The sequence below is a fragment of the Pseudomonas sp. TR47 genome, from assembly GCF_044143025.1.
In the GTDB taxonomy this organism is placed as follows: domain Bacteria; phylum Pseudomonadota; class Gammaproteobacteria; order Pseudomonadales; family Pseudomonadaceae; genus Aquipseudomonas; species Aquipseudomonas putida_E.
Map to the genome: position 1 here is coordinate 1 of NZ_JBHFCS010000021.1, position 57671 is coordinate 57671.

Consider the following 57671-nt stretch of genomic DNA (forward strand, 5'->3'; position numbering starts at 1 on the left):
CCGCTATCGATCAGGCGATCGAAGCACCACCAGCACTACCTGGATTAAGCAACTCTTTGAATTTCAAGGAGTTTCTCGTTCCGACTACGCTGGAAGTGGGGCGCATTATAAGGGGATTCGAACGCCCGTCAAGGCTTAATTTCAAGAAATTGAAATATAGGCGGAAATGGCCCTATCAAGCACAGCAGGTGTTCGCCATTGTCCTTTTAGCGCCTAGGAAGCCACCCTTCCCCGACGCCCCATGATTCGAGGCACTCGCCGCGCCACCGCCGGCACCCGCAGCACCATCAACACGCCAGCAATGGCCGCGTAGATCGCCCACTCGCGCAGATCGGAGCGCACAATCCACAGGAAGTGCAGCAGGCCCAAACCGAGAATCACATACACAAGCTTGTGCAGTTTCTTCCAGCGCGCGCCCAAGCGCCGCTGACTGTAACGATTGGAAGTCACCGCCAACGCCAGCAAGCCAAGGAAGCCGAGCGCCCCCACAATGATGTACGGCCGCTTGCGCAGCTCGACGGCAAACTGCCCCCAATCGAGCCCCAGGATAAAGAACAGGTAGCAAAGGAGGTGCAGCACGATATAGGCAAAACACCACAACCCCAGTTGCCGACGCACAACGATCCACCCCGACCAGCCTGTCAGCTTCTGCAGCGGCGTCATGCTCAGCGTGATCAAAAGGAAGATCAACGCCCCCAGCCCAAGCCGATCCATAAGGATCTTCCCCGGGTCCGGTCCGAGCAGGTTCATCGCCGCCTCATACAACCACCACAGCGGAAACAGACAACCCACTATAAAGATAGCCAGGCGCAGCCAGGGATAACGCATCAATAGTTCTTCCGCAGGTCGAGGCCAGCGTACAGCGACGCCACTTCATCGGCGTAGCCATTGAACATCTGTGTCTGTCGCACGTTGGGGCTGAACAGGCCACTGGGCAGGCGCCGTTCGCGCGCCTGGCTCCAGCGCGGGTGATCGACCTCGGGGTTCACGTTGGCATAGAAACCATATTCATCAGGCGCAAGACTCTCCCAGGTCGTGCGCGGCCGTTCGGCCACCAGGCTGATCCGCACGATCGACTTGATACTCTTGAACCCGTACTTCCACGGCACCACCAGGCGCAGCGGCGCACCGTTCTGGTTGGGCAACTCGCGCCCATACATGCCGACCGCCAGGATGGCCAGCGGGTTCATCGCCTCATCCAGGCGCAAGCCCTCTTCGTACGGCCAATCGATCAACGCGAAGCCCGAACGCTGCCCCGGCATGTGCTGCGGATCCTGCAGGGTCTCGAACCGTACATAACGCGCTTTTGAGGTCGGTTCAACCTGCTTGAGCACTTGCGCCAGGGGAAAGCCCAACCAGGGGATGACCATTGACCAGGCCTCCACGCAGCGTAACCGATAGATACGCTCCTCAAGCGCGTAGGGTTTGACAAAGTCTTCCAGCGCATAACGCCCGGGCTTGCCAACCTCACCATCGACCACCACCGACCAGGGTTCGGTCTTCAGGCTCCCGCCATTGGCGGCGGGGTCGCCTTTATCAGGCCCGAACTCATAGAAGTTGTTGTAATGAGTGGCATCCTTGAAGGGCGTGATCGCCTCGTCTTTTACCGTCACCGCTTGCCAACGCGTGTCAGCCAGCTTGCTGGTGAACCAGGCCGGTGCGTTGCCTGCCTCGACATCTGCGTAACGCGATGTTTGGGCCGCGCGCGCCGCAAAGGGCATCGCACCCAGCGCAACGCCGGCCATGGAGCCACCCAACAGGGTACGACGGGAAAGGTAGATGCTTTCGGGAGTGATCTCCGATGCCTTGCAATCGGAAGACCTGGGAAGCTTTATGAGCATGACGGCTCCACAGCACTGGTTAACGGATGTACCAGTAAGACTATGGAGCCGCAGGGTTATTCCATCATTAAATCATTCAGGATTTACGATGGCGGCCTTTGAGCAGGAACTGGATCGGACCAGAAGCGGCGTAGGCAAGGAAAATCAGCAGCAAGATGCGCGGCGGGTCGCTGAATACCACGGCAAACACCAGCACCACCGCCAGGATCGCCACGAACGGCACGCGGCCCTTGAGGTCGAGCTCCTTGAAGCTGTTGTACTTGATGTTGCTGACCATCAACATACCGGCGGCGGCAACCAGCAGTGCCACCAGGAACGACAACTTGGAGCCCTGGATACCATAGTCGCTGAAGGCCCATACGGTACCGGCGACCACACCAGCGGCAGCTGGGCTGGCCAGGCCGATGAAGTAGCGCTTGTCGGCAGTACCGACCTGGGTATTGAAACGCGCCAGGCGCAGCGCGGCACCGGCCACATAGATGAAGGCGACCATCCAGCCGACCTTGCCCATGTCGCCCAGCGCCCAGCCAAAGGCCAGCAGGGCCGGGGCCACGCCGAAGGCGACCATGTCCGACAACGAGTCGTACTCGGCCCCGAAGGCGCTCTGGGTGTTGGTCATGCGGGCGACACGGCCATCGAGGCCGTCGAGCACCATGGCCACGAAGATGGCGATGGCGGCAAAGGCAAAGTACTTGCTCGCCTCGCGCGGGTCGCCAGCACTGAGGGCGCTCTGCGCGCTCATCGAGTTGATGATGGAATAGAAACCGGCAAACAGGTTGGCGGTGGTGAACAGGTTGGGCAACAGATAGATACCGCGATGGCGCACCTTGCGCCCTTCGGCATCATGCCCTTCTTCAACGTGCTCATCGACGGGTAGCAGGCTTTCGGCGTCGGAGGGCTTGTTCGGCTCTTCGGGACGTTCGCTCATGGAGGGTACCTTGCAACAGGATGGAAAATGTTCGACACGGGCCCGCGAAACAGGTTCTGACGGCAGGCCACTGGTCTGCTTTATACCAGAAGCTGAATGCCAGAACGAAAAAACGCGGCCGAAGCCGCGTTTTTCATCATTCGATAAGACTCAGTTCTTGGTCTTGTCGACGATTTTGTTAGCCGAGATCCACGGCATCATCGAACGCAGTTGCTCGCCGATGACTTCGATACCGTGAGCGGCGTTGTTGCGACGCTTGGCGGTCATCGATGGGTAGTTGGTGGCGCCTTCGGAGATGAACATCTTCGCGTACTCGCCGTCCTGGATGCGCTTCAGAGCGTTGCGCATGGCCTTGCGGGATTCTTCGTTGATGACTTCCGGACCGGTGACGTACTCACCGTATTCGGCGTTGTTGGAGATCGAGTAGTTCATGTTGGCGATGCCGCCTTCGTACATGAGGTCGACGATCAGCTTCAGCTCGTGCAAGCACTCGAAGTAGGCCATTTCCGGCGCGTAGCCAGCTTCGACCAGGGTTTCGAAACCGGCTTTGACCAGCTCGACGGTACCGCCGCACAGAACGGCCTGCTCACCGAACAGGTCGGTTTCAGTCTCGTCCTTGAAGGTGGTTTCGATGATGCCGGTACGGCCGCCACCAACGCCCGAAGCGTAGGACAGGGCGACGTTCTTGGCGTTGCCGGAGGCGTCCTGGTAGATAGCGATCAGGTCAGGGATACCGCCGCCTTTGACGAACTCGGAACGCACGGTATGGCCCGGGGCCTTCGGCGCGATCATGATTACGTCGAGGTCGGCACGTGGAACGACCTGGTTGTAATGGATCGAGAAACCGTGGGAGAAGGCCAGGGTGGCGCCTTTCTTGATGTTCGGCTCGATTTCGTTCTTGTACAGAGCGCCCTGGAACTCGTCCGGGGTCAGGATCATGACCAGGTCGGCAGCAGCGACGGCGGTGGCGACGTCGGCCACTTTCAGGCCGTGGGCTTCAGCCTTGGCAACGGTAGCCGAACCTTTACGCAGACCGACGGTAACGTCTACACCGGAGTCCTTCAGGTTGCACGCTTGGGCGTGGCCCTGGGAACCGTAACCGATGATGGCGACTTTCTTGCCCTGGATGATGGAAAGGTCGCAGTCTTTATCGTAGAAAACTTTCATGAAATACCCCTGGTTATATCTCGGCCCCTGCGGAGCCATCGCTAATTTTTGAATTCAGATGCTGAGCACTTTGTCGCCACGGGCAATGCCGGTGACGCCACTGCGCACGGTTTCGAGAATCGATGCAGTGCCGATGGCCTGGATGAAGCTGTCCAGTTTATCGCTGGTACCACTGAGCTGTACGGTGTACACGCTGGCGGTAACGTCGACGATCTGGCCACGGAAGATGTCCGTGGTGCGCTTGATCTCGGCACGCTGGGCACCGGTGGCCTTGACCTTGACCAGCATCAGTTCACGCTCGATGTGAGCGCTTTCCGACAGGTCGACAAGCTTGACCACTTCGACCAGCTTGTTGAGGTTCTTGGTGATCTGTTCGATCACTTCGTCATGGCCAACGGTGGTCAGCGTCAGACGCGACAGGGTCGGGTCTTCGGTGGGCGCCACGGTCAGGCTTTCAATGTTGTAGTTGCGCTGGGAGAACAGGCCGACCACGCGGGACAGAGCACCGGGTTCGTTTTCCAGCAGCAGGGAAATGATGTGCCGCATATCAGGTACGCTCCGTCTTGCTCAGCCACATGTCACGCATCGAGCCATCCTTGATCTGCATCGGATAGACGTGCTCGGTACGGTCGACCGCGATGTCGATGAACACCAGGCGGTCCTTCATCGCGAAGGCTTCTTCGAGCTTCGGCTTGAGGTCCTTCAGGCTGGTGATGCGGATACCCACATGGCCATAGGCCTCGGCCAGCTTGATGAAGTCAGGCAGCGACTCGACATAGGAGTGCGAGTGACGGCCGTTGTAGGCCATGTCCTGCCACTGACGGACCATGCCCAGCACGCCGTTGTTCAGGTTGACGATTTTCACCGGCAGGCCGTACTGCATGCAGGTGGACAGCTCCTGGATGTTCATCTGGATGCTGCCTTCGCCAGTCACGCAGGCCACGTCCTGATCCGGGAAATTGAGCTTGATGCCCATGGCTGCCGGGAAACCGAAGCCCATGGTGCCCAGGCCACCGGAGTTGATCCAGCGGTTCGGCTTGTTGAAGCGGTAGTACTGTGCTGCGAACATCTGGTGCTGACCGACGTCGGAGGTGACGAAAGCATCGCCGTTGGTCACTTCGCACAAGGTCTCGATGACGGTCTGCGGCTTGATGACGCTGCCGTCGCCCTTGTTGTAGGGGAACAGGTCGCCATTACCGCGCCACTCGTCGATCTGCTTCCACCAGGCTTCGGCCGCTGCCTTGTCTGGCTGCTCGCCGATTTCCTTGAGGATGCCCAGCATCTCGTTCAACACGCTGTCGACCGGGCCCACGATCGGCACATCGGCCTTGATCATTTTGGAGATCGACGCCGGATCGATGTCGATGTGAATGATCTTGGCATTCGGGCAGAACTTGGCCGGGCCATTGACCACGCGGTCATCGAAGCGTGCGCCGACCGCGAAAATCACATCGGCATTGTGCATGGCCATGTTCGCGGTGTAGCTACCGTGCATGCCGAGCATGCCCAGGAACTGGCGGTCGGTACCCGGGAAGCAGCCAAGGCCCATCAGGGTATTGGTGACTGGCAGGTTCAGCGACTTGGCGATTTCGGTCAGCGCTTCGGAGCCACCACCGAGAATCACACCGCCACCGGCATAGACGATCGGACGCTTGGCAGCCAGCAGCATCTCGGCAGCCTTGCGGATCTGGCCGGAGTGGCCACGCACTGCCGGGCTGTAGGAGCGCAGCTTGACCTTCTTCGGATAGACGTATTCGAACTTCTCGGCCGGGTTGGTCATATCTTTTGGAATGTCGACCACGACCGGGCCTGGACGGCCGGATTGCGCCAGATAGAAGGCTTTTTTCAGAACTTCAGGGATCTCGGTAGCGTGCTTGATCATGAAGCTGTGCTTCACGATCGGCCGCGAGATGCCGATCATGTCGGTTTCCTGGAAGGCATCGGTACCCACCATGGTGCTAGGCACCTGGCCGGACAGGATGACCATCGGAATCGAGTCCATGTAAGCGGTGGCAATACCGGTGATGGCATTGGTCGCGCCCGGGCCGGAGGTTACCAGCACCACACCGGCCTTGCCGGTGGCGCGGGCGTAGCCGTCCGCCATATGGGTAGCAGCCTGCTCGTGACGAACCAGGATGTGCTCGACTTCCGGTTCCTTGAACAGGGCGTCGTAAACATGCAGGAGAGCACCACCAGGGTACCCGTAGATGTGCTTAACGCCTTCGTCACGCAAGAAGCGGACGACCATCTCAGCGCCAGATAAAAGCTCCACGTTGTTCACCTCTAAAACGCCAGAATACCGTCCCTAGTGGACGGGTCTTAATAGGTTTACTGCCAAGCAGAGCATGAGCGAACGTCAGCACTGACTGAGCAAGTATTGGGAGCACCCCAGAGTGTTGCGGGGTTATCCCACCCAGCGCGAGGTAACGCGTTGCGGGGTGTAACAGGTCGGCGCGGGTGTGCGCCTCATGATCTGCTTAGCGGGTCTGCTTCTGGCAGTCCCTCTAAAGCGGAAACTGGATTCTTGTGATTTGGCGGCTACAAGTCAAGAAAAATTATTGCCAATTTTTCCTCAAGATGAATTCCTGCCACCACTAAAAACCGACACAGCAGCAGGAAAAATAACTTTTTCACAAAAAAGGGCCACAATCTGCGGCCCCTGAAGGAAAAAGAGAAGAAATCAGGCTCAAGCAGCGATCAATTGATCGAACTCTGCCAGCAGGCGCCGCAACTCACGACTCTGCTCCGGCCGGTCGACGAACACCGTCTCGGCCATCACCAGAATGCTCGAGGCGTTGGGCAGCGGTTGACCAAGCTCGATGATGATCTTCATGCGCGGCAGGAATATCCACTGCAGCCACTGCTCGAAGCTCATGCTATCGACCGCAAAAGGCACTGTGCTGGCCAGCGCCTCATCGCTTGGCGGCTCGTCAGCCCACCAGCCCTGCACGATCAACTCACGCTCGATGAGCAGCAGGTGGTCGGCGATGTCCAGAATGCGCTGCTCGATCATCAGGAGTTGACCCGCGCTTTTTGCCGGGCCAGCGCGGCGCCGGCGCTGTCACCCTGCTTCTCACGGGCCTGGGCGATGGTGTTCCACAGCTCGGCCTGAAGGTCAGGGCGACCATTGGCATAGGTCAGGGCACGGCGCGCCAATTGCTCGGCCTGCGCCGCATCGCCCTGGGACAGGCGCACCTGCGCCAGACGGAACAGTACCTGCGGCTCACGCGGGGCGATGCGCTGGGCGCGCTCCAGGCTCGAGGCCGCACCGTTGAAGTCGCCACTGCCCTGTTGCGACTGGGCGGTGGTCAACAATGCCAGCACCGGGCCATCGAGCTGCTCGTCAGCCGACAGCCCCCCGGATGCCGCACTGCTGCGCGGAATGCCGGTTGGCGCGCTGGCAGCGGCCGGGGCACTGTTCATCGACGCGATGTCGAACGGTTCGTCGGCGATCGGGTTGGGGTTGGTCGTCATCGGTGCAGATGTGCCGGGGCCAGTGGTAATCGGCGTGGTGCTGATCGGGGCCACGCCATTGCCTGCCGGGAACGTCTGGATGCCCGTGGCACCGGCACCTTGCGGAATCATCACGGTCACGCCGGAGTCCTCAGGCAGGGTCTGCGCCTGCGAGGTGCCATTGCTGATGCCGGCCGCCGAGCGGTTGGCCGTCACGCGTTCACTGTTGGACACCCGTGTGCTTGAGTCCACAACCGGGATGTTGCCACGCTGAACGCTGGAACAGCCCTGCAGCACCACCAGTGCCGTCACGGCAGGAAACCACCACTTTTTCACTTCACACCTCATCAATGCTGCCAGGGCTTAATTCATCCAGCCTTTGACCCAGTCCATGACCGATTCTGCCGGATTCTGCTCGCCGCCACAGATCGCGCCGGCGGGCGGTTCGCTCCCGCGAATATACGGCATCTGCACCGCCCCCGGACAGCTTGCGTCGGAACCCTGCCCACTGTAGGGGTCGATCCAGGCCTGTACCACGTTGTCCGGTTGCGGCATGTCCAGCGGCAGCGGGTCAGCCTTCTTCATGAAGCTGGTCCACACCTGCAGGGCACCGGTGGCGCCAGTGAACGGCGTCTTGCCGTTATCGTCACGGCCCATCCACACCACCGCCAGCAGGTCCTGGCTGAAGCCTGAGAACCAGCTGTCACGCGAGTCGTTACTGGTACCGGTCTTGCCCGCCAGGGTCAGCGACCTGGGCAGCACGTTGTACACGGAGCGGCCGGTACCTTCGCGCATCACCCGCTGCATCGCGTTCTGTACCAGGTAGATGGAGCCCGGATCGAAGGTCTGCTGGATCTGGAACGGGTAACGCTTGAGCGGCTCACCTTCGGCGGTGAGCACACTGCGGATGCCGCGCATCGGCGTATTGAAACCGCCATTGGCGATGGTCTGGTACATGGTCGCCACCTGCATCGGCGACATGCCACCGGCCCCCAGCAGCATTGCCGGGAACGCTGGCCAGTCGACATTGACCCCGAGCCGGCCGATGGTCTTGATGACGTTGGGCACACCCACTTCCAGGCCGATCTTGGCGGTCGACAGGTTGTAGGAGTTGGCCAGCCCCTGGTACAGGTAAATGGTGCCATGCGGGCGGCGGTCATAGTTTTGCGGGCGCCACACCTGGCCATTGGCGCCCTTGACCGAAAACGCCTCGTCCTGCACCCAGCTGGTCAGGGTGTACTTGCTCGGCTGCTCCAGCGCGGTCAGGTACACCGCCGGCTTGACCAGCGAGCCAATCGGCCGCACGGCATCGATGGCACGGTTGAAGCCGGCGAATCCGGCCTGACGACTGCCGATAATGGCCTGCACCTCACCGGTTTCCGGGTTGGTCACGACCATCGCCGATTCGACCTCGTCAGCGCCTTTGCGCCCCGACAGACGCTTGAAGGTCTCATTCATCGAGGTTTCGGCCTTCATCTGCAGGATCGGGTCGAAACTGGTGAAGATGCGCAGGCCCTCTTCAGTCAAGTCTTCGTCGCGATAGTCCTGGCGCAGCTGGCGCTTGACCAGGTCGAGGAAGGCCGGGAACGAGCTGTCGGCCAGGCTGCCTCGCTTGGTCACGCCCAGCGGCATCTTCTTCGCCGCATCGACCGCTTCCTGGCTCGCAACACCCTGCTCGGCCACAAGGTCCAGGACCAGGTTACGCCGCGCCAGCGCCCGCTCGGGGTGGCGACGCGGGTTGTAGTAGGACGGCCCTTTGACCATACCCACCAACAGGGCGATCTGGTGCAATTTAAGCTCCGACAGCGGTTGGCTGAAGAAGAACTGGCTGGCCAGGCCAAAGCCATGCACGGCGCGCTGGCCATCTTGGCCGACGAACACCTCGTTGAGGTAGGCCTCGAGAATTTCGCGCTTGTCGTAGTGCATCTCCAGCAGTACGGCCATCATCGCTTCGGTCAGCTTGCGGCTGAGGGTGCGCTCGCTGGTCAGGTAGAAGTTCTTCACCAACTGCTGGGTCAGGGTACTGCCACCCTGGCGCATGGAACCGGAGGAGGTGTTGATCCACATTGCGCGGGCGATGGACTTTGGCGACACGCCGAAGTGGCTGTAGAAGTCTCGGTCTTCGGTTGCCACCAGGGTTTCGAGCAAGTACGGCGGCACCTGATCGATCTTGATCAGGATGCGGTCCTCGAGGTTCTTCGGGTAGATACCCCCGATCATCAACGGCTCGAGGCGCACCACATCCAGCTTGCCATTGTTGGCGCCGGACAGCCCGGCAACGTAGTCGCCGGAGAAGCGCACACGCACGAACTGCGCGGGCTCCATACCCTCGTAGAACTGGAAGCCGCGGGTGTTGAGGTCGACGGTGTTACCGTTGACAGCAGCAGCGCCCGGGCCATTGGCCGCGCTTTCACGCCGGTAGCCGAGGGCATCGAGTTCGGTGAGGAAGTCGTTCTTGCTCAGCTTCTGGCCGACGAACAGCTCCAGCGGCCGGGCGTACACCTTGGCAGGGATGGTCCAGCGCTTGCCGGAGAACTTCTCCTGGACGACAGCATCGAGGTAAACCGCGAAGCCGGCAACGATCACCAGGCCGACCAGGCTGAGCTTCAACGCCCAGCCCAGCCAGGCGCGCGAGCGGCCGGTCGGGCGTTTCTTAGGAGTACGGGAATTTCGGGTTCGAGTCATGGCGGCGGATTATACGCACTTTGTAAAGGCTGGGCAGGCGCCCTCTGGCGGTATGCAGGGACGGCACCATTGACCATAATGGCGCCTTCGAATTCCCTGCCCCCGGAAGGATTTCCCGTGAGCCAAGCCTTGATCAAAGCGTTGCAGAACCCTGCCCTCTACCCTCACCCCGTGGACGGGTTCCAACTCATCGAGACGCATATCTCCTGGGTCCTGCTCACTGGCGAATACGCCTACAAGATCAAGAAGCCGATGAATTTCGGCTTCCTCGACTTCACCGGGCTTGATCAGCGCCAGCATTTCTGTAACGAAGAGTTGCGCCTGAACCAGCGCCTGACCGACGGCCTGTACCTGGAAGTGCTGCCGATCACTGGCAGCGCCGAAGCCCCGCAGCTCGGCGGTGAAGGTGCGGCGATCGAGTACGCGCTGAAAATGCGCCAGTTCCCGCAGGGGCAGATGCTCAACACCCTGCAGGCCAACGGTGAACTCAATGCCGGGCACATCGACCAAATGGCCCGGCAGATCGCCGAATTCCACCTGCAAACTCCGAAAGTGCCCGCCGAGCAGCCCTATGGCTCACCTGAAAGCGTCATGGCCCCGGTCGAGCAAAACTTCGAGCAGATCCGCCCATTCCTCAGTGACAAGGCCGACCTGCAGCAGCTGGACAACCTGCAGGCCTGGGCGCGCAGCAGTTTCGAACGCCTTGAAGGCCTGTTCGCGGCGCGCAAGGCCAATGGGTTCACCCGCGAATGCCATGGCGACATTCATTTGGGTAACGCCACCGTGATCGATGGCAAGGTGGTGATCTTCGACTGCATCGAGTTCAATGAACCGTTCCGCATGACCGACGTCTGGGCCGACACCGGTTTCCTCGCCATGGACCTGGAAGACCGCGGCCTCAAATGCCTGGCGCGGCGCTTCGTCAGCCAGTACCTGGAGCTGACCGGCGACTATGAAGGCCTGGAAGTGTTGAACTTCTACAAGGCCTACCGCGCCCTGGTCCGCGCCAAGATCGCCCTGTTCAGCATGCCGGCCAATGCCGATGGCGTGCAGCGCGCCACCAGCCTGCGCACCTACCGCAACTACGCCAACCTGGCTGAAAGCTACAGCGCCATCCCTTCGCGCCTGCTGGCCATCACCCACGGCGTCTCGGCAGTGGGCAAGAGCCACGTCGCCATGCGCCTGGTCGAAGCCTTGGGCGCCGTGCGCGTGCGTTCCGATGTGGAGCGCAAGCGCCTGTTCGGTGAACAGCAGAAAGCCGAAGCAGGCCAACTGCAAGCCGGCATCTACGACAACGATGCCAGCACCGCCACCTACCAGCGCCTGCACCAGCTTGCCGCGACCATCCTGCGCGCAGGCTTCCCGGTAGTGCTCGATGCCACTTACCTCAAGCACGAACACCGCAAGGCCGCAGCCGAGGTCGCGAGCGATACCGGCGTGCCACTGCTGATCCTCGATTGCCAGGCCCCGGAGGCGGTCATCGCCAGTTGGCTGGCGCAGCGCCTGGCCCAGAATAGCGACCCGTCGGACGCCACCCTGGAAGTGGTCAAGGCACAGCAGGCCAGCCGTGAGCCATTGGATGACGTTGAACTGCAGCAGAGCACACGTGTTGATACTCAGGATGCCAGCAGCATGGACCAGGTGATCGACCAGGTCCGTCAGCGTTTGCCCGGTCTTTGATTCAACGCAATTCGGGCCGGCAATTGGCCGGCCCGCATTCCTGCACCCACCGCAAACAGGGCATCTCGTCGCCCCCGATGGCAAAAGGCCGCGCATTTTCCAACCCCCGCTACACTCCTCTCTGACCTGCTCGCGATTTATCCCCTAATACCCGTTCAGCCATCGCAAGGAGGCTCGATGAACGATGAATTGCAGCATCTGAAGAATCTTGGAAAGACCTCCGCGCAGTGGTTGCATGCGGCCGGTATCCACAGTGCATCGGATTTGCGTCGACTCGGCGCGGTAGGTGCGTACCAGGCCGTGAAAACCCGAGGATTCCGGGCGTCGAAGGTGTTGCTGTACGCCATTGAAGGCGCGCTGCTGGACATGCACTGGAACGATTTGCCGGCCGAGCGCAAGCAAGCGCTCAATCAACAACTGGATGCGAAATGCCCTGCGCAAAAAAATGCAAAATAAACATCAGATGGGGATTGACTCGATAATGAGAATCGTTATGATTATCACAACTGGTCGCGAGACTGGTTGGATAAGCTGAAAGCCCCTGGTTCGGACTCTCAGATTATCTCCTCATCAGGCTAATCACGGTTATTGACCCGGCATTTTTGCCGGGTCTTTTTTTTGCTTGTCACTGCATTGTCAGCGCTCGCGCTTCCCCGTCTACCTACGCAACCGTGCGCAATAGTCCTGCTCCGGCATCGCAGCCGTATACCACACAAAGTCTGCCATCCCCGCCTCGACCTGCTGACCGACCTCGGCCAACAGCAGCACTTTGCTCTGCCCCTCGGCCCCCAGGTCGGCAAGGTGCAGCGGCACGCCCAGGTCCTTGCGTGCGTGGAATGCACCGGCGAACAACAAGGCCGGCTGCGGCGCTGCCAGCAGCCGCTCGGCAATGCGCCGGTCACGTTGTTGCTGAACGGCCAGCATGGCCGGCAACTGGCTCTCGGGGAGCAAATTACAGTGCCCGACCCTCACCTGCTCGAGCAATGCCGCCTTTACTGACGGGGCATTGGACTGCGCCCCCGGCACCGCCGCCGCCTGCCGGTAGGCTTGGCGCATTTCGCCAGGCGACAGGTTGGCGGCCAGAAGGGGAATATGGTTACCCAGTGCTTCACGTACGATCGGCCCGTACAGCTGCCAGTCCCAGCCCTCCTGCCACGCCAGGGCCTTGGGCAGGTCCTGCGGCAACCGGGCCTGGCCTTCAACCGCATCGACCCGTGACTGCTGCTGCGGTTGCAGCATTTCCAGAAGCAGGCTGCCCTGGGCACGCCGGGCCTGCATGGCGCGGATCAACCAAAGTTGCAAGGCGTGATGGTCGGCATTGTCATGCTTTTCGCCTACCAGCACTCGCGGTACGCCAGCCAGTTGCTCGACCAGCTGTTCCGGGCTGATGACCTTGCCACTGGCCAGGTCGTGGATTTGCCCCAGGTCTGCGCTGTCACGCCCCTCGCTACTCTGCCAGGCGGGTAACGGCGGCAAGCTGGCCTGGCAGCCACCCAACGCCAGCAACAAGCCCAGCAACGCGCCAGACAGTAAGGAATGATGCATCGGCAACGCCTCCTAGCGGGTGATGATCAGCGGATGCCCCCGTTCCGGATGGGCCTGCACCAATACGTCAATGCCGAACACGGCCTTGAGCGCCCTGGGCGTCAATACCTCCTGCGGCGACGCCAGAGCATGGGCACGGCCGCCTTCGAGCAACAGGATACGATCACAGTAGCGCGCCGCCAGGTTCAGGTCATGCAGGATCACCAATACCGCTGCGCCGCGATCGGCAAAACTGCGCACGGCTTGCAAGGTGGTGTGCTGGTGCAAGGGATCGAGCATCGAGGTCGGCTCGTCAAGCAGCAGCGTAGTCCCCTCCTCACCCGGCCAAAGCTGAGCCAGTACGCGGGCCAGATGCACCCGTTGCCGCTCTCCGCCCGACAAAGCCAGGTAACTGCGACCCAGCAGGTGCCAGGCATCCGCCGCGCGCAGGGCCGCCTCAACGATCTCAGCGTCACGCACCTGGCCGCTGTCATGCGGCATTCGCCCCATGCCCACCACTTCCTCGACCCTGAACGCAAAGCCCAGGCTGGACACCTGCGGCAACACCGCCAGGCGCCTGGCCCGCGCCTGCCCAGGCCAATCGGCCAACGGCCGGCCCTGCAGCGTCACGCTTCCTTGGCCGGGCGACAGCTCGCCACACAGCACGCCCAGCAGGCTGCTCTTGCCTGCACCATTCGGCCCGAGCACGCCCATGACCTGGCCCGGGAGCAATTGCAGGTGGAGGTCTTGCAGTACTTCATTCCCACCACGACGCAGGTACAGGCCCTCGACTTGCAACATCAGCTGCGCCCTCTGATCAGCAGAACCAGGAAAAACGGCGCACCGATAAATGCCGTGACAATACCGATCGGCAACTCGGCCGGCGCCAGAGCCAACCGCGCCACCAGGTCGGCGAGCAGCATCAGCACGCCGCCGGCCAACAACGAGGCGGGCAACACCACGCGGTGATCAGGCCCGGCCAGCAAGCGCACCAGGTGCGGTACCACCAGGCCGATGAAGCCGATAAGCCCCGCCGCCGCAACGGCCGCTCCCACACCCAAGGCCGTGCAGAACACCAACTCGCGCTTGAGCCGCTCCACCTCGATCCCCAGGTGCCGCGCCTCGGACTCGCCCAGCAGCAAGGCATTGAGCGCCCGCGCCCGGCGCGGCAACCACAGCGCGACGCCTGCGGCAACGATCAGCAACGGCCACAGCCGGTCGTAGCTGGCACCATTGAGACTGCCCAGGTTCCAGAAGGTCAGCGTGCGCAGGGTGGCATCGTCGGCCAGATAGGAAAACAGGCCAACCGCCGCGCCCCCCAGCGCAGTCATGGCTACACCGGCCAGCAACATTGTGGCCACATTGGTCTGCCCGTCGCGCCGCCCAAGGCGATAGACCAGCGCGGTGACCCCGAGGCCGCCGGCAAAGGCGCACAGTGACAATAAGTAAGGTGCGAAAGCCTCAGGCATGCCGCCAAACCAACTACCGCCAACGATAGCCACTGCGGCGCCCATTGCGGCACCGGCGGAGACACCCACAAGCCCAGGGTCGGCCAGCGGATTGCGGAACAACCCCTGCATGGCCACACCGCACAGCGCCAGCACCGCCCCCACTGCCAAACCCAGCAGTGTGCGTGGCAGGCGAATCTGGCCCAGGATCATTTCGGCCTGCTGCAGGCCTTCGCCATCGATGCGCAGCCCCGATAACCGCAGGCCCGCGCGCAAGGTATCGAACAGCGGCAAGCTCACAGGGCCCAACGCGAGTGACAGCCATACCGCCAACAGGCACAGCAGGCTCAGGCAGATAATCAGTGTACGTGGCTGCACGCGCGGCTTCATTGCGTGAAGCTGACCTTTGCCGCCGGGTAGAGCGCAGCCGCCAGGTCTTGCAGGGCCAGCGGCAAGCGCGGGCCCAGGCCGCCAACCAGCAAGGTCGGGTCGAGTGGCACCAGGCGCCTGTCGCGTACCGCGCGGGAGGCGTTCAGGGCCGGGTTTTCCTTGAGCAGTGCCTGCAGGGCCTGGTCGCCGACCAAGGCGCGGTCGGAGAACACCACGACATCCGGGTCCAGCGCCGCCAACGCCTCATTGGAGAAGTTCTTGTATCCCTGATGCTCCGCCAGGTTTCGCCCACCTGCCTGACGCAGCAGCCAGTCACCTGCGGTGCCCTGCCCGGCAATCAGCGGTTTGGCACCGGCATGGCCGACCAGCAACAGCACACCCGGCACCTTGTGGCTGGCCTGGGCCTGCTTGACCTGCTCCTGCAATACCTCGAGCTGCTGATGATAATCGGCAACGAGTTGCGCGGCCTTCTGCTCGGCGCCGAGCAACATACCCAACTGCTCGAGGTTTGCATCCACGGCGGCGAGGTCAGCCTTGCTGGAGAACAGCTCCACCCGAACGCCGGCTTTGCGGATTTGCGCAAGCACAGGTGGCGGCCCCATCTCTTCTGTGCCCACCAGTACATCCGGGCGCAAGCTGAGAATGCCCTCTGCGGACAACTGGCGCTGGTAACCGATACTTGGCAGGCCCTTGAGTGACTCAGGATGCTGGCTGGTGGTGTCCACACCCACCAGGCGCGGCTCGCCGCCCAGTGCGCTGATCCACTCGCTCAATGCGCCGCCAGCACTGACCCAGCGCTGTGGCAGGTCGGCGGCCAGGGCTTGGGTGCAAGCAACCAGGGCCACACACAAGGCAAGCAAGACAGCGGGACGACGCATCATCGGATTCCTTCTGAAGGCGAGCCACACGCCTTGTGGCGAACGGCGGAACTGCGCACCATAGACAACCGGGCGCAGCGATAGCGGGCAATTTGATAATTATTCGCATTGACGCGTCAAGCCATCACTTGTTTCACGAGTCGTTCCCGCAAATGCACTTCCTTTGTACTTCCGCAGTGCTGGCCGAGGGCCACAGCCGCGCCTTCAGCGTAGACGGCACCGAACTGTTCGGCGTGCGTCGCCAGGGCCGTGTGCACCTGTATCGCAACCGCTGCCCGCACCGGGGTATCCCCTTGAACTGGCAGGCGGACGCATTTCTCGATGACAGTGCCAGCCTGATCCACTGCGCCCATCACGGGGCGCTGTTCCTGATTGAGAATGGCGAATGCGTGGCAGGCCCCTGCGAAGGTGACGCGCTGCAGGCCCTGGACTGCCTGGAAGATAGCCAGGGCATCTGGCTCAGGGGTTGAGCAGCACCGGTAGCGGACGGTCGATGACGATGTGCCCGGTATCCAGGCGCGCACCATAGGCCAGCACCTCTACTCCATCCGCCACCGCGGTGCGCAGTGCCCGGGCATAAGCCGCATCGATCTCGTCGGCCGGGCGCACCGCTTCGATGCCTGTCAGGTTCACACAGTACAACTGCACCGCACGTATACCTTGCCGGGCCAGCGTCGCCAGTTCGCGCAGGTGCTTGGCACCGCGCTGGGTGACAGCATCCGGGAAAGCGGCCACTGCCGTGTCCGGGTACCCCAGTGTCACGCTCTTGACCTCGACGTAGGCCGGCCCGTGGTCGAACTCCAGGCGAAAGTCCACCCGGCTGCCTTCTTCACCGTAGGCCACCTCACGTTTGAGTGCAGTGAAGCCCGCCAGCTCTCGGATCACGCCGGCGCGAAGCGCTTCTTCGACCAGCGCGTTGGCCCGCCCCGTGTTGACGCAGGCCAGCCGCCCTTGGGGCGTTTCACTGATTTCCCAGGTGCCCGGCAGCTTGCGCTTGGGGTCGTTGGAGCGACTGAACCAGACCTGCCCGCCCTCACGCATGCAATTGAGCATGGAGCCGGTGTTGGGGCAATGGATGGTCAGTTGCTCCCCATTGGCCAGTTCGATGTCCGCCAGGAACCGCTTGTAGCGGCGCAACAGCCGCCCCTGCTCGAGTGGAGGAAAGAACACCATCAGCCTTGCCAGCTCCGTAAGCCACGGGCGATGCGCTGGACCGCTTCCTCCAGCCGCGGCAGGCTCTGGGTGTAGGCAAAGCGCACATGATGGCCAGCCAGGTGGCGACCAAAGTCCAGGCCCGGCGTGAACGCCAGGTGCTCGGTTTCCAGAAAGTGCCGACAAAAGGCAAAGGCATCGCCACCGAAGGCACTGATGTCGGCATATAGATAGAACGCGCCCTGCGGCTCCACGGCAATGCGAAAGCCCAGTTCGCGCAGGGCGGGCAACAGGTAGTCGCGACGACGGGCAAACTCGGCGCGGCGCGCTTCGAATATTGCCAGGGTTTCAGGCTGGAAGCAGGCCAGTGCGGCGTGCTGGGCCATGCTGGGCGCGCTGATGTACAGATTTTGCGCCAGCTTTTCCAGATCGGCCACGGCGTCAGGCGGGGCAACCAGCCAGCCAAGCCGCCACCCGGTCATGCCGAAATACTTGGAAAAACTATTCAGGACGAATGCCGAATCATCCACCTCCAGGACGCTCGCAGCGTCCATGCCGTACGTCAGCCCGTGGTAGATCTCGTCCACCACCAGGTGGCCATTTCGTTCGCGGGTGGCCTTGGCCAGGCTGGCCAGCTCATCACGCTCCAGCACCGTACCGGTGGGGTTGGCTGGCGAGGCGACCAGGGCACCGACGGTGTCCTGGTTCCAGTGGCGGGCCACCAGGTCGGCGGTCAGCTGGTAGTTCACCTCAGGCCCGACAGGTACCAGTTGCGCACCACCCTCGACCAGTCGCAGGAAGTGGCGGTTGCATGGATAGCCGGGGTCTGCCAACAGCCAGTGCTTGCCCGGGTCGACCAGCAGGCTGCTGGCCAACAGCAGCGCGCCAGAGCCCCCCGGGGTGATCAGGATGCGTTCAGGGTCCACCGCAACGCCATAACGCTGGTCGTAAAAACCCGCAATCGCCTCGCGCAGTGCCGGCAGGCCACGCGCGGCGGTATAGCGGGTATGCCCGGCAGCCAGCGCTGCCTGGCCTGCCTCGACGATAGGCGCGGCAGTGGTGAAGTCCGGCTCGCCGATCTCCAGGTGGATCACATCATGACCGGCCGCTTGCAGCTCGTTGGCCCGCGCCAGCAACGCCATGACGTGGAAGGGTTCGATGGCGCGGCTGCGCGCACTGTAGGGGTGAGCCATGACCTTCTCTCAATTGGGTCTAAACTGGTGATTCTACCTCTGCGCGGCACCGAACGTGCGCTTCACGGCGCTGTCAACAGCTAGGACCGGGCGGGCTAGCGCACCCCCGATCTATCTGGTAAGTTCGGCGGCTCGCAGTCGCAGGGCCGGCGGGTGCCGGAGATGGAGCATCCTGCGCATTGGATCAGATGAGTGAGAGGCGGTCTATTCATGTCCACCGTAGAAAAGCAAAAAGTCCAGACCATGTACGGTGTCGAGCCCTACGTCGAAAGCAAGGGTGAGGCGTACATGGGCGAGCCCATGAAAAAGCACTTCACCAAGCTGCTCAATGCCTGGAAAGGCGAGCTGATGGTCAGTGTGGATCGCACCGTTGATCACATGAAAGACGAAGCGGCCAACTTCCCGGACCCGGCCGACCGCGCCAGCCAGGAAGAGGAATTCGCCCTTGAGCTGCGCAACCGCGATCGCGAGCGCAAGCTGATCAAGAAGATCGACAAGACCCTGCAGAAAATTCAGGACGACGAATACGGCTGGTGCGACTCCTGCGGTATCGAGATCGGCCTGCGCCGCCTGGAAGCCCGTCCGACTGCCGACCTGTGCTTCGACTGCAAGGAAATCGCGGAGAAAAAGGAAAAAACAGTCGGCAAAGGCTGATCCTTCTCCTACCCGAACGGGGCGCATCATGCGCCCCGTTTCATTTCATACGCACGACCACCCATGAACGACTCCCGCTACATCGGACGCTTCGCCCCCACCCCCAGCGGCTTTCTGCACTTCGGCTCGCTGGTCGCAGCCCTCGCCTCCTGGCTTGACGCCCGTGCGGTCGATGGCCGTTGGCTGCTTCGCGTGGAAGACACCGACCCGCCCCGGGAAATGCCGGGCGCCCGTGATGCAATCCTGCAGACGCTGGAGCGCTATGGGCTGGAGTGGGACGGCGAGGTTGTCTTCCAGAGCCAGCGCCACCCGGCTTATGCAGAAGTGGTCGAGCGCTTGTTCAATATGGGCCTGGCCTATGCCTGCACCTGTTCGCGCAAGCAGCTCGAAGGCTACAACGGCATCTATCCAGGGTTTTGCCGCAACGCCGGGCATGCCCGTGAAGGCGCGGCCATCCGCCTGCGGGTGCCAGAACTGCTCTACCGCTTTACCGACCGGGTGCAAGGGGCGTTCCAGCAACACCTTGGCCGCGAGGTGGGCGATTTCGTGATTCAGCGCCGCGACGGGCTGTATGCGTACCAGTTGGCCGTTGTGCTGGATGATGCCTGGCAAGGTGTTACCGACATCGTGCGCGGGGCCGACCTGCTCGACAACACGCCGCGCCAACTGTACCTGCAGGAATTGCTGGGCTTTTCCCAGCCGCGCTACCTGCACATTCCGCTGATCGTGCAACCTGATGGGCACAAGCTGGGCAAGTCGTACCGTTCGCCGCCCCTTGAGGCTGGCCAGGCGACGCCGTTGCTGTTGCGGGCGTTGCGGGCATTGGGCCAGGAAGCCGACCCCCAGTTGTTGACGGCGACGCCGGCTGAAGTGTTGGCCGTGGCGCGCCAGCGTTGGCAGCCAGCGGCCATTGCACAGCGAACGACGGTGCCCGAGGCTGATTTGAACTGAAGCATCACCGGCCCTATCGCCGGCAAGCCGGCTTGCACAGGTACAGTGCAGTACCTATAGGTGTGGGTACTTGCGGGGGGCGGGCTTACCGACGATAGGGCCATTACAGGCAACTAACGTCTCAAAAACAAAAGCCCAATAATTTCAAACCCTTGGCGAACACCACCGATTCCCGCTAGCATCGCCCCAGCCATTTGCGCCAATAATAAGTCCAAGCCCGCAGCGCCCAACCATCGAGGCCAGCATGTACATCTATCGTTTGGTCCTGCTTCTGGTCGTGGGGATCTACCTGTTCTCCCCGGCCATCATGGACTGGTGGATCGAACCGACCGGTGCCTGGTACCGCCCTTACCTGCTCTGGCTGATCCTGATCGTCGTCACCTTCATCCTGCAGAGCCAACGAGATGCCGATGAGCTTTAGCCTGACCCAGATGATCCTGATCAGCGCCGCGTACCTGATGGTGCTGTTCGGCGTGGCCTGGATCAGCGAGCGTGGGTTGATACCCCGTTCGATCATTCGCCACCCGCTGACCTACACCCTGTCGCTGGGTGTCTACGCCAGCGCCTGGGCGTTCTACGGCTCGGTGGGCCTGGCCTATCAGTATGGCTACGGCTTCCTCGCCTGTTACCTTGGGGTGTCCGGCGCCTTCCTGCTGGCACCGGTGCTGCTCTACCCGATCCTCAAGATCACCCGCACCTACCAATTGTCGTCACTGGCCGACCTGCTGGCCTTTCGCTTTCGCAGCACCTGGGCCGGTGCGCTGACGACCATTTTCATGCTGATCGGGGTACTGCCCCTGCTGGCGCTGCAAATCCAGGCAGTGGCCGACTCGATCAGCATTCTCACCGGTGAACCAGTCAAGGCCCGGGTGGCCTTTGCCTTCTGTGCGCTGATCATCCTGTTCACCATCTTCTTCGGCTCACGCCACATCGCCACGCGCGAAAAGCATGAAGGGCTGGTGTTCGCCATCGCCTTCGAGTCGGTGATCAAGCTGCTGGCCCTGGGCGGCATTGGCCTGTATGCCCTGTACGGCGTGTTCGGTGGCCCGCACGGGCTGGAAGTGTGGCTGCTGCAGAACCAGACCGCCCTGGCAGCGCTGCATACCCCGCTGCAGGAGGGCCCATGGCGCACCCTGCTGCTGGTGTTCTTCGCCTCGGCCATCGTCATGCCGCACATGTACCACATGGCCTTCACCGAAAACCTCAACCCGCGCTCACTGGTCAGCGCCAGCTGGGGCCTGCCGCTGTTCCTGCTGTTGATGAGCCTGGCCGTGCCGCTGGTGCTGTGGGCAGGCCTGCGCCTGGGCGCCAGTACCAACCCCGAGTACTTCACACTGGGCCTTGGCATCGCCGCCAACAACAAGGCGCTGGCACTGCTGGCCTATGTCGGTGGCTTGTCTGCCGCCAGCGGCCTGATCATCGTCACCACCCTGGCGCTGTCTGGCATGGCGCTCAACCACCTGGTGCTGCCGTTGTACCAGCCACCGGCCGAAGGCAACATCTACCGCTGGCTGAAATGGACCCGCCGCGCGCTGATAGTCGCCATCATCACCGCTGGCTTCATGTTCTACCTGAACCAGAACACCCACCAGAGCCTCGCCAACCTGGGCATCGTCGCCTTCGTCGCCACCTTGCAGTTCCTGCCTGGGGTGCTGTCGGTGCTGTACTGGCCGACCGCCAACCGCCGCGGCTTCATCGCCGGCCTGCTGGCCGGCACCCTGGTATGGATGGTGACCATGCTGCTGCCCCTGCTGGGCAATCTGCAGGGCTTCTACATCCCGCTGCTGGACATGATCTATGTGCTCGACGACACCAGCTGGCACATGGCGGCAATTGCCTCGCTGGCCGCCAACGTATTGTTGTTCACGCTGATTTCACTGTTCACCAACGCCAGCAGCGAGGAAGTCAGCGCCGCTGAAGCATGCGCGGTGGACAACGTGCGCCGCCCCCAGCGCCGCGAGCTGCATGCTGCCTCACCGCAGGAATTCGCCACCCAACTGGCCAAGCCACTGGGTGCCAAGGCTGCACAGAAGGAAGTCGAACAAGCCCTGCGTGACCTCTACCTGCCGTTCGACGAGCGCCGCCCCTATGCCCTGCGCCGCCTGCGTGACCGCATCGAGGCCAACCTCTCGGGCCTGATGGGGCCGAGCGTGGCCCAGGACATGGTCGAAACCTTCCTGCCTTACAAGTCTGGCAACGAGAACTACGTCACCGAAGACATCCACTTCATCGAAAGCCGCCTGGAAGATTACCACTCGCGCCTGACGGGCCTGGCTGCTGAACTCGATGCCTTGCGCCGCTACCACCGCCAGACCCTGCAGGAGCTGCCCATGGGCGTCTGCTCGCTGGCCAAGGACCAGGAGATCCTGATGTGGAACAAGGCCATGGAGGAGCTGACCGGCATCGCCGCCAAGCACGTGGTCGGGTCGCGCCTGGTAACCATCGATGAACCCTGGCGCGGCCTGCTGCAGGGTTTCATCAACGTGCCTGATGAGCACTTGCACAAGCAGCGCCTGGTACTGGACGGGCAGCCGCGCTGGCTGAACCTGCACAAGGCAGCCATCGATGAGCCCCTGGCACCCGGCAACAGCGGCCTGGTGCTGCTGGTCGAAGACCTCACCGAGACCCAGGCCCTGGAAGACAAGCTGGTGCACTCCGAGCGCCTTGCCAGCATCGGCCGCCTGGCTGCGGGCGTGGCCCACGAGATCGGCAACCCGATCACCGGCATCGCCTGCCTGGCGCAAAACCTGCGCGAGGAGCGCGAAGGGGACGGCGAGATCATCGAATTGTCGAGCCAGATACTCGAACAGACCAAACGGGTGTCGCGCATCGTGCAGTCGCTGATGAGCTTTGCCCATGCCGGCGGTAGCCACCAGAACAGCGAAGAGCCGGTGTGCCTGGCTGAAGTGGCCCAGGATGCCATCGGTCTGCTGGCGTTGAACCGGCGCAATTTCGAAGTACAGTTCTTCAACCTCTGCGACCCCGACCACTGGGCCGAGGGGGACCCCCAGCGCCTGGCCCAGGTACTGATCAACCTGCTCTCCAACGCGCGCGATGCTTCGCCGCCCGGCAGCGCCGTGCGGGTACGCACCGAAGTCAGCGAGCACACCGTCGACCTGATCGTCGAGGACGAAGGCAGTGGGATTCCGAAGAACATCATGGACCGCCTGTTCGAACCTTTCTTCACCACCAAGGACCCGGGCGAAGGAACCGGACTGGGGCTCGCTCTGGTCTATTCCATCGTGGAAGAGCATTATGGGCAAATCACCATCGACAGCCCGGCCGACATCGAACGGCAACGTGGCACACGGATCCGCGTGACCCTGCCCCGGCATGTCGTAGCGACGTCCCCTGAAATTCGAGACCGTCGAGAGAATTGAATCAATGCCGCATATTCTGATCGTCGAAGACGAAACCATCATCCGCTCGGCCTTGCGTCGTCTGCTTGAGCGGAACCAGTACCAGGTCAGCGAAGCCGGCTCGGTGCAGGAAGCCCAGGAACGCTTCAGCATTGCCACCTTCGACCTGATCGTCAGCGACCTGCGCCTGCCCGGCGCGCCGGGAACCGAGTTGATCAAGCTCGGCCAAGGCACCCCGGTGCTGATCATGACCAGTTACGCCAGCCTGCGCTCGGCGGTGGACTCGATGAAGATGGGCGCGGTGGACTACATCGCCAAGCCTTTCGACCACGACGAAATGCTCCAGGCCGTGGCGCGCATCCTGCGCGACCGGCAGAGTGCGCCGGCACCCGCCCCAGCCGCCGAGCCACGCAGCAACGGCAAGGCAGCGCCTGCCGACAAAGGCGCCCCGGCATCGGCCAACGGCGAGATCGGCATCATTGGCTCCTGCCCCCCCATGCAGGATATGTACAGCAAGATCCGCAAGGTGGCGCCCACCGATTCCAATGTGCTCATCCAGGGCGAGTCCGGTACCGGCAAGGAACTGGTAGCCCGTGCCCTGCACAACCTGTCACGGCGCGCCAAAGCGCCGATGATCTCGGTGAACTGCGCGGCCATTCCCGAAACCTTGATCGAGTCGGAACTGTTCGGCCACGAAAAAGGCGCGTTCACCGGTGCCAGCGCCGGACGTGCCGGCCTAGTGGAAGCGGCAGACGGCGGCACCCTGTTCCTCGATGAGATCGGTGAACTGCCACTGGAAGCCCAAGCCCGTCTGCTGCGCGTACTGCAGGAGGGCGAAATCCGCCGGGTGGGTTCGGTACAGTCGCAAAAAGTCGATGTGCGCCTGATTGCCGCGACCCACCGCGACCTGAAAAACCTGGCCAAGGCTGGGCAATTCCGTGAAGACCTTTACTATCGCCTGCATGTGATCGCCCTGAAATTGCCAGCCCTGCGCGAGCGCGGCAGTGACGTCAACGAGATCGCCAGCGCCTTCCTCGCCAGGCAGAGCGCGCGCATCGGTCGTGACGACCTGCACTTCTCGCCTGAAGCCGAGCAAGCCATTCGTCATTACAGCTGGCCGGGCAACGTGCGCGAACTGGAGAACGCCGTAGAGCGTGCGGTGATTCTGAGCGAGAGCGCGGAAATATCGGCCGAACTGCTGGGTATCGATATCGAGCTGAGCGATATGGACGATGACGACCTTCTCGACAAGGCGATGGCCGCTGGCGCTGCCAGCAACGCCAGCCATGAGCCGACCGAGGATCTGTCGCTGGAAGACTACTTCCAGCATTTCGTGCTTGAGCACCAGGACCACATGACCGAAACCGAGCTTGCCCGCAAGCTCGGGGTCAGCCGCAAGTGCCTGTGGGAGCGCCGTCAGCGCCTGGGCATACCGCGCCGCAAGAGCAACGCTACCAGCGAATGATCGACTCCGATGGTGCACGCCGCAGCAAAGGTGGCGCCAGTCAGATCGAGCGCCGCCCGCGGCGCTCGATCGCATGGGCGCTGAACAGGTCGCGGCAACCCGTGGTAACACATCAGTACCCGCAAAAATCTGTTACCCAATCTTTGCGCCGTAACAGTTCCCGAGGCGTACGGTAACGAAATTCCGACATTTACCACCCGCGAGCCTTCTCAAAAACCCGCCAAACCATTGATTTCATTGGGTTTGCAAAAGTTGGCACGCCACCTGCTATATGTTCAGTACAAGAACAATAACAAGCACTGCAACTCAGAATAAGAACAAGACGAAACGGCTCACGCACAATAAAAACAAGACGGCGGAGGCGCAGCTAACTGATTCTTTTGGAGAGGATGCGTGTTTGGGGCTTGCCCCACGACCAGGCAGAGAACAACAAAAACTGCACTAAAAAGCAGCGCCTGAACTGGTTGGATCGAATGATCAGCGTGACATCAGCGGCCAAAGCAATCCGTTTGCTCTTAACCCCTGGATTGGGGGTCGTCCACAAGCTTTGAGATTTGTGGGCAGGGCACTCAACAAAAACAAGAAGCCCGGCATAAAAACAATAAGAGCACGCAACGACTTCTTGGGGAGCTTAGGCTCCCCTTGTCGTTTCTCCCTTCTGGCAGTCCATCCTGCTACCGCCTACACCATTCCCCGAGTAAATGCTAGAATCCCCGCCCATCATGCGGCCATTCTCCTATTCTTGGCCGAACATTCCTTCACACAGTGCATCCCATGCTGAAGAAGCTGTTCCAGTCTTTCCGCCCTCCCGTACCGGGCCAGCACCACAAGCGCACCACGCCTGAGGTGATCAACAAGAGCCAACACTCGCTGCAGCGCCACCAGTTCAGCCGCCATGCGGTGAATATCGTCGAGCGCCTGCAAGGCGCGGGCTACCAGGCCTACCTGGTCGGTGGTTGCGTGCGCGACCTGATGCTGGGCATCACGCCCAAGGACTTCGACGTCGCCACCAGCGCAACACCTGAGCAGGTACGTGCCGAGTTCCGCAATGCGCGCATCATCGGCCGTCGCTTCAAGCTGGTTCACGTGCATTTCGGCCGTGAAATCATCGAAGTCGCGACCTTCCGTGCCCATCACTCAGAAGACGACCAAGGTGACAGTCACCGCTCGTCGCACAATGCCAGTGGTCGCATTCTGCGTGACAACGTATATGGCAGCCTGGAAGAGGACGCGCAACGCCGCGACTTCACCATCAACGCCCTGTACTACGACCCGGTCAGCGAACGCGTCCTCGATTACGCCAACGGCGTGCACGACGTACGCAACCGCCTGTTGCGCCTGATCGGTGACCCGACGCATCGCTACCAGGAAGACCCGGTACGCATGCTGCGTGCGGTGCGTTTTGCCGCCAAACTCGACTTCGGCATCGAAAAGCATACTTTCCAGCCTATCCGCGGCCTGGCACCGCTGCTGCGCGAAATCCCGCCTGCGCGGCTGTTCGAGGAATGCCTCAAGCTGTTCCTGTCCGGCCAAGGCGCGATCGTCTTCGAGATGCTGGTCGACCTGGCATTGTTCGAGCCGCTGTTCCCGGCCAGTGCGCATGCACTGGAAGAGCGCCCGACCTACACCCATACCCTGATCAGCCAGGCGCTGAGCAACACTGACCTGCGTATCAAGCAAGGCAAACCGGTGACCCCGGCCTTCCTGTTCGCCGCCCTGCTCTGGCCAGCCCTGCCAAGCCGCGTACTGCACCTGCAAAACCAGGGTGTACCGCCGATCCCGGCCATGAATGGCGCAGCCCACGACCTGATTGCCGAACAGTGTGCGCGCATTGCCATTCCGAAGCGTTTCACCCTGCCTATCCGCGAGATCTGGGACATGCAGGAGCGCCTGCCACGACGCAGCGGCAAACGCGCCGACCTGCTGCTCGACAACCCACGCTTCCGTGCCGGCTACGATTTCCTCCTGCTGCGCGAGAGCGCAGGCGAAGAAACCGACGACCTTGGCCAGTGGTGGACCGATTACCAGGATGCCAACGACTCCGAGCGCCGCGAGATGATCCGCGAGCTGGGCAGCCGTGATGAGGGCACCGGGGCCGGCCCACGCAAGCGCAAGCGCAGCAACAGCAAGCGCAAACGTGGTGGCGATGAGGCGTTCGAGTGACCACTCGCGCCTACATCGGCCTTGGCAGCAACCTGGATGCGCCTGCCGAGCAACTGGGCAACGCCCTGCAGGCGCTGGACCGGGTCGCGAGCACCCGTCTGGTGGCGGCCTCTGCTCTGTACACCAGCGACTCCCTGCTGCCTGGCCAGCCGCGTTACACCAACGCTGTCGCCGCCCTGGATACCTCTCTCGCCCCCCTGGACCTGCTGGACGCCCTGCAGGCCATCGAGAATGAACAGGGCCGTGTACGCAAGGAACGCTGGGGCCCACGCACGCTCGACCTGGACATCTTGCTGTTCGGCGACCACGTCATCGATGTGCCACGCCTGCAGGTGCCGCACTACCACATGCATGCCCGCCCCTTCGTGCTGTACCCACTGGCCGAACTGGTGGCAGACGACTTTCACCTGGCCGACGGCCGCCCGCTTGCCCAGTTGCTCCAAGCCTGCCCGTTTGTCGGCCTGGAACGCCTGTAGCCCAGGCGCTTGGGGCCTTTCTCCAAGGGCGGTAACGCCAGTAACACCCTGTTCGTAACAATGCGGTAACAGGGTGATTGACTTCCCCCACCTCGCTCACGACTATAGGCGTCCCGTGTGGCACCAAAGTGCCGCATACCCGTATTTAGGCCCGGACGGACCTGTGCCCCGAACATCACACACGATGATGTGCCGCTCCGGAAGATGACTACACGCGTTGTTGGCGGTCGTTTTTCACAGCGCCTGAACGAGGATTTTCCTACATGCCTGAAGTAACCCTGACCACCCTGCACGGCCTCAAGGCCAAGGGTGAAAAGATCACCATGCTGACCTGCTACGACGCTACCTTTGCCAAGGCTGCAAGCCAGGCCGGCGTCGAAGTGTTGCTGGTGGGCGACTCCTTGGGGATGGTCCTGCAGGGCCATGACAGCACGCTGCCCGTCACCACGGCGGAAATGGCCTACCACACCGCCTGCGTCAAACGCGGCAACGAGGGTGCGCTGATTCTTGCCGACCTGCCGTTCATGGCCCACGCCACCCCCGAGCAGGCCTTCGCCAACTGCGCCACGCTGATGCAGGCCGGCGCCCACATGATCAAGCTTGAAGGCGCTGCCTGGCTGGGCGAGACCATTCGCCTGCTGGCCGAGCGCGGTGTGCCGGTGTGCGCTCACATGGGCCTGACCCCGCAAACCGTCAACGTTCTGGGCGGTTATAAAGTGCAGGGGCGCCAGGAAGCCCAGGCACGGCAGATGCGCGCCGATGCCATCGCCCTGGAACAGGCCGGCGCCGCCATGCTGTTGCTCGAATGCGTACCTAGCGAATTGGCCGCAGAGATTACCCAGGCCGTGAGCATCCCAGTGATCGGCATCGGAGCCGGCAACGCTACCGACGGCCAGGTGCTGGTCCTGCACGACATGCTGGGCTTGTCCCTTAGCGGTCGGGTACCAAAGTTCGTGAAGAACTTCATGGTCGGCCAACCGGACATCGCGAGCGCACTTACCGCCTACGTCAAGGCTGTCAAAGACGTCAGTTTCCCAGCGAGCGAGCACGGATTCAGCGCATGAACACAGTCAAGACCGTCCGTGAACTGCGCGCAGCCATTGCGCGCGCCCGTGGCGAGGGCAAGCGTATCGCCTTCGTGCCAACCATGGGCAACCTGCACAGCGGCCATGCTGCGCTGGTGACCACAGCGGCCCAACGTGCCGACTTCGTCGTTGCCAGCATCTTCGTCAACCCGCTGCAGTTCGGCGCCAACGAAGACCTCGACAAGTACCCACGCACCCTCGCCGCCGACCAAGAGCGCCTGCTCCAGGCTGGCTGCAATCTGCTGTTCGCTCCCACTGTCGAAGAGATGTACCCCGACGGTATGGCCGTGCAGACCCGCGTCAGCGTGCCGAACCTTTCCGAAGGCCTGTGTGGCACAAGCCGCCCGGGGCATTTCGAGGGCGTAGCCACCGTGGTCAGCAAGCTGTTCAACATGGTGCAGCCCGATCTTGCAGTGTTCGGCGAAAAGGACTACCAGCAACTGGCGGTGATTCGCGCCATGGTGCGTGACCTGAACATGCCGATCCAGATCATCGGCGAGCCGACCGTGCGCGCCGAGGATGGCCTGGCGCTGTCGTCGCGTAATGGTTACCTGACGGCAGAACAGCGTGCTACCGCCCCGGTTGTGTACCGCACGCTGCAGCAGATCGGCGACGCCATCAGCCGTGGCCAGCGCGACTTTGCAGCGCTGGTTGCCGATGGGCAGGCTCAGCTGACAGCGGCCGGCCTGCGCCCGGACTATCTGCAGGTACGCCATGCGCTGACCCTTCGCCCAGCGATGGTCGATGACCGGGACCTGGTGATTCTGGTGGCGGCCTACCTGGGTAACACGCGGCTTATCGACAACCTTTACGTGCATCTGGACGAAAAGACTGCATGATGCCGGGGGCTGCCCTGCAGCCCCAAATTCCCCTCCCCGCCCCATTCCCTGCGCGCAACCAATGCCTATAATGATGGCCAGCCTGAACCTGGCCATGACGCCCCTGTCCAAGGCCACACTACGCAACAAGGAATTCTGCGCAATGGCGTATTACCGGACACCCCATGATGTTACGGCCCTGCCAGCCTGGCAGGCCCTCCAGCAGCACCGCGACGCCATGCAGGATTTCAGCATGCGCGAAGCCTTCGCCGCCGACTCCAAGCGCTTCGACGAGTTTTCCCTGAGCTGCTGCGGCCTGTTCCTCGACTACTCGAAAAACCTGATCAACGAACAAAGCCGCGACCTGCTGGTGCAGCTGGCCGAACAAGTCGGCCTGCAGGATGCGATCAAGTCGATGTTCAGCGGCGAAATCATCAACGCCTCCGAAGGCCGCCCCGTGCTGCACACCGCCCTGCGCCGCCCGGTGGGTGACAAGCTCAGCGTCAACGGCGTCAACGTGATGCCCGAGGTGCACAAGGTACTCAACCAGATCACCGAGCTGGTGGGGCGTATCCATGACGGGCTGTGGCGTGGCTACAGTGAGAAGCCGATCACCGATGTGGTCAATATCGGCATCGGCGGTTCTTTCCTGGGCCCTGAACTGGTTTCCGAGGCGCTGCTGCCCTACGCCCAGCGCGGCGTGCGCTGCCACTACCTGGCCAACATCGATGGCAGTGAGTTCCATGAGCTGTCGGCCAACCTGCGCGCCGAAACCACCTTGTTCATCGTCTCGTCCAAGTCGTTCAACACCCTCGAGACCCTGAAAAACGCCATGGCCGCGCGTACCTGGTACCTGGCCCAGGGCGGTTCGGAAGCCGAGCTGTATCGCCACTTCATCGCCGTATCCAGCAACAAGGCTGCCGCCGTAGCCTTCGGCATCCGCGAAGAGAACATCTTCCCCATGTGGGACTGGGTCGGCGGGCGCTATTCGCTGTGGTCGGCCATCGGCCTGCCGATTGCCCTGGCCATCGGTACCGCCAACTTCAAGGAACTGCTGTCGGGTGCCTACACCATGGACCAGCACTTCCAGACCGCGCCGTTCGAGAAGAACATGCCGGTGCTGCTGGCCCTGCTGGGCGTCTGGTACGGTAATTTCTGGGGTGCCCGCAGCCACGCGATCCTCCCTTACGATCATTATCTGCGCAACATCACCAAACACTTGCAGCAGCTGGACATGGAGTCCAACGGCAAGAGCGTGCTGACCGACGGTACGCCAGTGAAGACCGATACCGGCCCGGTGATCTGGGGCGGCGTCGGCTGCAACGGCCAGCACGCCTACCACCAGTTGCTGCACCAGGGCACCCAGCTGATCCCGGCCGACTTCATTGTCCCGGTGGTGAGCTTCAACCCGGTTGCCGACCACCATCAGTGGCTGTACGCCAACTGCCTGTCGCAAAGCCAGGCGCTGATGCTGGGCAAAACGCGTGAGGAGGCCGAGGCCGAATTGCGCCAAAAGGGCCTGAATGAAGCCGACATCGAAAAACTCGCTCCACACAAGGTGATCCCGGGCAACCGCCCGAGCAACACCCTTGTGGTCGAACGCATCAGCCCGCGTCGCCTTGGCGCGCTGGTGGCGATGTATGAGCACAAGGTGTTCGTGCAGAGCGTGATCTGGGGCATCAACGCCTTCGACCAGTGGGGTGTGGAACTGGGCAAGGAGCTGGGCAAGGGTGTCTACCAGCGTATCGTCGGCAGCCTGGAAGACAGCGCCGAAGATGGTTCCACCCAGGGCCTGATCAACTACTTCCGCGGCCGTCACCGCGGCTGACCGATGCCGGCGTCTTCGTGGCCAGCCCGCGAAGACGCCGGCACAGGTTGAACACCTCTTCCAGCTACACTGTCCAATCGAATAGCCGTTGCAGTCCACCGCCCCGACAAGAGCAAAGGACCACCTGCCATGTTCGATATACGCGACTACCCCCAGGCCCTGGCCGTCAGCCAGTCCGCCAGCCTTTCTACCGACGACTACAGCCGCCTCTACCGCCAGTCGGTCGAAGCCCCCGACACCTTCTGGGCCGAACAGGCCAAACGCCTGGCCTGGATCAAACCGTGGTCCAGGGTACAGCAATGCGACCTCAAGACCGGCGAAGCCCGCTGGTTCGAAGGTGCCCAGCTGAACGTCAGCTACAACTGCATCGATCGCCACCTGGCCCAACGCGGCGAGCAGACCGCCCTGCTGTGGGAAGGCGACGATCCTGCGGACTCCAAGGCCATCACCTACCAAGAGTTGCACCGCCAGGTCTGTCGCCTGGCCAATGCACTCAAGGCACGTGGCGTGAAGAAAGGCGACCGGGTATGCATCTACATGCCGATGATCCCCGAAGCCGCCTACGCCATGCTTGCCTGCACGCGGATTGGCGCGATCCACTCGGTGGTGTTCGGCGGCTTCTCCCCGGATGCGTTGCGCGACCGCATTCTCGATGCTGACTGCCGCACCGTGATCACCGCCGATGAGGGTGTACGCGGCGGCAAACGCATCCCGCTCAAGCAGAATGTCGACAAGGCAATGGCCAGTTGCCCGGACGTCAGTAGCGTATTGGTGGTGCGCCGTACCGGTACCGATGTAGCCTGGAGCGAGGGCCGCGACCTCTGGTATGACCAGGCAACGGAAAACGCGGGTGACGACTGCCCACCTGAACCCATGGAGGCCGAAGACCCGCTGTTCATCCTCTACACCTCCGGCAGCACCGGCAAGCCCAAGGGCGTGCTGCACACCACCGCCGGTTACCTGCTGCAGGCCACCATGACCTTCAAGGTGGTGTTCGACTACCGTGACGGCGAGGTGTTCTGGTGCACCGCCGACGTGGGCTGGGTCACCGGCCACAGTTACATCGTCTATGGCCCGCTGGCCAACGGCGCGGTTTCACTGATGTTCGAGGGTGTTCCCAACTACCCGGACACCTCGCGTTTCTGGCAGGTGGTGGACAAGCACAAGGTCAATATTTTCTATACCGCGCCCACCGCACTGCGCGCTCTGATGCGTGAAGGCTCTGGCCCGTTGCAGAGTACGTCGCGCAAGAGCCTGCGCCTGCTCGGCAGCGTCGGCGAGCCGATCAACCCAGAGGCGTGGGAATGGTACTTCGAGGAAGTCGGCCAAAAACGCTGCCCCATCGTCGACACCTGGTGGCAGACCGAAACCGGCGGCATCATGCTCACCCCGCTGCCCGGCACACAGAAGCTCAAGCCAGGTTGTGCGACACAACCCATGTTCGGCGTGCAACCGGTGCTGCTGGATGACCAAGGCAAGCCGATCGAAGGGCCCGGCGCCGGCTTGCTGGCGATAAAGGCGAGTTGGCCGGGGCAGATCCGCAGCGTCTACGGCGACCACCAACGCATGGTCGATACCTACTTCAAGCCCATGCCCGGCTATTACTTCACCGGCGACGGTGCCCGGCGCGATGCCGATGGCGACTACTGGATCACCGGCCGCATCGATGATGTGATCAACGTTTCCGGCCACCGCATCGGTACCGCCGAAGTGGAAAGCGCACTGGTATTGCATGAAAGCGTCGCCGAGGCCGCAGTGGTCGGTTACCCCCATGACCTCAAGGGCCAGGGTGTGTATGCGTTCGTGACGACCATGAACGGCGTGACAGCGGACGATGCCCTGAAAGCGGAACTGTTGGCACTGGTCAGCAAGGAAATCGGCAGCTTCGCCAAACCCGAGCTGATCCAGTGGGCGCCGGCCTTGCCCAAGACCCGCTCGGGCAAGATCATGCGGCGTATACTGCGCAAGATCGCCTGCAACGAACTCGACACCCTGGGCGACACCTCGACCCTGGCTGACCCAAGCGTGGTGCAGGGGTTGATCGACAAACGCCTCAACCAATAGCCGGCGGCACCTGTTCATGGCCGCCCTGAACGACAGGTCACCATGGAAGCCCTACGCCGCCGTATCGAAACCCAGGTCATGAGCCTCACCGGGCTGGCCCTCGGCCAGCTCGACCTGGAATCCCCCAAAGGTGACCCCGGCCTGTTCGGCCCGCACAGCATGAGCTGGCGGGTGCATGGCGATTTCCCCAGCATGCTGGTTGGCGGTATCAGCGCCCTGATGCTGCAACTGCTGCACCCGCTGGCACTGGCGGGCGTGTGGGACCACTCCAACTTTCGCCAAGACCTGCTCGGCCGCTTGCGTCGCACCAGCCAATTCATTTCGGGCACGACATTCGGCTCGACCCGTGACGCCGAGTGGCTGATCGACAAGGTGCGCACCATTCACCTGCAAGTGACCGGAACTGCGCCCGATGGCCGTCCATACGCTGCCAGCGACCCCGATCTGCTGACCTGGGTACATGTGGCCGAAGTCAGCAGCTTCCTCGCGGCCCACCTGCGCTATCGCGACCCGCAGCTGTCACGCACCGAGCAGGATGCCTATTACGACGAAATCGCCCTGATCGCCGAACGCCTCGGCGCCCGCGATGTGCCCCGCTCATGCCAGCAGGTCGACGAGTACCTGCAGCGTATGCGTCCTCAATTGCACTGCGACGCGCGCAGCCTGGAAGTGATCGAGATCCTGCTTCAGGCCCCTGCACCGAGCCGTCTTGCCCAGCCGGTTGGCAGGTTGATGCTGCAAGCGGGTATCGACCTGTTGCCGGCCTGGGCCCAGGCCATGCTCGGCCTGCATCAGGGCCCGCTGCAGCAGCGCATGATCCGTTTGGGGCTAAGCCGCACCGCCCCGGTGCTGCGTTGGGCCATGCGTGACGGTTCGGCGCATCGCGCCAAAAGGCGCATGGGGATCGAGTGAGCGCAAATGCCGCGCCCCCAGCGGAACCGATTTAACCTGCCATACTCCAAGCTCTCCTGCCTGGACAGACGAAGCGACACATGTACAAAGGATTGACTCGCGCCCTCGGCGCCCTGTTGGCTCTCGTGGCCCTCTACAGCCTGCTTGGCTTCCTCATCGTTCCTGGCGTTGCCCTGCGCATCGCCAACCAGCAGTTGGCCCAATACGCCACACTGCCGGCGCACCTTCAGCGTATCGAGCTCAACCCGTTCAGCCTCGAGCTGACGCTGTGGGGCCTGCAGATCGGCGAACCGGGTAAAGAACAGGTAGGGTTTGAGCGGCTGTATGCGAACCTTGCGCTCGACAGCCTGTGGAGCGGCGCCCTGCACCTGCAGGCGATCGAACTCGACAAACCCCGCAACGAAGTGCTGTTCGCCAAGGACGGCACGCTCAACCTCACCCAGCTGTTCAAGCTGCCAGCCAGCGAACCCAAAGCTGAAGAGCCTGCATCCGATCCGTTCCCCTTGCGCATCGGCAGCATCAAGCTCAGCGCTGGCTACCTGCATTTTGCCGATGCGCGTCCAAGCGAGCCGATCGAATTCATCTACGACGACATGAACCTGGAGCTGAAAAACCTCAGCACCTTGCCGGACGACAACGCTGACATGACGTTGGTGGCATTGGGCCCTAACGGTGGGCGCATCGACTGGAACGGCACCTTGAGCCTTGCGCCTATAGCTTCAAAGGGCACTCTGAAAATCACCGACGGCAAGATGAAGCTGTTCTGGCCCTACGTTCGCGATGCCGTGCCGCTGGTGCTGGAGGACGGCGTGGTCAACCTCGACACGCACTACACGCTCAACCTGTCCAAGGAAACCGAGCTGCTGCTGGACAACACCTCGGTACGTGTCGCGCCATTCGCCATAAAGGCGCCAGATGGTCGCCCACTGGTACGCCTGGCGAGCCTCGATGTCAGCGAAACCAGCATCGACCTGGCCAAACAGCGGGTTACCGTGGGCAAGGTCCGCAGTGAAAAACTGGAAACCTGGGCCGCCCTGGAGCAGGACGGCCAGCTCGACTGGCAGAAACTCTTCGCCAGCCAGCCGGCCAAGCCCACGCCGACGGAAAAGGCAGAGCCGGCCGCCGCCGAACCGGCTCCCGACGACAAGGCAGCCAAGGAACCAGGCAAGCCATGGCAAGTGCTACTCAAGGACGTTCAGCTGCGCAATTATCAGGTGCACCTGGCCGACCGTAGCCAGAAAGAGCCAGTTGCGCTGGACGTTGGGCCTCTGAACGTCGACATGCAGGGTTTCGACAGCCTCAACCAGTCGCCCTTCACCCTCAAGCTCGACACCGGCATTGGCAAGCAGGGCAAGTTGCAGGCCAGTGGCGAGGTCAACCTGGCGCCGGTCAGCGCCAGGCTCGATGTCAGCACACGCGACATCGACCTGCGTATTGCGCAGGCCTACATCAGCCCGTTCATCCGCCTGGAGCTGCGTAGTGGCATGCTTGCCAGTGACCTCAAGGTCGACCTCAAAGGCACCGAACCTCTGGCCTTCACCGTGGCCGGCAAGGCGCAGGTCAACCAGCTGCACACCCTGGACACCATCAAGACCCGCGACTTCGTCAAATGGCAACAGGTGAATGTGGACGGCCTGGCCTATGTGCACGGTGATGCCCTGTCGATCGACAAGGTAACCCTGCTGCAGCCTTATGCCCGCTTCATCATCAACGAAGACCGCACCACCAATGTCGATGACCTGCTGATCCCGCAGCCTGCCAATGCCCCCGCGCCAAGCCAAGCCAAGCCGGCCAGCACCCAAAGCAGCAAGCCGCTGGGCATCCGCATCGGGCAGATCAGCATCAACGATGGTTCAGCCAACTTTGCCGACCTCACTCTGACACCTAACTTCGCCACGGCGGTGCAGCAGCTCAACGGCCAGATCGGCACCATCGACAACCGCAAGCCGGCGCCGGCCAAGGTCGACATCAAGGGCAAGGTCGACCGTTATGCACCGGTTACCATCAAAGGCGCGCTGAACCCGTTCAACCCGATGGCAAGCCTGGATATCGCCACCAGCTTCAAACGTGTCGAACTGACCACGCTGACGCCCTACTCTGGCAAGTTCGCCGGCTTCCGTATCCGCAAGGGCCGCCTGAACCTCGACCTGCACTACCTGATCACCAATGGCCAATTGAAGGCCGAGAACAAGCTGGTGGTCGAGCAATTGCAGTTGGGTGAGAAGGTCGATAGCCCGGATGCGGTCGACCTGCCCATTCGCTTGGCGGTCGCGCTGCTCAAAGACACCGAAGGCAAGATTTCGATCGAGCTGCCGGTGACCGGCGACCTCAACAACCCGCAATTCAGCGTCATGCCTATCGTCTGGCAGACATTGCGCAACCTGGTGCTGCGTGCGGCTCAGGCGCCTTTCAAATTCATCGGCGGGCTGATTGCTGGCGGCGGCTCGCAAGACCTCGGCAATGTATCGTTCGCCCCAGGTTCCAGCGAGCTCAGTGGCGATGCGCAATCGGCCCTGGACAAACTCGCCTCGGCCCTCAAGGAGCGCCCCGAGCTGCGCCTGGAAATCGAAGGCACCAGTGCCCAGAGCAGCGATGGCCCACTGCTCGCTCAGCAGCGCCTGGAGCGGGAGTATCAGGCCACCTGGTACAAGATCCTGCAACGCCGTGGCGACAAGGTGCCGGCCAACGCCTCCATGCTGGTGGTCGACGACAGCGACAAACCGGCCATGCTCGAAGGCATCTACCGTACCCGTCTGAAACAGCAACCGCCGGCCGACTGGGAACAGCTGAGCCGCGAGGAGCGCACCGTTAGGCTGCGCGAGGCGGTGATCAAGTCATGGGCCGAAAGCGCCGCATTGCTGCGCACCCTGGGCCAGGAGCGGGCCAGCAGTATCAAGGACTACCTGGTCGACAAGGGCAAGCTTGAGGATGACCGGGTGTATTTCATTGATACAAGCCTTGGACAGGCTGAAAAAGATGGCCGGGTGATTACACCGATGCATCTGGATGCCGAGTAAACAATGTCTGCCCTGACGCGCCCTGTAAGAGCGGCCTTGCGTCGCGAAAGGGCCGCAAAGCGGCCCCAGGATATCAGCGGCGCCACAGCTATCCTGGGACTGCTGCGCAGCCCTTTCGCGACACAAGGCCGCTCCTACGAAAGCCGCTGCCCGGATACCGCCGGGTGGTACAGCGGCTGCACCTTGTTGCCTGCCGGGTCCAGCAAGTGGAAGCTGCGCGCGCCATCCCCATGATTGAAAGGCCGGTCCAGCAAGGTCACCCCACGAGCCTTGAAGTACTGATACCAGGCCTCCAATTCCTCCACGCTGTCGACGATGAAGCCGTAGTGATCCAGCGTCTGCAGGCCATTGGCAGCCCCTGCCCCCCGCCCCAGCGAGAGGTTGTCGTTACCACACGTCAAGTAGACCAGATCCTCGTTGGCCCGATTCAACACCTCCATGCCCAGCACATCGACATAGAAACGCTCGCACTCTTCAAGGTTGGGCACCAGCAGGGCGATATGGCGCAGGCCATTGAGACGACCGGGGCGGGCAGGTAATTCAGACATTAGCGCGACTCCATTTTTGTATACAATTCATAATAGAATTTAAAACAAAAGGAGCCTCATGTGTATAGCCTGTTCATCAAGACGCGCGTCAAGCCTGGTTGCGCCGAACGCTTTCTCACGGCCATCAAGGTAAACGCTGCCGCCTCCGTGGCCACGGAACCCGGGTGCCTGGTGTTCGATGTGTCACAGGACCGGGTCGATCCGGAGGTGATCTACCTGTACGAAATCTACCGCGACGACGAGGCATATGAAGCGCATACCCGCACTGCGCACTTTCGTGACAGCCGCCCCCTTGTAGAGCCTCTGATCGCCGAGCAGGAGTATTTCGAAAGCAACGTTATCGCGCGTAACCCAGTGAATTAAGCGGTAACGAAAAGCCCCGGCCAAGGCCGGGGCTGTTTTGAAAGGTGGCCAGATCCTTTGGCCGACGGGACATTCCTTATTCGGACTTCAGACCATCAGACATGACGCTCTTGACGCCCTTGATGTTCTTGGCAATGCGGACCGCTTCTTCTTTCTGAGAATCGGTGACCTTCACGTCAGAAGACAGCGACACGACGCCTTGGCTGGTTTCGACTTTGATGTCACTGCCTGGAACGCCTTTTTCAGTCATCAGATCAGCTTTGACTTTGGTGGTGATCCAAGTGTCGGAGCCTTCCTGTTGCATGTTGTCCACAGTGTCGTTGGCAGCCAGCATGACTGGAGCCTGGACAGGCTCGGCGGCGAACGCACCATTAGCCATGGTCAGGGTCAGGGCGGTAGCAGTAGCGGCAGCAATGGCGAACTTCTTCATGTGAGTCACTCCTGTTTTTCGAAAGGTCTGCGCCGTATGTCCTGGCGGCAGGTATGAAGGTAGTTGCACGGGCTGTGCCAGGTTTTAATATTTAAATTTTTCCTTTAATATCAATAACTTAATAAAATCAGAACAAGTCGCCAATCGTGCAAATTGCAACCTGCGAGGTAAATCTGCGTGCAAGATGCAAGTGTGCAAAAGGTTCCGTGCAGACAATAAAAAAGGGCCCGCTAAGGGCCCTTTTTGTACAACGTTGCAGGTCGCTTAGACGCCCGAGGCCTTGGCCGCGGCAACGTCTTTGATCGACAGCTTGATACGGCCGCGGTTGTCCACGTCCAGTACCAGCACTTCGACTTCCTGACCTTCTTTCAGAATATCGGTCACTTTCTCTACGCGTGCATCGCTGAGCATGGAGATGTGTACCAGGCCGTCCTTGCCAGGCAGGATGTTGACGAAGGCGCCGAAGTCGACGATACGCTCGACCTTGCCCACGTAGATCTTGCCGATCTCGGCTTCAGCGGTGATGCCCAGAACGCGCTGACGCGCGGCTTCTGCAGCTTCTTTGGTTTCGCCGAAGATCTTGATCGAGCCATCGTCTTCGATATCGATCGAAGCTTTGGTCTCTTCGCAGATGGCACGGATGGTGGCGCCGCCTTTACCGATGACGTCACGGATCTTGTCGGTGTCGATCTTCATCGCGATCATGGTCGGGGCGTTGGCCGACAGCTCGGTACGCGACTGGCCAATGATCTGGTTCATCTGGCCGAGGATGTTCAGGCGCGCTTCCAGGGCCTGGCCCAGGGCGATTTCCATGATCTCTTCGGTGATGCCGTTGATCTTGATGTCCATCTGCAGTGCGGTAACGCCTTTAGCAGTACCGGCAACCTTGAAGTCCATGTCGCCCAGGTGGTCTTCATCACCCAGGATGTCGGTCAGGACTGCGAACTTCTCGCCTTCCTTGACCAGGCCCATGGCGATACCGGCCACCGGTGCCTTCATCGGTACACCAGCATCCATCAGTGCCAGGGAAGCACCGCAGACCGACGCCATGGAGCTGGAACCGTTGGACTCGGTGATTTCCGACACAACACGGATGGTGTACGGGAACACGTCAGCGGCAGGCAGCATGGCCTGTACCGAACGGCGGGCCAGGCGGCCGTGACCGATTTCACGACGGCCAGCACCGCCCATGCGACCACACTCGCCCACCGAGAACGGCGGGAAGTTGTAGTGCAGCATGAAGGGGTCTTTCTTCTCGCCTTCGAGGGTGTCCAGCAGCTGGGCGTCACGGGCAGTACCCAGGGTCGCGACGACCAGGGCCTGGGTTTCACCACGGGTGAACAGTGCCGAACCGTGCGTCTTCGGCAGAACGCCGACTTCGATGTTCAGCGGGCGAACGGTCTTGGTGTCACGACCATCGATACGCGGCTTGCCGTTGACGATGTTTTCGCGAACGGTGCGGTATTCGATCTCACCGAAGATTTCTTTTACTTCGCTGGCCGATGGCTGGCCTTCTTCACCGGAGAACTTGGCGATCGCCTGGTCGCGCAGCTCGCCCAGGCGCGCGTAGCGGTCGGCCTTGACGGTGATGGTGTAGCCCTGCGAAACGGCTTCGCCGAATTCAGCGCGAATGGCGTTGAACAGCTCGGTGTTGGCAACGGCAGGTTTCCAGTCCCAGGTCGGCTTGGCAGCTTCGGCAGCCAGCTCTTTGACAGCCTGGATAACGGCCTGGAATTCGTCGTGGGCGAACAGTACAGCGCCCAGCATCTGGTCTTCGGTCAGCTCTTGGGCTTCCGACTCAACCATCAGCACGGCGTCGGAAGTACCGGCAACGACCATGTCCAGGCTCGAGGCAGCCAGTTGCTCGTAAGTCGGGTTCAGCAGGTAGCCGGTGCTTTCGTGGAAGGCAACACGGGCAGCGCCGATCGGGCCTTCGAACGGGATGCCGGAGATGGCCAGCGCAGCCGAGGTACCGATCATCGCAGCGATGTCCGGATCGGTCTTCTTGCTGGTCGATACCACGGTGCAGACGACCTGGACTTCGTTCATGAAGCCTTCAGGGAACAGCGGGCGGATCGGACGGTCGATCAGGCGCGAGGTCAGCGTCTCTTTCTCGGAAGGACGGCCTTCGCGCTTGAAGAAGCCACCCGGGATCTTGCCGGCGGCGTAGGTCTTTTCCTGGTAGTGGACCGACAGAGGGAAGAAGCCCTTGCCTGGATCGGCCTGCTTGGCACCGACCACGGTCACCAGCACGGTGACATCGTTGTCGACGGTAACCAGCACGGCGCCGGTTGCCTGACGGGCAATGCGGCCCGTTTCGAGAGTAACGGTCGATTGACCGAACTGGAATTTCTTGATTACCGGGTTCACGGTTTCCTACCTTTTTTCAGTGGCTCTGGGGGAACTGGTTTCTTGCGAATTCTTGGGCAGAACGGGGAATCGGCCCCATTGACCGTCCAGATACAACACGAGGCTGGGAGCCTGGCGCCGAGCGGAAAAAACCGCTCGGCGTTGCCAGGCTGCCAACCTCGAAGATACGCGTGGCGTGTCCGACGCAAACGCTGCCAAGCAGCGCTGGCGAAGCATGCGACACGCCATGCACACCACTGACCAGGCCGCTATTAGCGACGCAGGCCCAGGCGACCGATCAGGGCGCTGTAACGAGTGGTGTCTTTGCCCTTCAGGTAGTCCAGCAGCTTACGACGCTGGTTAACCATGCGGATCAGGCCACGACGCGAGTGGTGGTCTTTACCGTTGGCCTTGAAGTGGCCTTGCAGCTTGTTGATGTTCGCGGTCAGCAGAGCGACCTGAACTTCCGGGCTACCAGTGTCACCAGCAGCTTGCTGGAAGTCGGTAACGATTTGAGCTTTTTCTTCAACGCTGAGGGCCATGTGGCTTCTCCTGATAACGGAACCCGCAAGCGGGTCCAATAGGCCAGGGACAAATCCCTGTATTAATAAAAAAGGTGTGACCGTGCCTACTGACAGCCACCCTTGTATCCGCAGGCCACAGCATGAGCCGAAGCCTGCGGTTTCGATCATTCCGACCGAATCAGTCGACGCGGCGCAATACGCCCGTCTTCGCTCACTTCACCGATACCGATGAAACGACCATTGTGATCCTGTACCCGGACCATGCCAAATTGCGGCGCGTCCGGAGCACGTACCGCCTGGCCATGCAGCCAGTAGAACGCGCTGTGTTCGGACAAGCCGATCAGCGGCCAGTCCTGCAGGCCACTGTCCGAAGGCATGAGGAAGCGATCGAGCGCTTCGTTGCCGCCTTCGGCGTGGGCCTGTTCGAGTTCCTCGAGGGTCACGGTCTGGGCCAGCTCGAAGGGCCCGGCGTGGGTCCTGCGCAGCTCGGCAACATAGGCGCCACAGCCGAGGGCCTCGCCGATATCCTCCACCAGGGTGCGGATATAGGTGCCTTTGCTGCATCCTACGCTCAGCCGTGCACGGGTGCCTTCGCACTCGAGCAACTCCAAGCGGTTAATAGTAACAGAACGCGCCTCGCGCTCCACTACCTCTCCTGCACGTGCCAGCTTGTAAAGCGGCTGACCGTCACGCTTGAGCGCCGAGTACATCGGCGGTATCTGGCTGATCGGGCCGCGAAAACGTGGCAGTAGCGCCTCGATGTCGGCACGACCAACGGTCACTTCACGGGTTTGCAGGACCTCGCCTTCAGCATCGGCAGTATTGGTAGTCTGCCCCAGCTGCATGACGGTTTCGTAGCCCTTGTCGGAATCGAGCAGGTACTGCGAAAACTTGGTCGCTTCGCCGAAGCACAGCGGCAGCACGCCGGTGGCCAACGGGTCGAGGCTGCCGGTGTGGCCGGCCTTTTCCGCGTTGAGCAACCAGCGCACTTTCTGCAGTGCGGCGTTGGAGGTGAACCCCAGTGGCTTGTCGAGCAGGATGATGCCGCTGACGTTGCGGCGGATACGTTTGACCTGGGCCACCGGTTACTCCTTGGTGTCCTGCTCGTCGGTATCCTTGTGCAGGCGGTCTTCGGCCACTGCACGCTCGATCAGCGCCGACAGGTGGACACCACGGCTGACGCTCTCATCGAAATGGAAGTGCAACTGCGGCACGCTGCGCAGCTGCATCGAGCGGCCCAGGTGCAGGCGCAGGAAGCTGGCAGCGCTGTTCAGCGCCTTGAGCGATTGCTGCACTGCGTCCGGCGTTTCTTCACCCATGACAGTGATGAAGACCTTGGCATGGCCCAGGTCGCGACTGACGTCGACGGCGGTGATGGTCACCAGGCCGACGCGTGGGTCCTTGACTTCACGGCGGATCAGTTCTGCCAGCTCGCGCTGCATCTGATCACCGATACGTTGGGTACGGCTGTATTCTTTGGCCATTCTTGCTACCTGTAACTTAAAGCGGCAAACGCCCGGTCAGGCTGAAGCCTGACCGGGCGCTACCTACTGAGGGGCTGCCCACCGCCCTGGGGCGGGGGCCGACACCCTGCTCGCCCTTAAAGGGTACGAGCAACCTGGACTTTCTCGAAGACTTCGATCTTGTCGCCGACCTTGACGTCGTTGTAGCTCTTGACGCCAATACCGCACTCCATGCCCGAACGGACTTCTGCAGCGTCGTCCTTGAAACGACGCAGCGATTCCAGCTCGCCTTCGAAGATGACCACGTCGTCGCGCAGTACGCGGATCGGACGGTTGCGGTACACGGTACCCTCGATGACCATACAGCCAGCGATGGCGCCGAACTTCGGCGAACGGAACACGTCACGCACTTCGGCCACACCCAGGATGTTCTCGCGAACATCGCTGCCGAGCATGCCGGTCAGGGCCTTCTTGACGTCTTCGATGATGTCGTAGATCACGTTGTAGTAACGCATATCCAGACCTTCCTGCTCGACGATCTTGCGCGCACCGGCATCGGCACGCACGTTGAAGCCGAACAGCACCGCATTGGACGCCAGCGCCAGGTTGGCATCGCTCTCGGTGATACCACCGACGCCGCCACCGATCACGCGAACCTGAACTTCGTCGTTGCCCAGGCCGCCGAGCGAACCCTGAAGTGCTTCCAGGGAACCGCGCACGTCGGTCTTGAGGACGATGTTGAGGGTCTTCTTCTCTTCCTGACCCATGGTCTCGAAGATGTTTTCCAGCTTGCCGGCGTGAGCACGGGCCAGCTTGACCTCGCGGTATTTGCCCTGACGGAACAGTGCAACCTCGCGGGCCTTCTTCTCGTCGGCAACCACGGACAGCTCGTCACCGGCTTCCGGAGTGCCATCCAGGCCGAGGATTTCGACCGGGATCGATGGGCCGGCTTCCTTAACAGGCTTGCCGTTCTCGTCCAGCATGGCACGCACGCGGCCATAGTTGGAGCCGCACAGGACCATGTCGCCCTGACGCAGGGTACCGTCCTGAACCAGGATGGTCGCCACCGGGCCGCGGCCCTTGTCCAGGCGCGATTCGACAACCACACCACGACCAGGCGCGGTCGGAGTGGCCGTCAACTCGAGGACTTCGGCCTGCAGCAATACGGCTTCAAGCAGTTCGTCGACGCCCGTACCCATCTTCGCCGAAACCTTGACGAACGGCGTGTCACCACCCCATTCCTCGGAGGTCACGCCTTCGACGGACAGCTCGTTACGGATGCGATCGAGGTCAGCACCAGGCTTGTCGATCTTGTTCACCGCAACCACCAGAGGGACGCCAGCTGCCTTGGCATGCTGAACGGCTTCACGGGTCTGTGGCATCACGCCATCGTCCGCCGCCACCACCAGGATGACGATGTCGGTCGCCTTGGCACCACGGGCACGCATCTGAGTGAACGCAGCGTGGCCTGGGGTATCGAGGAAGGTGACCATGCCGCGGTCGGTTTCCACGTGGTAGGCACCGATGTGCTGGGTGATACCACCGGCTTCGCCAGCGGCAACCTTGGCACGACGGATATAGTCGAGCAGCGAGGTCTTGCCATGGTCAACGTGACCCATGACGGTAACGACCGGTGCACGCGACTCGGCCTGGCCTTCGAACTTCAGCGATTCGGCCAGGGAATCTTCCAGGGCGGTATCGCTGACCAGGGTGACCTTGTGGCCCAGCTCTTCTGCGATCAGCTGAGCGGTTTCCTGGTCGAGCACCTGGTTGATGGTGACCGGAGTGCCCATCTTGAACATGAACTTGACGACTTCAGCGGCCTTGACCGACATCTGCTGCGCAAGCTCCGAGACGGTGATGGTCTCGCCGATGGTCACGTCACGGATGACCGGACCGGTCGGGTTCTGGAAGCCATGCTGGTTACGCTTCTTCAGCTTGCCCTTGCCACCACGACCACGGCGAGCGCCATCGCTCTCTTCGTCGGTGGTGCGCGGAGCGGCACGAGGGGTCGGAGCCTTTTCTTTCTCCTTCACCTTGACCTTGATCGACACACGTGGCGCCTCGCCACGGCGACGGTCGTCATCGCGAGTACGGCTTTCGTTGCGACGGGTCTCGTCCTTCTTGCGCTCGGCAGCACGGGCTGCAGCGTCTTCGGAAGCCGGGGCGTTAGCGACGGCCGGTGCTGGTGCCGGAGCAGCAGCAGCCGGTGCCGGCTCGGCCTTGGCAGCCGGCGCAGCGGCAGCAGTAGCGGTCGCGTGGCGACGAGCCTGCTCTTCGTTACGCTGGCGAACGTCGGCGTCGACCTTGTCACGCGCGGCATTTTCAGCCGCACGGCGCTCGTCCTGCTCACGTTTCTGCTCAGCCTGAATCTCTTCAGGGCTGCGCTGAACGAATACTTTCTTCTTGCGTACTTCTACGCTGATGCTTTTGCTACCGGCGACACGCAGGGTGCTGGTGGTCTTGCGCTGCAAGGTAATCTTGCGCGGCTCTTCCGCCTTGCTCTTGTGGCTGCTCTTCAAATGGGTCAGCAGAGTCTGCTTCTCATTGTCGGTCACTACCTGACCGGCGTCGGTGTGCGGCAGACCTGCCTCACGCATCTGCTGCAGCAGGCGCTCTACCGGTGCCTCGACCTCTTGGGCCAGTTCTTTCACCGTGACTTGCGTCATGCACTTCTCTCCTCAGGCCGCGCCTAATTACTCGAACCAGTGGGCTCGGGCGGCCATGATCAACTTGCCGGCACGCTCTTGGTCGATGCCGTCGATGTCGAGCAGGTCGTCAATCGACTGCTCGGCCAGGTCTTCGCGGTTAACCACGCCGCGCACCGCCAGTTCCGCCGCCAGGTCCTTGTCCATGCCCTCAAGGGAGAGCAGGTCTTCGGCCGGATGGGCGTCTGCCAGTTTTTCTTCGGTAGCGATGGCCTTGGTCAACAAACGGTCCTTGGCTCGAGCGCGGAGCTCATTGACGATATCCTCGTCAAAGCCATCGATGTTGAGCATTTCCTCCAACGGTACGTAGGCAATTTCTTCAAGGCTGGTAAAGCCTTCGTCGACCAGCACTTGGGCCAGCTCCTCGTCGACTTCCAGCTCCTCGATGAAGTTGCGCAGGATGTCACCGGTTTCCGCCTGCTGCTTGGCCTGGATGTCCTTCTCGGTCATCACGTTCAGGGTCCAGCCGGTCAACTGACTGGCCAGGCGAACGTTCTGACCACCACGGCCAATGGCCTGGGCCAGGTTGTCCTCGGCAACGGCGATGTCCATGGCATGGGCATCTTCGTCAACGATGATCGCCGCGACTTCAGCCGGCGACATGGCGTTGATGACAAATTGCGCCGGGTTCTCGTCCCACAGGACGATATCCACACGCTCGCCACCCAGCTCGCCGGATACGGCCTGGACGCGCGAACCGCGCATGCCGATACAGGCACCCTGCGGGTCGATGCGCTTGTCCTTGGAGCGGACGGCGATCTTGGCACGCGATCCCGGATCACGGGAAGCGGCCATGACTTCAATGAGGCCTTCTGCGATTTCCGGCACTTCGATGCGGAACAGTTCGATCAGCATCTGTGGCGCGGTGCGCGACAGGATCAGCTGCGGACCGCGGTTCTCGGTGCGGATTTCCTTGAGCAGCGCACGCAAGCGCACGCCAACCCGGAAGGTCTCACGTGGAATGATGTCTTCGCGAGCCAGCAGCGCCTCGGCGTTGTTGCCCAGGTCGACGATGACGTTGTCGCGGGTAACCTTCTTGACAGTACCGGAGATGATCTCGCCAACGCGTTCGCGGTAGGCATCGACCACCTGGGCGCGCTCGGCCTCACGGACCTTCTGCACGATGACCTGCTTGGCGGTCTGGGCGGCGATACGACCGAATTCGATGGACTCGATCTTCTCCTCGATCACGTCACCCACCTTGGCTTCAGGGTGAGTCTCGTGGATCTTGGCCAGCCAGGTCTCGATTGCCGGATCGTCCAGATCGGCTTCGTCGACCACGGTCCAGCGACGGAAGGTCTCGTAGCTACCGGTGTGGCGGTTGATTTCCACACGCAGGTCGACTTCGTCTTCAAAACGTTTTTTGGTTGCAGTAGCCAAGGCCACTTCCAGCGCTTCGAAAATGACGCCGGGCGGTACACCTTTTTCGTTGGATACCGATTCAACAACCAGCAGTACTTCTTTGCTCATCGTACGCCTCGCCTTGCGCAAGCCATTGGGCCCGGATAGTCCGCCGGGCCCGGCACGTCTCAGTCAAAACTGGGAATAATATTGGCCTTGTCGATCGAGTCGATCGGCAACAGGAACTCATGACTGTCCACCTGGACCACCACATCCTGCTCCTCCACACCGCGGAGAAGGCCCTGGAAGTTACGACGACCCTCGAAGGGCGTACGCAGCTTGATCTTCACTTGTTCGCCGGCATGCGAGGCAAACTGTTCCAGCGTGAACAGCGGGCGATCCATGCCTGGAGAGGACACCTCAAGGGTATATTCACTGCTGATCGGATCTTCCACATCAAGAATGGCGCTGGCCTGACGGCTGACCGCTTCACAGTCCTCCACCAGAATGCCGCCTTCCTTGTCGATATAGATGCGCAATACCGAATGCTTACCCTGGGAAACGTACTCGATCCCCCAGCATTGATAGCCCAGACCCTCGACCACCGGGGCCAACAAGGCCTGCAACTGTTCTAGCTTGCTCGACACCTGAACCCCCTCGTGCATGCTGTGCAAATAAAAAATGGGCGAAGCGCCCATCCCTGAAAGCGCCGTTGGACAACGACGCCGTAAACTGTTCGGCTAGCAAAAAGCCCCTGAAAAGGGGCTCCGCTGAAGCTGGTTGCGGGGGCTGGATTTGAACCAACGACCTTCGGGTTATGAGCCCGACGAGCTACCAAGCTGCTCCACCCCGCGACAAAGCTGGGGCGAAAGTATAAGACTGAACCCGTCGCTGGGTCAATCTAACCTCCACCTGCAAGAAAGCCCGCTAAAGCGGGCTCTCAAGCTTTAATTGGTACCGAGAAGGGGACTCGAACCCCTACACCCTATGGGCACAACCACCTCAAGGTTGCGTGTCTACCAATTCCACCACCTCGGCAATATTACTTCTTGAAACCCGTTACTTCTGCTCTTCGGCTGGAGGAGGTACGTCACCCGCTGGGGTGGTTTCGCTCTTCTGCTCCTGGAGCACCGGTACATCATCATTTACTGCCGGCTTTGGCTGCTTTACTTCCAACACCGCTGGATCCGGAAGTCCCGCCTGACCAAGCTGGTGAGCTTGTTGCTTGGCGAAGTATCCTAACCCAAGTGCTGTCAAAAAGAAAGTGGCAGCAAGTATAGCAGTGAATTTACTCAGGAAGGTAGCAGAACCTTGGCTTCCGAACACAGTATTTGAAGCACCTGCGCCGAAAGATGCACCTGCTTCCGCACCCTTACCCTGTTGCAACAGCACCAGCACTACAAGCGACAGCGCTGCCAACAGATGAAAAACAACGATGACTGTTTCCAGCATTTGTTCAGTTTCCTGCGGCGCGACAAATTGCACCGAATTCGTCTGCGTTCAGGGATGCTCCACCAATGAGCCCCCCATCAATATCCGGCATGCCGAACAGTTCGGCCGCATTGGCCGCCTTCACGCTACCGCCGTAGAGAAGCTGCACATTCTGCGCAACTTCGGCGTCCTTCGCTGCCAACTGCTTACGGATGGCTGCATGCACATCCTGAGCTTGCTGCGGCGAGGCCGTCAAACCTGTACCGATGGCCCATACAGGCTCATAGGCAATTACTGCATTGGCAAAAGCGGCAATACCGAACGCGTCGATAACACTGCTTAGTTGACGCCCTACAACTTCAAGCGTCTTGCCTGCTTCGCGCTCTTGTAGAGTTTCCCCTATGCAGAGCACCGGCGTCAAACCACTTTTCTGAGCAGCTGCAAACTTGCGATTAAGCACTTCTTCACTTTCACCGATAACCTGGCGACGTTCGGAGTGACCAATCAACACCAACTTGCAACCCACTTCAGCCAACTGACTCGGTGCAACTTCACCAGTCAGCGCACCCTGTTCGGGCTGTACTGCAGAATTCTGTGCTCCAACGATGATTCCTTTGCCTTTCAGGCCATCAATGACTTCATTGATGAACAGGGCGGGAGGAAAAACCGCGACTTCGATACCTTCGGGAATGAGCATATTGCCCAAGCCCTGAGTCAGCTCAGCGACGCTGGCGCGGGTACCGTGCATCTTCCAGTTACCAGCTACCATGGGGCGACGCATGCTTTACCTCGTCGGTCAAAGTGGGCGCAGATCTTACCCAACCAGATCTGCGCTGGCAAGCCCAATTCAGACACAAACTTCAGCGACCAGTTTGGCCAGGGCTTCGGCATGCGTGCGCACCTGGCTTTCATCGTCACCTTCAACCATCACCCGCACCAACGGCTCGGTGCCCGACTTGCGCAACAGCACACGCCCACGCCCTGCCATGTCCTCGGTAACCTTGGCACTGGCCTCCTTGACAGCCGGATGCTCCAGGGGGTCGACCTTGCTGGCGCCGAAGCGCACATTGATCAACACCTGCGGGCACTTGCGCAAGGCCTGGCGAGCCTGCGCCAGGGTCTCGCCGCGGCGCTTGAGCGCCAGCAGTACCTGCAGTGCGGCAATGATCGCATCACCGGTGGTGGTGTGGTTGCAGCACACGACATGCCCGGAGTTTTCACCCCCCACCAGCCAGCCGCGCTCCAGCAGCTCGGCCATGACGTAACGGTCGCCAACCTTGGCCCGCACGAAAGGAATGTCCAGGTCCTTGAGTGCAAGCTCCAGGCCCAGGTTACTCATCAGCGTACCGACCACCCCGCCCTGCAGCTTGCCCCGCTCGTGCAGGTCCCGGGCGATGATGAACAGCAGCTCGTCGCCATCGACGATCGCGCCGGTATGATCGACCATCAACACCCGGTCACCATCACCGTCGAAGGCAATGCCCAAGTCGGCGTGACCGACCAGCACTGCCGCCTGCAGCGACTCGATGTGGGTCGAGCCGCAGCTTTCGTTGATGTTCAGGCCGTCAGGCTGCGCATGCAGCACCGTCACTTCGGCACCCAGCTCACGGAACACGCTCGGCGCGACTTTGTAGGTGGCGCCATGGGCGCAGTCGACGACCAGCTTGAGCCCTTCGAAGCCGGTGCTGGACGGCACACTGCTCTTGCAAAACTCGATGTAGCGGCCAGCGGCATCGTTGATGCGCGAGACCTTGCCCAACTTGCTCGAGCCGACCACCGTCATCGGCTGGTCAAGAAGCTCCTCGATCATCAGCTCGATTTCGTCGGGCAGCTTGGTGCCCTGGCCTGAGAAGAACTTGATACCGTTGTCATCGTGCGGGTTGTGCGAAGCACTGATGACGATACCCGCTTCAGCATGGAAGGTACGGGTCAGGTAGGCGATGGCCGGGGTAGGCATCGGCCCGAGCAGCAAGACGTCAGCACCTGCAGCAGAAAGGCCCGCCTCGAGCGCGGACTCGAACATGTAACCGGAAATGCGCGTGTCCTTGCCCACCAACACGCGGCAGTTACCCTGCTTGCGGAAGGCCATGCCCGCCGCCCAGCCCAGCTTCAGCATGAAGTCAGGGGTGATCGGGTATTCGCCGACGCGGCCACGGATGCCGTCGGTACCAAAGTATTTTCTGCTCATAGGGACTCCAATGTTCTTATTCGGCGTTCTGTACCGCAGCAATCATGCGCACCACATCGGCGGTCTCGGCCACATCATGGACGCGCAGAATGCTGGCCCCCTTGGTCATGGCCAAGGCCGCCAGCGCCAGGCTGCCGTACAGCCGCTCACCAACCGGACGATCCAGCGTCAGGCCGATCATGCTCTTGCGTGAAACACCCACCAGCAACGGGCGCCCGAGACTGTAAAGTGCTTCCATATGCTTGAACAGGCTCAGGTTATGCGCCAGTGTCTTGGCGAACCCGAAACCCGGGTCGAGGATGATGCGTTCGGCACCGATACCCGCTGCTGCGCAAGCCGCCATCCGCTGTTCAAGATAGCGCGTTACATCGGCGGTCACATCCTCGTAATGCGGGTCGTCCTGCATGTTCCCCGGCTCGCCGCGCATGTGCATCAGGCACACCGGCAGCCCGGTATCTGCAGCGGCATCGAGGGCGCCATCACGCTCCAGCGCACGCACGTCGTTGATCAGGCCAGCACCGAGGCGAGCTGACTCACGCATGACGGCAGGCGTTGAGGTATCGACCGAAATGACCACATCAAGGCGACTGTTGATTGCCTCGACCATCGGCGCCACACGCTCGAGCTCCTCGGTCACCGAGACCGCACGGGCGCCGGGGCGCGTCGATTCGCCGCCGATGTCGATCAGCGTCGCGCCCGCCGCAACCATGGCTTCTGCATGACGCAGGGCCTCGTCGCGCTGACTGAAGCGCCCGCCATCAGAGAAGGAATCGGGGGTGATATTGAGGATACCCATGACATGGGTACGGGACAAATCAAGAACCCGGTTGCCGCAAGGCAACCGGGTCGGGTACAGCTTAGAGCTCATAGATGCCCTTAGTGTTGAGCCGCTGGGCCGCCGATCGGCGATTCAGGGCGATCATTCTGGGCAGCAGGCGTGCCCGAAGTCTTGTCGTCATCCCAGTCACGCGGTTCGCGAGGCGTACGACCGGACATGATGTCGTCGATCTGGTCGGCGTCGATGGTCTCGTACTTCATCAGCGCTTCGGCCATGGCATCGAGCTTGTCGCGGTTGTCGGTCAACAGCTGTTTGGCAGTGGCGTAGCACTGGTCGATGATGCTGCGCACTTCCGAGTCGATCAGCTTGGCCGTTTCGCCAGAAACACTGGCGTGCTGGCTGCCGGCGCTGCGGCCGAGGAAAACCTCGCCCTCTTCTTCGGCATACATCAGCGGGCCGAGCTTCTCGGACAGGCCCCACTTGGTGACCATGTTCCGGGCAATCTGGCTGGCACGCATGATGTCGTTCGAGGCACCGGTGGTAACACCGTCGAAGCCCAAGGTCATTTCCTCGGCGATACGGCCACCGTACAGCGAGCAGATCTGGCTGATCAGAGCACGCTTGGACAGGCTGTAACGGTCTTCCTCGGGCAGGAACATGGTCACACCCAGGGCGCGACCGCGCGGGATGATCGAGACCTTGTAAACCGGGTCATGCTCAGGCACCAGGCGACCAACGATGGCGTGACCGGCCTCGTGGTAAGCGGTGTTCTGTTTTTCCTTCTCGGACATGACCATGGTCTTGCGCTCGGCGCCCATCATGATCTTGTCTTTGGCCAGTTCGAACTCTTTCATCTCGACCAGGCGCTTGTTGGAGCGCGCAGCGAACAGCGAAGCTTCGTTGACCAGGTTGGCAAGGTCAGCACCGGAGAAGCCTGGTGTACCACGGGCAATGACTGCAGGGTTGACGTTCTCGCCGATCGGAACCTTGCGCATGTGAACCTTGAGGATCTGCTCACGACCACGGATGTCTGGCAGGCCGACCACCACCTGGCGGTCGAAGCGGCCAGGACGCAGCAGAGCCGGGTCCAGTACGTCCGGACGGTTGGTGGCGGCAATGACGATGATGCCATCGTTCATTTCAAAGCCGTCCATCTCGACCAGCAACTGGTTGAGGGTCTGTTCACGCTCGTCGTGACCACCGCCCATGCCGGCGCCACGGTGGCGACCAACGGCGTCGATCTCGTCGATGAAGATAATGCATGGGGCGTGCTTTTTGGCCTGCTCGAACATGTCGCGCACACGGCTGGCACCCACACCGACGAACATCTCGACGAAGTCCGAACCGGAAATGGTGAAGAAAGGCACCTTGGCTTCGCCGGCAATCGCCTTGGCCAGCAAGGTCTTACCGGTACCCGGCGGGCCGACCATCAGCACGCCACGCGGGATGCGGCCACCCAGACGCTGGAACTTGCCCGGGTCGCGCAGGAACTCGACCAGCTCGCCGACTTCTTCCTTGGCCTCGTCGCAACCTGCAACGTCAGCCAAAGTGGTCTTGACCTGGTCTTCGGAAAGCAGGCGCGCCTTGCTCTTGCCGAAGCTCATCGGCCCGCCCTTGCCGCCTGCACCGCCCTGCATCTGGCGCATGAAGAACATGAACACGGCAATGATCACCAGGATCGGGAAGCTCGCCACCAGCAGCTGAGTCCAGATGCTCTGCTGCTCGGGCTGCTTGCCTTCGACGACCACGTTATTGTCGACCAAGTCGCCGATCAGGCCGTTATCGGTAATGGCCGGGCGAACGGTCTTGAAGCTGTCGCCGTCGGCGCGCTTGCCGGTAATGATGTAGCCGTCGACGGTCACACGCTCGACCTTGCCATCCTTGACCTGCTGGATGAAGTCGGAGTAGTTGAGGGTCTGCGGCTCGTTAGGGCTGGAGAAGTTGTTCATCACTGTCACCAGGACAGCTGCGATGATCAACCACAGGATCAGATTCTTTGCCATGTCGTTCAATTCGCTACCCTCTGAGGCCGGCGCACGACGCAGCCGTGCCTCGCATGATATTCATCGCCCTAACTTACTACATTACCTACGCAACCGCAGGCACCGTCTGTAACCCTTTGTGAAATCTAGACTACACGAAGTTCGGACAATCCAGACGGGGCGGCCGATTGGAAATAACTATCGACCACCCCGCAGCACGCCATTCAAGCGCCCTTGAAACCCTTACCCAACAGGTACTGTTCACGCGAGCGATCCCGTGAAGAGGACGGCTTGCGCATCTGCACCTTGTCGAACTTGGTGCGCACATCCTTCAGGTACATGTCAAAGCCTTCGCCCTGGAAAATCTTGATCAGAAAATCACCGCCGGGCTTGAGCACACGGGTTGCCAGGTCCAGGGCCAACTCACAGAGGAACATGGCGCGCGGCATGTCCACCTCAGGCGTACCACTCATATTGGGGGCCATGTCGGAAATCACAAGGTCTACGTGCGAATCACCGACCGCATCGAGGATCTGCTGCAGGACCTCATCCTGGGTGAAGTCGCCCTGAATGAAGGTAACGTCCGGGATCGAGTCCATTTCCAGAATGTCCGAAGCGATCAGACGGCCCTGGCCACCAATCAGACGACTGGTCACCTGCGACCAGCCACCCGGCGCCGCGCCCAGGTCGATCACGCTCATGCCTGGGCGGATCAGGCGGTCTTTCTCCTGGATCTCAAGCAGTTTGTAGCTCGCACGCGAGCGGTAGCCATCCTTCTGCGCCTGCTTAACAAAAGGGTCGTTAAAATGCTCTCGCAGCCAGTTAGCGCTGCTTTTGGAACGTTGTACCACGGGGCACCTCGATGATATGCGTCGTGTTTGACTGGGCGGAGCCACAGGCCCTCGGGTAAAATGCCCGTCAATTTTACAGAATCAGACGGAAAGGGTCAGATTATGCCGCTCAATAACGAGCAGAAGAAGCAATACAAATCCATTGGTCATGACCTGAAACCGGTCCTGATCGTTGCTGGCAACGGTTTGAATGAAGGCGTGATCGCCGAACTGGAGCGCGCACTGGTCGACCACGAGCTGATCAAGGTCGAAATTCGCTCGGAAGATCGCGAAGAGCGCGCCGAAACCATCGCAGAGCTGTGCAAGGCCGGCCGCGCCGAGCTGGTGCAGACCATCGGCAAGAAAGCGCTGATCTACCGCAAGAACCCACAGCCGAACAAACAGCTGTCCAACATCCACCGCTACAAGTAACGGTGGCGCCGATCAGTGGCGCGCTTGGCGCGCCCTGACCGGTACCGGTTGAGCCACCAGCACGATGCCGGAAAAACCCAGAACCAGAAAACAGAACATCTGCCAGCGCTCGCCGACCGAGATGCCATAGCGCAAGGTGTAGTACCCCACGCAGGCCGCAAAGCCGAGCAACAGCATCTGGCCACGAAATTGCCGCCACCAGGCCGCCAGGCCATCGACCCTCGCCAGTACTGCCAGCTGCGTCAGCAGCCCGAGCAACGCCACGCCAATCAACCAACGGTCAATCTGCCCGGCGATATCCTGTACCAGCAAAGGTGCCAGGCCACTGACCTTGAGCGCAGGCACCAGCCCAACATGGAACACCCAAAGGCCACCGACCCAGAAAACCTGGGCCAGTTGCCAGAGGATCCCCTCAAGGGATGGCGCCCGCAGGCGCCGGTCAGATGTGCTTGACTTCGACAATCTCGTACTCGACCGAGCCGCTTGGCGTCTTGACGACGACAGTATCACCTTCTTCCTTGCCGATGATGGCACGGGCGATCGGTGCGCCGCTCGAGAGCTTGCCTTGCTTCACGTCGGCTTCATCCTCACCAACGATCTGGTAGCTCACCTCTTCATCGGTTTCAGTGTTGGCCAGCACCACAGTGGTGCCGAAAATCACTTTGCCGGTGTGAGGGATAGTGGTCACGTCGATCACTACCGAGTTCTGCAGACGGCCTTCGATGTCGCGGATACGCGCCTCGACCATGCCCTGCTCCTCACGGGCGGCATGGTATTCGGCATTTTCCTTGAGGTCGCCCAGTTCGCGCGCTTCGCCAATGGCCTGGCTCAGGCGCGGGCGCTCGGTCTTGCTCAGGAACAGGTGCTCCTCTTCCAGGGCGCGAGCGCCCTGGACGGTCATCGGATACTTGGTAATGCTCATGCTTTAAGTCCTGCATGCAGATCCTGCAAGCGACGAACGGTCTTTTCAGGGCCGAATTTCAGCGCTTCGCAGATGGCTTCACCAGCCGCAATGGTCGTGGTGCAGTAAATCTTGTGCTGCAACGCATTGCGACGAATCGAATAGGAATCGGCAATCGACTGACGGCCTTCGGTGGTGTTGATGATCAACGACACTTCGTCGTTCTTGATCATGTCGACCACGTGCGGACGGCCTTCGGTCACCTTGTTCACGCGGCGCACTTTCAGGCCGGCCGCCTCGATGACCTTGGCGGTGCCTGCAGTAGCGACCACTTCGAAGCCCAGGGCGATCAGGTCACGGGCAACGCCAGCCACTTGCGGCTTGTCGTCGTCACGTACGCTGATGAACGCGGTACCGCCAGTTGGCAGCACTTCGCTGGCACCCATCTGAGCCTTGGCGAACGCTTCACCGAAGCTGTCACCGACACCCATGACTTCACCGGTCGATTTCATCTCAGGGCCGAGGATTGGGTCAACCCCCGGGAACTTGGCGAACGGGAAGACGGCTTCCTTGACGCTATAGAAGTTCGGGATGATTTCCTGGGTGAAGCCCAGCTCTTTCAGGGTTTTGCCAGCCATGACGCGGGCAGCGATCATCGCCAGGGAAGTGCCGATGCACTTGGACACGAACGGCACGGTACGCGAGGCGCGCGGGTTGACTTCAATCACGTAGATCTTGTCGCCCTGCAAGGCCAGCTGCACGTTCATCAGGCCAACCACGCCCAGCTCCAGGGCCATCTTGCGCACCTGGTCGCGAACCTGGTCCTGCACGTCCTTGCTCAGCGAGTACGGCGGCAGCGAGCACGCCGAGTCACCGGAGTGAACGCCGGCCTGTTCGATGTGCTGCATGATCGCGCCGATCACCACGTCGGTGCCGTCACAGACCGCATCCACGTCCATCTCGATGGCGCAGTTGAGGAAGTGGTCCAGCAGTACCGGGCTGTCGTTGGACACTTGCACGGCTTCACGCAGGTAGCGCTTGAGCTCGTCCAGTTCGTAGACGATCTCCATCGCGCGGCCGCCCAGTACATAGGACGGGCGCACCACCAGCGGGTAACCGATACCGCCCGCAGCACGGATGGCTTCTTCTTCGCTGCGCACGGTAGCGTTTGGCGGCTGCAGCAGGTTCAGGCGCTGAACCATCTGCTGGAAGCGCTCACGGTCTTCGGCACGGTCGATCGCGTCCGGGCTGGTACCGATGATCGGTACGCCGGCCTCTTCCAGGGCGCGAGCCAGTTTCAGCGGGGTCTGGCCGCCGTAGTGGACGATGACACCCTTTGGCTTCTCGACGCGGCAGACTTCCAGCACGTCTTCCAGGGTCAACGGCTCGAAGTACAGGCGGTCGGAGGTATCGTAGTCGGTGGAGACGGTTTCCGGGTTGCAGTTGACCATGATGGTCTCGTAACCGTCTTCACGCAGTGCCAGTGCCGCGTGTACGCAGCAATAGTCGAACTCGATGCCTTGGCCGATACGGTTAGGGCCGCCACCCAGAATCATGATCTTGTCGCGGGTCGACGGGTTGGCCTCGCACTCTTCCTCGTAGGTGGAGTACAGGTAGGCGGTGTCGGTGGCGAACTCGGCAGCGCAGGTGTCGACGCGCTTGTACACCGGGAACACTTCCAGCTTGTGGCGGTGACGGCGCAGGTTCTTGTCGGTGATGCCGAGCAGCTTGGCCAGACGCTGGTCCGAGAAGCCCTTGCGCTTGAGGCGCAGCATGTAGTCCTTGTCGATCGCCGACAGGGCCAGGGTCTTGACCTTCTCTTCTTCCTTGATCAGGTCTTCCATCTGAACCAGGAACCACATGTCGATGCCGGTCAGGGCGAAGATCTCTTCGCAGGTCATACCCGAACGCATGGCGTCAGCCACGTACCAGATGCGCTCGGCGCCCGGCACGGTCAGCTCGCGCTTGAGGATGCCGGCGGCTTCCGGGCTGGCCAGGTCGACTTTAGGGTCGAGACCGCAAGCACCGACTTCCAGGCCACGCAGGGCTTTCTGCAGGGATTCCTGGAAGGTACGGCCGATGGCCATGACTTCACCCACGGACTTCATCTGGGTGGTCAGGCGGGCGTCGGCTTTCGGGAATTTCTCGAAGGCGAAGCGTGGCAGCTTGGTGACGACGTAGTCGATCGACGGCTCGAAGGACGCCGGGGTACGGCCGCCAGTGATGTCGTTCTGCAGTTCGTCCAGGGTGTAACCAATGGCCAGCTTGGCGG

At 61.5% G+C, this 57671-nt stretch carries 52 protein-coding genes and 2 tRNA genes (1 of these 54 running past the window's edge); 19 read left to right on the top strand and 35 right to left on the bottom strand.

The features are described 5' to 3' along the window. Positions 1-245: hypothetical protein (locus ACEWE8_RS19810; RefSeq protein WP_395589354.1), on the top strand; the 245-nt coding region annotated here is incomplete at its 5' end. Here the strand turns inward: ACEWE8_RS19810 and msrQ are convergent. The 9 genes from msrQ to mrcB form a co-directional block, all read right to left on the bottom strand. Beyond that, on the bottom strand, positions 214-828 hold the full coding sequence (gene msrQ, locus ACEWE8_RS19815; protein ID WP_046788179.1) for a protein-methionine-sulfoxide reductase heme-binding subunit MsrQ: 615 nt from the start codon (positions 826-828) through the stop codon (positions 214-216). The two genes, ACEWE8_RS19810 and msrQ, sit on opposite strands and share 32 nt — an antisense overlap. Continuing rightward, on the bottom strand, positions 828-1841 hold the full coding sequence (gene msrP, locus ACEWE8_RS19820; RefSeq protein WP_046788178.1) for a protein-methionine-sulfoxide reductase catalytic subunit MsrP: 1014 nt from the start codon (positions 1839-1841) through the stop codon (positions 828-830). Before msrP ends, msrQ begins: the two co-directional genes overlap by 1 nt. Positions 1842-1917: 76 nt before the next feature. After that, the gene (gene pssA, locus ACEWE8_RS19825; protein WP_012312687.1) at positions 1918-2769 is read right to left on the bottom strand and encodes a CDP-diacylglycerol--serine O-phosphatidyltransferase; all 852 of its coding nucleotides are present in this window, start codon (positions 2767-2769) and stop codon (positions 1918-1920) included. A 150-nt stretch (positions 2770-2919) separates the two neighbouring features. After that, positions 2920-3936: a ketol-acid reductoisomerase gene (gene ilvC / locus ACEWE8_RS19830; RefSeq protein ID WP_012312686.1), complete on the bottom strand. Its 1017-nt coding sequence runs from the start codon at positions 3934-3936 to the stop codon at positions 2920-2922. 54 nt (positions 3937-3990) lie between these two features. After that, on the bottom strand, positions 3991-4482 hold the full coding sequence (ilvN, locus tag ACEWE8_RS19835; RefSeq protein ID WP_003250040.1) for an acetolactate synthase small subunit: 492 nt from the start codon (positions 4480-4482) through the stop codon (positions 3991-3993). A 1-nt stretch (position 4483) separates the two neighbouring features. Next, positions 4484-6208 (bottom strand): acetolactate synthase 3 large subunit, encoded by a 1725-nt coding sequence (locus ACEWE8_RS19840; RefSeq protein WP_115275469.1) that lies wholly within the window; start codon positions 6206-6208, stop codon positions 4484-4486. A 414-nt stretch (positions 6209-6622) separates the two neighbouring features. After that, positions 6623-6949 carry a YqcC family protein gene (locus tag ACEWE8_RS19845; RefSeq protein ID WP_012312684.1) on the bottom strand — a complete coding sequence of 109 codons (327 nt, stop codon included), beginning with the start codon at positions 6947-6949 and terminating at the stop codon, positions 6623-6625. After that, positions 6949-7737, bottom strand: a complete 789-nt coding sequence (locus tag ACEWE8_RS19850) for a M48 family metallopeptidase (RefSeq protein WP_046788177.1) — start codon at positions 7735-7737, stop codon at positions 6949-6951. The genes ACEWE8_RS19845 and ACEWE8_RS19850 overlap by 1 nt, the downstream gene beginning before the upstream one ends. 15 nt (positions 7738-7752) lie before the next feature. Then, complete coding sequence (mrcB, locus tag ACEWE8_RS19855; protein WP_046788176.1) at positions 7753-10074, bottom strand: penicillin-binding protein 1B; 2322 nt, start codon at positions 10072-10074, stop codon at positions 7753-7755. Positions 10075-10191: 117 nt separating this feature from the next. On the opposite strand from mrcB, the gene ACEWE8_RS19860 reads away from it, so the two are divergent. Beyond that, the gene (locus tag ACEWE8_RS19860) at positions 10192-11754 is read left to right on the top strand and encodes a bifunctional aminoglycoside phosphotransferase/ATP-binding protein (protein WP_119688260.1); all 1563 of its coding nucleotides are present in this window, start codon (positions 10192-10194) and stop codon (positions 11752-11754) included. A gap of 177 nt (positions 11755-11931) precedes the next feature. Beyond that, on the top strand, positions 11932-12210 hold the full coding sequence (locus ACEWE8_RS19865) for a TfoX/Sxy family protein (protein WP_012312680.1): 279 nt from the start codon (positions 11932-11934) through the stop codon (positions 12208-12210). Positions 12211-12411: 201 nt separating this feature from the next. Here the strand turns inward: ACEWE8_RS19865 and ACEWE8_RS19870 are convergent, their stop codons facing one another. The 4 genes from ACEWE8_RS19870 to ACEWE8_RS19885 are packed head-to-tail and all read right to left on the bottom strand — an operon-like array spanning position 12412 to position 15997. Then, on the bottom strand, positions 12412-13299 hold the full coding sequence (locus tag ACEWE8_RS19870; RefSeq protein WP_395589355.1) for a ChaN family lipoprotein: 888 nt from the start codon (positions 13297-13299) through the stop codon (positions 12412-12414). A gap of 12 nt (positions 13300-13311) precedes the next feature. Continuing rightward, positions 13312-14079, bottom strand: a complete 768-nt coding sequence (locus tag ACEWE8_RS19875) for a heme ABC transporter ATP-binding protein (protein ID WP_046788173.1) — start codon at positions 14077-14079, stop codon at positions 13312-13314. Next, positions 14079-15062 (bottom strand): iron ABC transporter permease, encoded by a 984-nt coding sequence (locus ACEWE8_RS19880; RefSeq protein ID WP_174142464.1) that lies wholly within the window; start codon positions 15060-15062, stop codon positions 14079-14081. The genes ACEWE8_RS19875 and ACEWE8_RS19880 overlap by 1 nt, the downstream gene beginning before the upstream one ends. A 50-nt stretch (positions 15063-15112) precedes the next feature. Next, a complete protein-coding gene (locus ACEWE8_RS19885; RefSeq protein ID WP_046788171.1) occupies positions 15113-15997 on the bottom strand; it encodes a hemin ABC transporter substrate-binding protein in 885 nt (294 codons plus the stop codon). A gap of 149 nt (positions 15998-16146) precedes the next feature. Between ACEWE8_RS19885 and ACEWE8_RS19890 the strand changes: the two genes are divergently transcribed. Then, positions 16147-16464, top strand: a complete 318-nt coding sequence (locus ACEWE8_RS19890; protein WP_046788170.1) for a Rieske (2Fe-2S) protein — start codon at positions 16147-16149, stop codon at positions 16462-16464. Here ACEWE8_RS19890 and sfsA read toward each other — a convergent pair. Both sfsA and ACEWE8_RS19900 read right to left on the bottom strand, forming a co-directional pair. Beyond that, positions 16454-17167, bottom strand: coding sequence for a DNA/RNA nuclease SfsA (sfsA, locus tag ACEWE8_RS19895; protein ID WP_046788169.1), 714 nt, complete (start codon positions 17165-17167; stop codon positions 16454-16456). The genes ACEWE8_RS19890 and sfsA overlap by 11 nt on opposite strands. Next, on the bottom strand, positions 17167-18339 hold the full coding sequence (locus ACEWE8_RS19900) for a pyridoxal phosphate-dependent aminotransferase (protein WP_046788168.1): 1173 nt from the start codon (positions 18337-18339) through the stop codon (positions 17167-17169). Before ACEWE8_RS19900 ends, sfsA begins: the two co-directional genes overlap by 1 nt. 210 nt (positions 18340-18549) lie before the next feature. Here ACEWE8_RS19900 and dksA point away from each other — a divergent pair, with 210 nt between their 5' ends. The 13 genes from dksA (at position 18550) to ACEWE8_RS19965 (ending at position 37131) form a co-directional block, all read left to right on the top strand. After that, entirely contained in the window at positions 18550-18993 is a 444-nt protein-coding gene (gene dksA / locus ACEWE8_RS19905) for an RNA polymerase-binding protein DksA (protein ID WP_039604811.1), read from the top strand. A 63-nt stretch (positions 18994-19056) separates the two neighbouring features. Further along, positions 19057-19944, top strand: coding sequence for a tRNA glutamyl-Q(34) synthetase GluQRS (gluQRS, locus tag ACEWE8_RS19910; protein ID WP_046788167.1), 888 nt, complete (start codon positions 19057-19059; stop codon positions 19942-19944). Positions 19945-20188: 244 nt separating this feature from the next. Beyond that, positions 20189-20365 (top strand): hypothetical protein, encoded by a 177-nt coding sequence (locus ACEWE8_RS19915; RefSeq protein WP_003250005.1) that lies wholly within the window; start codon positions 20189-20191, stop codon positions 20363-20365. Beyond that, the gene (locus ACEWE8_RS19920) at positions 20349-23324 is read left to right on the top strand and encodes a sensor histidine kinase (RefSeq protein ID WP_161872474.1); all 2976 of its coding nucleotides are present in this window, start codon (positions 20349-20351) and stop codon (positions 23322-23324) included. The genes ACEWE8_RS19915 and ACEWE8_RS19920 overlap by 17 nt, the downstream gene beginning before the upstream one ends. A 4-nt stretch (positions 23325-23328) precedes the next feature. Further along, positions 23329-24768, top strand: coding sequence for a sigma-54 dependent transcriptional regulator (locus ACEWE8_RS19925; protein WP_046788166.1), 1440 nt, complete (start codon positions 23329-23331; stop codon positions 24766-24768). Between the two features lie 774 nt (positions 24769-25542). Further along, entirely contained in the window at positions 25543-26931 is a 1389-nt protein-coding gene (locus tag ACEWE8_RS19930; protein ID WP_046788165.1) for a polynucleotide adenylyltransferase PcnB, read from the top strand. After that, on the top strand, positions 26928-27407 hold the full coding sequence (folK, locus tag ACEWE8_RS19935) for a 2-amino-4-hydroxy-6-hydroxymethyldihydropteridine diphosphokinase (protein WP_012312667.1): 480 nt from the start codon (positions 26928-26930) through the stop codon (positions 27405-27407). The genes ACEWE8_RS19930 and folK overlap by 4 nt, the downstream gene beginning before the upstream one ends. 263 nt (positions 27408-27670) lie before the next feature. After that, positions 27671-28471 carry a 3-methyl-2-oxobutanoate hydroxymethyltransferase gene (gene panB / locus ACEWE8_RS19940; RefSeq protein ID WP_046788164.1) on the top strand — a complete coding sequence of 267 codons (801 nt, stop codon included), beginning with the start codon at positions 27671-27673 and terminating at the stop codon, positions 28469-28471. After that, on the top strand, positions 28468-29331 hold the full coding sequence (gene panC, locus ACEWE8_RS19945) for a pantoate--beta-alanine ligase (RefSeq protein ID WP_046788163.1): 864 nt from the start codon (positions 28468-28470) through the stop codon (positions 29329-29331). Before panB ends, panC begins: the two co-directional genes overlap by 4 nt. Positions 29332-29473: 142 nt before the next feature. Beyond that, positions 29474-31138 (top strand): glucose-6-phosphate isomerase, encoded by a 1665-nt coding sequence (gene pgi / locus ACEWE8_RS19950; RefSeq protein ID WP_012312664.1) that lies wholly within the window; start codon positions 29474-29476, stop codon positions 31136-31138. Positions 31139-31267: 129 nt separating this feature from the next. Beyond that, a complete protein-coding gene (gene acs / locus ACEWE8_RS19955; RefSeq protein WP_046788162.1) occupies positions 31268-33202 on the top strand; it encodes an acetate--CoA ligase in 1935 nt (644 codons plus the stop codon). A 42-nt stretch (positions 33203-33244) separates the two neighbouring features. Further along, positions 33245-34114, top strand: coding sequence for an oxygenase MpaB family protein (locus tag ACEWE8_RS19960; protein ID WP_046788161.1), 870 nt, complete (start codon positions 33245-33247; stop codon positions 34112-34114). An 80-nt stretch (positions 34115-34194) separates the two neighbouring features. Then, positions 34195-37131 (top strand): DUF748 domain-containing protein, encoded by a 2937-nt coding sequence (locus ACEWE8_RS19965; protein ID WP_046788160.1) that lies wholly within the window; start codon positions 34195-34197, stop codon positions 37129-37131. A 134-nt stretch (positions 37132-37265) separates the two neighbouring features. Here the strand turns inward: ACEWE8_RS19965 and ACEWE8_RS19970 are convergent, their stop codons facing one another. Beyond that, positions 37266-37679, bottom strand: coding sequence for a VOC family protein (locus tag ACEWE8_RS19970; protein WP_046788159.1), 414 nt, complete (start codon positions 37677-37679; stop codon positions 37266-37268). Between the two features lie 60 nt (positions 37680-37739). On the opposite strand from ACEWE8_RS19970, the gene ACEWE8_RS19975 reads away from it, so the two are divergent. Then, positions 37740-38042, top strand: a complete 303-nt coding sequence (locus tag ACEWE8_RS19975) for a putative quinol monooxygenase (protein ID WP_046788158.1) — start codon at positions 37740-37742, stop codon at positions 38040-38042. Between the two features lie 76 nt (positions 38043-38118). Here ACEWE8_RS19975 and ACEWE8_RS19980 read toward each other — a convergent pair whose 3' ends face one another. From ACEWE8_RS19980 to rlmE, 16 genes are all read right to left on the bottom strand, one after another. Continuing rightward, positions 38119-38472: a BON domain-containing protein gene (locus ACEWE8_RS19980; RefSeq protein ID WP_039603841.1), complete on the bottom strand. Its 354-nt coding sequence runs from the start codon at positions 38470-38472 to the stop codon at positions 38119-38121. Positions 38473-38736: 264 nt separating this feature from the next. Continuing rightward, entirely contained in the window at positions 38737-40842 is a 2106-nt protein-coding gene (gene pnp, locus ACEWE8_RS19985; protein WP_046788156.1) for a polyribonucleotide nucleotidyltransferase, read from the bottom strand. A gap of 251 nt (positions 40843-41093) precedes the next feature. Beyond that, entirely contained in the window at positions 41094-41363 is a 270-nt protein-coding gene (gene rpsO / locus ACEWE8_RS19990) for a 30S ribosomal protein S15 (protein WP_012274241.1), read from the bottom strand. Positions 41364-41509: 146 nt separating this feature from the next. Next, complete coding sequence (truB, locus tag ACEWE8_RS19995) at positions 41510-42427, bottom strand: tRNA pseudouridine(55) synthase TruB (protein WP_046788155.1); 918 nt, start codon at positions 42425-42427, stop codon at positions 41510-41512. Between the two features lie 3 nt (positions 42428-42430). Beyond that, positions 42431-42829, bottom strand: a complete 399-nt coding sequence (rbfA, locus tag ACEWE8_RS20000; protein WP_012312655.1) for a 30S ribosome-binding factor RbfA — start codon at positions 42827-42829, stop codon at positions 42431-42433. Positions 42830-42945: 116 nt separating this feature from the next. Then, positions 42946-45477 (bottom strand): translation initiation factor IF-2, encoded by a 2532-nt coding sequence (infB, locus tag ACEWE8_RS20005; protein WP_046788154.1) that lies wholly within the window; start codon positions 45475-45477, stop codon positions 42946-42948. A gap of 27 nt (positions 45478-45504) precedes the next feature. Further along, positions 45505-46986, bottom strand: coding sequence for a transcription termination factor NusA (gene nusA, locus ACEWE8_RS20010; protein WP_046788153.1), 1482 nt, complete (start codon positions 46984-46986; stop codon positions 45505-45507). Positions 46987-47045: 59 nt separating this feature from the next. Next, positions 47046-47504, bottom strand: a complete 459-nt coding sequence (gene rimP, locus ACEWE8_RS20015) for a ribosome maturation factor RimP (protein ID WP_042111874.1) — start codon at positions 47502-47504, stop codon at positions 47046-47048. Positions 47505-47634: 130 nt separating this feature from the next. Beyond that, a tRNA-Met gene (locus ACEWE8_RS20020) sits at positions 47635-47711 on the bottom strand. 98 nt (positions 47712-47809) lie between these two features. Beyond that, positions 47810-47895 (bottom strand) — tRNA-Leu (locus ACEWE8_RS20025). Between the two features lie 21 nt (positions 47896-47916). Further along, positions 47917-48309, bottom strand: coding sequence for a preprotein translocase subunit SecG (gene secG, locus ACEWE8_RS20030; RefSeq protein ID WP_012312651.1), 393 nt, complete (start codon positions 48307-48309; stop codon positions 47917-47919). 4 nt (positions 48310-48313) lie between these two features. Beyond that, positions 48314-49069 carry a triose-phosphate isomerase gene (tpiA, locus tag ACEWE8_RS20035; protein WP_039603947.1) on the bottom strand — a complete coding sequence of 252 codons (756 nt, stop codon included), beginning with the start codon at positions 49067-49069 and terminating at the stop codon, positions 48314-48316. 66 nt (positions 49070-49135) lie between these two features. After that, positions 49136-50476: a phosphoglucosamine mutase gene (gene glmM, locus ACEWE8_RS20040; RefSeq protein WP_046788152.1), complete on the bottom strand. Its 1341-nt coding sequence runs from the start codon at positions 50474-50476 to the stop codon at positions 49136-49138. Positions 50477-50492: 16 nt separating this feature from the next. After that, entirely contained in the window at positions 50493-51344 is an 852-nt protein-coding gene (gene folP, locus ACEWE8_RS20045; RefSeq protein ID WP_046788151.1) for a dihydropteroate synthase, read from the bottom strand. A gap of 8 nt (positions 51345-51352) precedes the next feature. After that, the gene (ftsH, locus tag ACEWE8_RS20050; protein ID WP_012312647.1) at positions 51353-53257 is read right to left on the bottom strand and encodes an ATP-dependent zinc metalloprotease FtsH; all 1905 of its coding nucleotides are present in this window, start codon (positions 53255-53257) and stop codon (positions 51353-51355) included. A gap of 203 nt (positions 53258-53460) precedes the next feature. Then, positions 53461-54087: a 23S rRNA (uridine(2552)-2'-O)-methyltransferase RlmE gene (gene rlmE, locus ACEWE8_RS20055; protein ID WP_012312646.1), complete on the bottom strand. Its 627-nt coding sequence runs from the start codon at positions 54085-54087 to the stop codon at positions 53461-53463. Between the two features lie 102 nt (positions 54088-54189). Here rlmE and yhbY point away from each other — a divergent pair, with 102 nt between their 5' ends. Beyond that, complete coding sequence (gene yhbY, locus ACEWE8_RS20060; protein ID WP_003249945.1) at positions 54190-54498, top strand: ribosome assembly RNA-binding protein YhbY; 309 nt, start codon at positions 54190-54192, stop codon at positions 54496-54498. 12 nt (positions 54499-54510) lie between these two features. On the opposite strand, the gene ACEWE8_RS20065 is transcribed toward yhbY, so the two are convergent. The 3 genes in view from ACEWE8_RS20065 to carB are tightly spaced (each overlapping or abutting the next) and all read right to left on the bottom strand, a layout consistent with a single transcriptional unit that may run on beyond the window. Beyond that, positions 54511-54960, bottom strand: coding sequence for a hypothetical protein (locus tag ACEWE8_RS20065; protein ID WP_012312645.1), 450 nt, complete (start codon positions 54958-54960; stop codon positions 54511-54513). Continuing rightward, positions 54938-55420 (bottom strand): transcription elongation factor GreA, encoded by a 483-nt coding sequence (gene greA / locus ACEWE8_RS20070; protein ID WP_012312644.1) that lies wholly within the window; start codon positions 55418-55420, stop codon positions 54938-54940. Before greA ends, ACEWE8_RS20065 begins: the two co-directional genes overlap by 23 nt. Continuing rightward, a protein-coding gene (gene carB, locus ACEWE8_RS20075) for a carbamoyl-phosphate synthase large subunit (protein WP_012312643.1) crosses the window boundary here: on the bottom strand, positions 55417-57671 show its 3' portion. It continues 967 nt past the right edge of the window; only the last 2255 of its 3222 coding nucleotides appear in the window; its start codon lies off the right edge, out of view; it ends in the stop codon at positions 55417-55419. The genes greA and carB overlap by 4 nt, the downstream gene beginning before the upstream one ends.

Bases quoted from the DNA above. Each gene is read 5' to 3' on its own strand.
- msrQ (WP_046788179.1), bottom strand. From the start codon at position 828: ATGCGTTATCCCTGGCTGCGCCTGGCTATCTTTATAGTGGGTTGTCTG.
- msrP (WP_046788178.1), bottom strand. From the start codon at position 1,841: ATGCTCATAAAGCTTCCCAGGTCTTCCGATTGCAAGGCATCGGAGATC.
- pssA (WP_012312687.1), bottom strand. From the start codon at position 2,769: ATGAGCGAACGTCCCGAAGAGCCGAACAAGCCCTCCGACGCCGAAAGC.
- ilvC (WP_012312686.1), bottom strand. From the start codon at position 3,936: ATGAAAGTTTTCTACGATAAAGACTGCGACCTTTCCATCATCCAGGGC.
- ilvN (WP_003250040.1), bottom strand. From the start codon at position 4,482: ATGCGGCACATCATTTCCCTGCTGCTGGAAAACGAACCCGGTGCTCTG.
- ACEWE8_RS19845 (WP_012312684.1), bottom strand. From the start codon at position 6,949: ATGATCGAGCAGCGCATTCTGGACATCGCCGACCACCTGCTGCTCATC.
- ACEWE8_RS19850 (WP_046788177.1), bottom strand. From the start codon at position 7,737: ATGAGGTGTGAAGTGAAAAAGTGGTGGTTTCCTGCCGTGACGGCACTG.
- mrcB (WP_046788176.1), bottom strand. From the start codon at position 10,074: ATGACTCGAACCCGAAATTCCCGTACTCCTAAGAAACGCCCGACCGGC.
- ACEWE8_RS19865 (WP_012312680.1), top strand. From the start codon at position 11,932: ATGAACGATGAATTGCAGCATCTGAAGAATCTTGGAAAGACCTCCGCG.
- ACEWE8_RS19870 (WP_395589355.1), bottom strand. From the start codon at position 13,299: ATGCATCATTCCTTACTGTCTGGCGCGTTGCTGGGCTTGTTGCTGGCG.
- ACEWE8_RS19875 (WP_046788173.1), bottom strand. From the start codon at position 14,079: ATGTTGCAAGTCGAGGGCCTGTACCTGCGTCGTGGTGGGAATGAAGTA.
- ACEWE8_RS19885 (WP_046788171.1), bottom strand. From the start codon at position 15,997: ATGATGCGTCGTCCCGCTGTCTTGCTTGCCTTGTGTGTGGCCCTGGTT.
- ACEWE8_RS19890 (WP_046788170.1), top strand. From the start codon at position 16,147: ATGCACTTCCTTTGTACTTCCGCAGTGCTGGCCGAGGGCCACAGCCGC.
- sfsA (WP_046788169.1), bottom strand. From the start codon at position 17,167: ATGGTGTTCTTTCCTCCACTCGAGCAGGGGCGGCTGTTGCGCCGCTAC.
- ACEWE8_RS19900 (WP_046788168.1), bottom strand. From the start codon at position 18,339: ATGGCTCACCCCTACAGTGCGCGCAGCCGCGCCATCGAACCCTTCCAC.
- dksA (WP_039604811.1), top strand. From the start codon at position 18,550: ATGTCCACCGTAGAAAAGCAAAAAGTCCAGACCATGTACGGTGTCGAG.
- gluQRS (WP_046788167.1), top strand. From the start codon at position 19,057: ATGAACGACTCCCGCTACATCGGACGCTTCGCCCCCACCCCCAGCGGC.
- ACEWE8_RS19915 (WP_003250005.1), top strand. From the start codon at position 20,189: ATGTACATCTATCGTTTGGTCCTGCTTCTGGTCGTGGGGATCTACCTG.
- ACEWE8_RS19920 (WP_161872474.1), top strand. From the start codon at position 20,349: ATGCCGATGAGCTTTAGCCTGACCCAGATGATCCTGATCAGCGCCGCG.
- ACEWE8_RS19925 (WP_046788166.1), top strand. From the start codon at position 23,329: ATGCCGCATATTCTGATCGTCGAAGACGAAACCATCATCCGCTCGGCC.
- ACEWE8_RS19930 (WP_046788165.1), top strand. From the start codon at position 25,543: ATGCTGAAGAAGCTGTTCCAGTCTTTCCGCCCTCCCGTACCGGGCCAG.
- panB (WP_046788164.1), top strand. From the start codon at position 27,671: ATGCCTGAAGTAACCCTGACCACCCTGCACGGCCTCAAGGCCAAGGGT.
- panC (WP_046788163.1), top strand. From the start codon at position 28,468: ATGAACACAGTCAAGACCGTCCGTGAACTGCGCGCAGCCATTGCGCGC.
- pgi (WP_012312664.1), top strand. From the start codon at position 29,474: ATGGCGTATTACCGGACACCCCATGATGTTACGGCCCTGCCAGCCTGG.
- acs (WP_046788162.1), top strand. From the start codon at position 31,268: ATGTTCGATATACGCGACTACCCCCAGGCCCTGGCCGTCAGCCAGTCC.
- ACEWE8_RS19960 (WP_046788161.1), top strand. From the start codon at position 33,245: ATGGAAGCCCTACGCCGCCGTATCGAAACCCAGGTCATGAGCCTCACC.
- ACEWE8_RS19965 (WP_046788160.1), top strand. From the start codon at position 34,195: ATGTACAAAGGATTGACTCGCGCCCTCGGCGCCCTGTTGGCTCTCGTG.
- ACEWE8_RS19970 (WP_046788159.1), bottom strand. From the start codon at position 37,679: ATGTCTGAATTACCTGCCCGCCCCGGTCGTCTCAATGGCCTGCGCCAT.
- ACEWE8_RS19980 (WP_039603841.1), bottom strand. From the start codon at position 38,472: ATGAAGAAGTTCGCCATTGCTGCCGCTACTGCTACCGCCCTGACCCTG.
- rpsO (WP_012274241.1), bottom strand. From the start codon at position 41,363: ATGGCCCTCAGCGTTGAAGAAAAAGCTCAAATCGTTACCGACTTCCAG.
- rbfA (WP_012312655.1), bottom strand. From the start codon at position 42,829: ATGGCCAAAGAATACAGCCGTACCCAACGTATCGGTGATCAGATGCAG.
- infB (WP_046788154.1), bottom strand. From the start codon at position 45,477: ATGACGCAAGTCACGGTGAAAGAACTGGCCCAAGAGGTCGAGGCACCG.
- nusA (WP_046788153.1), bottom strand. From the start codon at position 46,986: ATGAGCAAAGAAGTACTGCTGGTTGTTGAATCGGTATCCAACGAAAAA.
- secG (WP_012312651.1), bottom strand. From the start codon at position 48,309: ATGCTGGAAACAGTCATCGTTGTTTTTCATCTGTTGGCAGCGCTGTCG.
- tpiA (WP_039603947.1), bottom strand. From the start codon at position 49,069: ATGCGTCGCCCCATGGTAGCTGGTAACTGGAAGATGCACGGTACCCGC.
- glmM (WP_046788152.1), bottom strand. From the start codon at position 50,476: ATGAGCAGAAAATACTTTGGTACCGACGGCATCCGTGGCCGCGTCGGC.
- folP (WP_046788151.1), bottom strand. From the start codon at position 51,344: ATGAGCTCTAAGCTGTACCCGACCCGGTTGCCTTGCGGCAACCGGGTT.
- ftsH (WP_012312647.1), bottom strand. From the start codon at position 53,257: ATGGCAAAGAATCTGATCCTGTGGTTGATCATCGCAGCTGTCCTGGTG.
- yhbY (WP_003249945.1), top strand. From the start codon at position 54,190: ATGCCGCTCAATAACGAGCAGAAGAAGCAATACAAATCCATTGGTCAT.
- greA (WP_012312644.1), bottom strand. From the start codon at position 55,420: ATGAGCATTACCAAGTATCCGATGACCGTCCAGGGCGCTCGCGCCCTG.